Source organism: Saccharothrix sp. ALI-22-I (assembly GCF_001984175.1).
In the GTDB taxonomy this organism is placed as follows: Bacteria; Actinomycetota; Actinomycetes; order Mycobacteriales; family Pseudonocardiaceae; genus Actinosynnema.
Genome location: NZ_MTQP01000067.1, coordinates 57,672 through 115,342, shown reverse-complemented (window position 1 = coordinate 115,342; position 57,671 = coordinate 57,672). Strand labels below are relative to the sequence as shown.

At 70.5% G+C, this 57,671-nt stretch carries 53 protein-coding genes and 2 tRNA genes (2 of these 55 cut by a window edge); 40 read left to right on the top strand and 15 right to left on the bottom strand.

The features are described 5' to 3' along the window. The 6 genes from gatA to ALI22I_RS32790 all read left to right on the top strand — a co-directional run. On the top strand, positions 1 to 142 hold the 3' portion of the coding sequence (gene gatA / locus ALI22I_RS32815) for an Asp-tRNA(Asn)/Glu-tRNA(Gln) amidotransferase subunit GatA (RefSeq protein WP_077009457.1). 1,376 nt of this gene lie to the left of the window's left edge; 142 of the gene's 1,518 nt are visible here — the last part of the coding sequence; its start codon lies off the left edge, out of view; the stop codon is at positions 140 to 142. Beyond that, positions 139 to 330 (top strand): hypothetical protein, encoded by a 192-nt coding sequence (locus ALI22I_RS32810; RefSeq protein ID WP_077009456.1) that lies wholly within the window; start codon positions 139 to 141, stop codon positions 328 to 330. Before gatA ends, ALI22I_RS32810 begins: the two co-directional genes overlap by 4 nt. Beyond that, the gene (gene gatB / locus ALI22I_RS32805) at positions 327 to 1,829 is read left to right on the top strand and encodes an Asp-tRNA(Asn)/Glu-tRNA(Gln) amidotransferase subunit GatB (protein WP_077009455.1); all 1,503 of its coding nucleotides are present in this window, start codon (positions 327 to 329) and stop codon (positions 1,827 to 1,829) included. Before ALI22I_RS32810 ends, gatB begins: the two co-directional genes overlap by 4 nt. A 368-nt stretch (positions 1,830 to 2,197) precedes the next feature. After that, complete coding sequence (locus tag ALI22I_RS51410; protein ID WP_077009454.1) at positions 2,198 to 2,500, top strand: hypothetical protein; 303 nt, start codon at positions 2,198 to 2,200, stop codon at positions 2,498 to 2,500. A 177-nt stretch (positions 2,501 to 2,677) separates the two neighbouring features. Next, a complete protein-coding gene (locus tag ALI22I_RS32795) occupies positions 2,678 to 5,233 on the top strand; it encodes a CHAT domain-containing protein (protein ID WP_338013523.1) in 2,556 nt (851 codons plus the stop codon). A gap of 95 nt (positions 5,234 to 5,328) precedes the next feature. Beyond that, positions 5,329 to 7,824: a M14 family zinc carboxypeptidase gene (locus ALI22I_RS32790; protein WP_238598705.1), complete on the top strand. Its 2,496-nt coding sequence runs from the start codon at positions 5,329 to 5,331 to the stop codon at positions 7,822 to 7,824. A 16-nt stretch (positions 7,825 to 7,840) separates the two neighbouring features. Here the strand turns inward: ALI22I_RS32790 and ALI22I_RS32785 are convergent, their stop codons facing one another. Beyond that, positions 7,841 to 9,028 carry a PQQ-dependent sugar dehydrogenase gene (locus ALI22I_RS32785; protein ID WP_077009453.1) on the bottom strand — a complete coding sequence of 396 codons (1,188 nt, stop codon included), beginning with the start codon at positions 9,026 to 9,028 and terminating at the stop codon, positions 7,841 to 7,843. Positions 9,029 to 9,038: 10 nt separating this feature from the next. Then, the gene (locus tag ALI22I_RS32780) at positions 9,039 to 9,908 is read right to left on the bottom strand and encodes an alpha/beta fold hydrolase (RefSeq protein ID WP_077009452.1); all 870 of its coding nucleotides are present in this window, start codon (positions 9,906 to 9,908) and stop codon (positions 9,039 to 9,041) included. A gap of 30 nt (positions 9,909 to 9,938) precedes the next feature. Between ALI22I_RS32780 and ALI22I_RS32775 the strand changes: the two genes are divergently transcribed. The 3 genes from ALI22I_RS32775 to ALI22I_RS32765 all read left to right on the top strand — a co-directional run bounded on the left by ALI22I_RS32775 (position 9,939) and on the right by ALI22I_RS32765 (position 11,950). Then, the gene (locus tag ALI22I_RS32775; protein ID WP_077009451.1) at positions 9,939 to 10,853 is read left to right on the top strand and encodes a 2-hydroxyacid dehydrogenase; all 915 of its coding nucleotides are present in this window, start codon (positions 9,939 to 9,941) and stop codon (positions 10,851 to 10,853) included. A gap of 72 nt (positions 10,854 to 10,925) precedes the next feature. Continuing rightward, the gene (locus ALI22I_RS51405; RefSeq protein ID WP_077009450.1) at positions 10,926 to 11,654 is read left to right on the top strand and encodes a DoxX family protein; all 729 of its coding nucleotides are present in this window, start codon (positions 10,926 to 10,928) and stop codon (positions 11,652 to 11,654) included. Between the two features lie 56 nt (positions 11,655 to 11,710). Continuing rightward, a complete protein-coding gene (locus ALI22I_RS32765; RefSeq protein WP_077009449.1) occupies positions 11,711 to 11,950 on the top strand; it encodes a hypothetical protein in 240 nt (79 codons plus the stop codon). A gap of 51 nt (positions 11,951 to 12,001) precedes the next feature. Here ALI22I_RS32765 and ilvD read toward each other — a convergent pair whose 3' ends face one another. From ilvD to ALI22I_RS32750, 3 genes are all read right to left on the bottom strand, one after another. Then, positions 12,002 to 13,846 (bottom strand): dihydroxy-acid dehydratase, encoded by a 1,845-nt coding sequence (gene ilvD / locus ALI22I_RS32760; protein ID WP_077009448.1) that lies wholly within the window; start codon positions 13,844 to 13,846, stop codon positions 12,002 to 12,004. Positions 13,847 to 13,933: 87 nt separating this feature from the next. Beyond that, positions 13,934 to 14,341, bottom strand: a complete 408-nt coding sequence (locus tag ALI22I_RS32755) for a vitamin K epoxide reductase family protein (protein ID WP_238598704.1) — start codon at positions 14,339 to 14,341, stop codon at positions 13,934 to 13,936. Positions 14,342 to 14,449: 108 nt separating this feature from the next. Further along, a complete protein-coding gene (locus ALI22I_RS32750) occupies positions 14,450 to 14,881 on the bottom strand; it encodes a PH domain-containing protein (protein WP_077009446.1) in 432 nt (143 codons plus the stop codon). Between the two features lie 268 nt (positions 14,882 to 15,149). Between ALI22I_RS32750 and ALI22I_RS32745 the strand changes: the two genes are divergently transcribed. From ALI22I_RS32745 to ALI22I_RS32720, 6 genes are all read left to right on the top strand, one after another. Next, complete coding sequence (locus tag ALI22I_RS32745; RefSeq protein ID WP_077009445.1) at positions 15,150 to 16,985, top strand: acetolactate synthase large subunit; 1,836 nt, start codon at positions 15,150 to 15,152, stop codon at positions 16,983 to 16,985. Positions 16,986 to 16,989: 4 nt separating this feature from the next. After that, positions 16,990 to 17,496, top strand: a complete 507-nt coding sequence (ilvN, locus tag ALI22I_RS32740) for an acetolactate synthase small subunit (RefSeq protein ID WP_077009444.1) — start codon at positions 16,990 to 16,992, stop codon at positions 17,494 to 17,496. 31 nt (positions 17,497 to 17,527) lie between these two features. After that, on the top strand, positions 17,528 to 18,541 hold the full coding sequence (gene ilvC, locus ALI22I_RS32735; RefSeq protein WP_077009443.1) for a ketol-acid reductoisomerase: 1,014 nt from the start codon (positions 17,528 to 17,530) through the stop codon (positions 18,539 to 18,541). Between the two features lie 70 nt (positions 18,542 to 18,611). After that, positions 18,612 to 18,881: a DUF397 domain-containing protein gene (locus tag ALI22I_RS32730; protein ID WP_077009442.1), complete on the top strand. Its 270-nt coding sequence runs from the start codon at positions 18,612 to 18,614 to the stop codon at positions 18,879 to 18,881. A 296-nt stretch (positions 18,882 to 19,177) separates the two neighbouring features. Further along, positions 19,178 to 19,846, top strand: a complete 669-nt coding sequence (locus ALI22I_RS32725; RefSeq protein ID WP_143532556.1) for a hypothetical protein — start codon at positions 19,178 to 19,180, stop codon at positions 19,844 to 19,846. A 170-nt stretch (positions 19,847 to 20,016) separates the two neighbouring features. Then, on the top strand, positions 20,017 to 20,886 hold the full coding sequence (locus ALI22I_RS32720; RefSeq protein WP_077009440.1) for a glycosyltransferase family 2 protein: 870 nt from the start codon (positions 20,017 to 20,019) through the stop codon (positions 20,884 to 20,886). Between the two features lie 243 nt (positions 20,887 to 21,129). On the opposite strand, the gene ALI22I_RS32715 is transcribed toward ALI22I_RS32720, so the two are convergent. Then, complete coding sequence (locus ALI22I_RS32715) at positions 21,130 to 21,945, bottom strand: hypothetical protein (RefSeq protein ID WP_077009439.1); 816 nt, start codon at positions 21,943 to 21,945, stop codon at positions 21,130 to 21,132. Positions 21,946 to 22,298: 353 nt separating this feature from the next. On the opposite strand from ALI22I_RS32715, the gene serA reads away from it, so the two are divergent. The 8 genes from serA to ALI22I_RS32675 all read left to right on the top strand — a co-directional run bounded on the left by serA (position 22,299) and on the right by ALI22I_RS32675 (position 34,557). Continuing rightward, positions 22,299 to 23,888 carry a phosphoglycerate dehydrogenase gene (gene serA, locus ALI22I_RS32710; protein WP_083752257.1) on the top strand — a complete coding sequence of 530 codons (1,590 nt, stop codon included), beginning with the start codon at positions 22,299 to 22,301 and terminating at the stop codon, positions 23,886 to 23,888. Positions 23,889 to 24,163: 275 nt separating this feature from the next. Next, complete coding sequence (locus tag ALI22I_RS32705) at positions 24,164 to 27,493, top strand: S8 family peptidase (RefSeq protein WP_083752201.1); 3,330 nt, start codon at positions 24,164 to 24,166, stop codon at positions 27,491 to 27,493. A 228-nt stretch (positions 27,494 to 27,721) separates the two neighbouring features. Then, entirely contained in the window at positions 27,722 to 28,759 is a 1,038-nt protein-coding gene (locus ALI22I_RS32700) for a 3-isopropylmalate dehydrogenase (RefSeq protein WP_077009438.1), read from the top strand. A 332-nt stretch (positions 28,760 to 29,091) separates the two neighbouring features. Beyond that, entirely contained in the window at positions 29,092 to 30,186 is a 1,095-nt protein-coding gene (locus ALI22I_RS32695; protein ID WP_443216989.1) for a FecCD family ABC transporter permease, read from the top strand. After that, positions 30,186 to 30,935 carry a heme ABC transporter ATP-binding protein gene (locus ALI22I_RS32690; protein WP_143532555.1) on the top strand — a complete coding sequence of 250 codons (750 nt, stop codon included), beginning with the start codon at positions 30,186 to 30,188 and terminating at the stop codon, positions 30,933 to 30,935. The genes ALI22I_RS32695 and ALI22I_RS32690 overlap by 1 nt, the downstream gene beginning before the upstream one ends. Continuing rightward, complete coding sequence (locus tag ALI22I_RS32685; protein WP_077009437.1) at positions 30,932 to 31,903, top strand: ABC transporter substrate-binding protein; 972 nt, start codon at positions 30,932 to 30,934, stop codon at positions 31,901 to 31,903. The genes ALI22I_RS32690 and ALI22I_RS32685 overlap by 4 nt, the downstream gene beginning before the upstream one ends. 236 nt (positions 31,904 to 32,139) lie before the next feature. Next, a complete protein-coding gene (gene cimA, locus ALI22I_RS32680; RefSeq protein ID WP_238598703.1) occupies positions 32,140 to 33,735 on the top strand; it encodes a citramalate synthase in 1,596 nt (531 codons plus the stop codon). 51 nt (positions 33,736 to 33,786) lie between these two features. Continuing rightward, positions 33,787 to 34,557, top strand: coding sequence for a fumarylacetoacetate hydrolase family protein (locus ALI22I_RS32675; RefSeq protein ID WP_077010086.1), 771 nt, complete (start codon positions 33,787 to 33,789; stop codon positions 34,555 to 34,557). Between the two features lie 9 nt (positions 34,558 to 34,566). Here the strand turns inward: ALI22I_RS32675 and ALI22I_RS32670 are convergent, their stop codons facing one another. Then, positions 34,567 to 35,814, bottom strand: a complete 1,248-nt coding sequence (locus tag ALI22I_RS32670; RefSeq protein WP_077009436.1) for an FAD-dependent oxidoreductase — start codon at positions 35,812 to 35,814, stop codon at positions 34,567 to 34,569. A 90-nt stretch (positions 35,815 to 35,904) separates the two neighbouring features. Here ALI22I_RS32670 and gltX point away from each other — a divergent pair, with 90 nt between their 5' ends. The 4 genes from gltX (at position 35,905) to ALI22I_RS32650 (ending at position 38,586) form a co-directional block, all read left to right on the top strand. Beyond that, positions 35,905 to 37,395: a glutamate--tRNA ligase gene (gene gltX / locus ALI22I_RS32665; protein ID WP_077009435.1), complete on the top strand. Its 1,491-nt coding sequence runs from the start codon at positions 35,905 to 35,907 to the stop codon at positions 37,393 to 37,395. Between the two features lie 104 nt (positions 37,396 to 37,499). Beyond that, positions 37,500 to 38,237, top strand: coding sequence for an HAD family hydrolase (locus tag ALI22I_RS32660; protein WP_238598702.1), 738 nt, complete (start codon positions 37,500 to 37,502; stop codon positions 38,235 to 38,237). A gap of 113 nt (positions 38,238 to 38,350) precedes the next feature. After that, positions 38,351 to 38,422, top strand: a tRNA-Gln gene (locus tag ALI22I_RS32655). Positions 38,423 to 38,513: 91 nt separating this feature from the next. Then, positions 38,514 to 38,586: transfer RNA gene (locus ALI22I_RS32650), tRNA-Glu, on the top strand. 163 nt (positions 38,587 to 38,749) lie between these two features. On the opposite strand, the gene ALI22I_RS32645 is transcribed toward ALI22I_RS32650, so the two are convergent. Further along, positions 38,750 to 39,451, bottom strand: coding sequence for an IclR family transcriptional regulator (locus ALI22I_RS32645; protein WP_077009433.1), 702 nt, complete (start codon positions 39,449 to 39,451; stop codon positions 38,750 to 38,752). Positions 39,452 to 39,522: 71 nt separating this feature from the next. Here ALI22I_RS32645 and leuC point away from each other — a divergent pair, with 71 nt between their 5' ends. From leuC to ALI22I_RS32630, 3 genes are all read left to right on the top strand, one after another. Continuing rightward, positions 39,523 to 40,926, top strand: coding sequence for a 3-isopropylmalate dehydratase large subunit (gene leuC, locus ALI22I_RS32640; RefSeq protein WP_077009432.1), 1,404 nt, complete (start codon positions 39,523 to 39,525; stop codon positions 40,924 to 40,926). 15 nt (positions 40,927 to 40,941) lie between these two features. Beyond that, positions 40,942 to 41,544, top strand: a complete 603-nt coding sequence (gene leuD, locus ALI22I_RS32635) for a 3-isopropylmalate dehydratase small subunit (RefSeq protein WP_077009431.1) — start codon at positions 40,942 to 40,944, stop codon at positions 41,542 to 41,544. 207 nt (positions 41,545 to 41,751) lie between these two features. After that, positions 41,752 to 42,453: an HU family DNA-binding protein gene (locus ALI22I_RS32630; protein WP_077009430.1), complete on the top strand. Its 702-nt coding sequence runs from the start codon at positions 41,752 to 41,754 to the stop codon at positions 42,451 to 42,453. Between the two features lie 628 nt (positions 42,454 to 43,081). On the opposite strand, the gene ALI22I_RS32625 is transcribed toward ALI22I_RS32630, so the two are convergent. The 4 genes from ALI22I_RS32625 to cofC all read right to left on the bottom strand — a co-directional run bounded on the left by ALI22I_RS32625 (position 43,082) and on the right by cofC (position 47,350). Then, the gene (locus ALI22I_RS32625) at positions 43,082 to 43,993 is read right to left on the bottom strand and encodes an NUDIX hydrolase (protein WP_143532624.1); all 912 of its coding nucleotides are present in this window, start codon (positions 43,991 to 43,993) and stop codon (positions 43,082 to 43,084) included. A 7-nt stretch (positions 43,994 to 44,000) separates the two neighbouring features. Beyond that, positions 44,001 to 46,286 carry an RNA degradosome polyphosphate kinase gene (locus tag ALI22I_RS32620; protein WP_077009428.1) on the bottom strand — a complete coding sequence of 762 codons (2,286 nt, stop codon included), beginning with the start codon at positions 46,284 to 46,286 and terminating at the stop codon, positions 44,001 to 44,003. 59 nt (positions 46,287 to 46,345) lie between these two features. Further along, entirely contained in the window at positions 46,346 to 46,552 is a 207-nt protein-coding gene (locus ALI22I_RS32615; protein ID WP_143532554.1) for a hypothetical protein, read from the bottom strand. Between the two features lie 189 nt (positions 46,553 to 46,741). Next, positions 46,742 to 47,350 (bottom strand): 2-phospho-L-lactate guanylyltransferase, encoded by a 609-nt coding sequence (cofC, locus tag ALI22I_RS32610; protein ID WP_077009426.1) that lies wholly within the window; start codon positions 47,348 to 47,350, stop codon positions 46,742 to 46,744. Positions 47,351 to 47,432: 82 nt separating this feature from the next. Here cofC and ALI22I_RS32605 point away from each other — a divergent pair, with 82 nt between their 5' ends. The 4 genes from ALI22I_RS32605 to ALI22I_RS32590 all read left to right on the top strand — a co-directional run bounded on the left by ALI22I_RS32605 (position 47,433) and on the right by ALI22I_RS32590 (position 50,878). After that, entirely contained in the window at positions 47,433 to 48,134 is a 702-nt protein-coding gene (locus ALI22I_RS32605; protein ID WP_077010085.1) for a lysophospholipid acyltransferase family protein, read from the top strand. Between the two features lies 1 nt (position 48,135). Continuing rightward, the gene (locus ALI22I_RS32600; RefSeq protein ID WP_077009425.1) at positions 48,136 to 49,140 is read left to right on the top strand and encodes an NAD(P)H-dependent glycerol-3-phosphate dehydrogenase; all 1,005 of its coding nucleotides are present in this window, start codon (positions 48,136 to 48,138) and stop codon (positions 49,138 to 49,140) included. Beyond that, positions 49,137 to 50,204, top strand: a complete 1,068-nt coding sequence (locus tag ALI22I_RS32595) for a cystathionine gamma-lyase (RefSeq protein WP_077009424.1) — start codon at positions 49,137 to 49,139, stop codon at positions 50,202 to 50,204. Before ALI22I_RS32600 ends, ALI22I_RS32595 begins: the two co-directional genes overlap by 4 nt. A 206-nt stretch (positions 50,205 to 50,410) precedes the next feature. After that, positions 50,411 to 50,878, top strand: a complete 468-nt coding sequence (locus tag ALI22I_RS32590; RefSeq protein WP_077009423.1) for a cysteine dioxygenase — start codon at positions 50,411 to 50,413, stop codon at positions 50,876 to 50,878. Here the strand turns inward: ALI22I_RS32590 and ALI22I_RS32585 are convergent. Further along, positions 50,862 to 51,509 (bottom strand): pyridoxamine 5'-phosphate oxidase family protein, encoded by a 648-nt coding sequence (locus ALI22I_RS32585; RefSeq protein WP_077009422.1) that lies wholly within the window; start codon positions 51,507 to 51,509, stop codon positions 50,862 to 50,864. The genes ALI22I_RS32590 and ALI22I_RS32585 overlap by 17 nt on opposite strands. A gap of 66 nt (positions 51,510 to 51,575) precedes the next feature. Between ALI22I_RS32585 and pdxR the strand changes: the two genes are divergently transcribed. Next, positions 51,576 to 52,970, top strand: coding sequence for a MocR-like pyridoxine biosynthesis transcription factor PdxR (gene pdxR, locus ALI22I_RS32580; protein ID WP_077009421.1), 1,395 nt, complete (start codon positions 51,576 to 51,578; stop codon positions 52,968 to 52,970). A gap of 236 nt (positions 52,971 to 53,206) precedes the next feature. Next, a complete protein-coding gene (locus ALI22I_RS32575) occupies positions 53,207 to 54,274 on the top strand; it encodes a D-alanine--D-alanine ligase family protein (RefSeq protein WP_077009420.1) in 1,068 nt (355 codons plus the stop codon). Here ALI22I_RS32575 and ALI22I_RS32570 read toward each other — a convergent pair. Then, positions 54,271 to 54,849, bottom strand: a complete 579-nt coding sequence (locus tag ALI22I_RS32570; RefSeq protein WP_077009419.1) for a DUF3515 domain-containing protein — start codon at positions 54,847 to 54,849, stop codon at positions 54,271 to 54,273. The genes ALI22I_RS32575 and ALI22I_RS32570 overlap by 4 nt on opposite strands. Positions 54,850 to 54,869: 20 nt before the next feature. Further along, positions 54,870 to 55,103: an Lrp/AsnC family transcriptional regulator gene (locus ALI22I_RS32565; RefSeq protein ID WP_077009418.1), complete on the bottom strand. Its 234-nt coding sequence runs from the start codon at positions 55,101 to 55,103 to the stop codon at positions 54,870 to 54,872. 96 nt (positions 55,104 to 55,199) lie between these two features. Between ALI22I_RS32565 and ALI22I_RS32560 the strand changes: the two genes are divergently transcribed. The 4 genes in view from ALI22I_RS32560 to ALI22I_RS32545 are tightly spaced (at most 53 nt apart) and all read left to right on the top strand, a layout consistent with a single transcriptional unit that may run on beyond the window. After that, positions 55,200 to 56,165, top strand: coding sequence for a thiamine-phosphate kinase (locus ALI22I_RS32560; protein WP_077009417.1), 966 nt, complete (start codon positions 55,200 to 55,202; stop codon positions 56,163 to 56,165). A gap of 53 nt (positions 56,166 to 56,218) precedes the next feature. Beyond that, the gene (locus ALI22I_RS32555) at positions 56,219 to 56,650 is read left to right on the top strand and encodes a GNAT family N-acetyltransferase (protein WP_443216988.1); all 432 of its coding nucleotides are present in this window, start codon (positions 56,219 to 56,221) and stop codon (positions 56,648 to 56,650) included. Between the two features lie 28 nt (positions 56,651 to 56,678). Next, on the top strand, positions 56,679 to 57,200 hold the full coding sequence (locus ALI22I_RS32550; RefSeq protein WP_077009415.1) for a gamma carbonic anhydrase family protein: 522 nt from the start codon (positions 56,679 to 56,681) through the stop codon (positions 57,198 to 57,200). 14 nt (positions 57,201 to 57,214) lie between these two features. Continuing rightward, on the top strand, positions 57,215 to 57,671 hold the 5' portion of the coding sequence (locus ALI22I_RS32545) for a uracil-DNA glycosylase (protein WP_077009414.1). Its footprint extends 218 nt past the window's final position; the window shows 457 of its 675 coding nt (coding positions 1-457); its start codon is at positions 57,215 to 57,217; the stop codon falls past the right edge of the window.

Below are 57,671 nucleotides of genomic sequence, written 5' to 3'. Positions count from 1 at the left end.
GGTCGGCCTGCAGCTGATGGCGCCGGCGTTGCAGGACCACCGGATGTACCGGGTGGCGGCGGCGTACGAGGTCGCGCGCGACGCGGCCGCGGGCGCGCCGCTGATCCAGGGCGTGCCGCAGTTGGCGGGTGCTGCCCGATGAAGAGGGCACGCGGGATTCTCGCGCTGGTCGGCGCCGCGGGTGCGGCCACCAGCGCGTTCTCCACGTTGAAGTCGGCTCGTGGCAAGAACGACAAGCTCGCCCTGGTCAACGCCGCGGCGAGCATCCTGGTGGCGATCACCGGCGCGGCGCTGGCCGTGCGGGGTCTGCGGAAGGACGGGAAGGCATGACGTCGGTGTACGAGCTGATGGACTACGCCGAGGTCATCGAGCGCTTCGACCCGGTGCTGGGGTTGGAGGTGCACGTCGAGCTGCACACCAACACCAAGATGTTCTGCGGCTGCGCGAACGTCTTCGGCGGCGAGCCGAACACGCAGGTCTGCCCGACCTGCCTGGGCATGCCCGGCGCGCTGCCCACGCTCAACGGCAAGGCGGTGGAGTCGGCGATCCGGATCGGGTTGGCGCTCAACTGCGAGATCGCGGAGTGGTGCCGGTTCGCCCGGAAGAACTACTTCTACCCGGACATGCCGAAGAACTTCCAGACCTCGCAGTACGACGAGCCGATCGCGTTCAACGGCTTCCTGGACGTCACGCTGGACGACGGCTCGCTGTTCCGGGTCGAGATCGAGCGCGCGCACATGGAGGAGGACACCGGCAAGTCGCTGCACGTCGGCGGCTCGGACGGCCGCATCCACGGCGCGGAGCACTCGCTGCTGGACTACAACCGCGCGGGCGTGCCGCTGATCGAGATCGTCACCAAGCCGATCGAGGGCACCGGCGAGCGGGCGCCCGAGGTGGCGCGCGCCTACGTCACGGCGTTGCGCGACCTGTTGAAGGCGCTCGACGTGTCGGACGTCCGGATGGACCAGGGTTCGCTGCGCTGCGACGCGAACGTGTCGCTGATGGCCAAGGACGCGACCGAGTTCGGCACCCGCACCGAGACGAAGAACGTCAACTCGCTGCGCAGCGTCGAGCGGGCCGTGCGGTTCGAGATGACCCGCCAGGCGGCGATCCTGGTGGCGGGCGGCAAGATCACCCAGGAGACCCGGCACTTCGACGAGTCCACGGGCAGCACTTCGCCGGGTCGCACCAAGGAGACCGCGGAGGACTACCGGTACTTCCCGGAGCCCGACCTGACGCCCATCGCGCCGTCGCGCGAGTGGGTCGAGGAGCTGCGCGGGACGCTGCCGGAGCTGCCGTGGGAGCGCCGCAAGCGGGTGCAGGACGAGTGGTCGCTGACCGACGCGGAGCTGCGCGACCTGGTCAACGCCGGTGCGGTGGACCTGGTGGCGGCCACGGTGGACGCGGGCGCGACGCCCGCCGAGGCCCGGTCGTGGTGGGTGGCCTACCTGACCAAGGAGGCCAACAACCGCGGCGTCGAACTGTCGGAGCTGGCCATCACGCCGGCCCAGATCGCCACGGTGATCGGGCTGGTGAACTCCGGTGAGCTGACCAACAAGCTCGCGCGCGAGGTCGTCACCGGCGTGCTGGAGGGCGAGGGCGAGCCCGAGGCGGTCATCGAGGCGCGCGGGCTCAAGGTCGTCTCGGACGACTCGGCGCTGGAGAAGGCGGTGGACGAGGCGCTGGCCGCGCAGCCCGATGTGGCGGCGAAGATCCGCGACGGCAAGGTCGCGGCGGCCGGTGCGATCGTCGGCGCGGTGATGAAGGCGACGAAGGGTCAGGCGGACGCGAAGCGCGTGCGTGAGCTGATCATCGCCCGCTGCTCGTAGCGGGTGGTTCGACGGTGGGGCAGGGCTCGTTCGCGGGCCCTGCCCCACTGCTGTTCTCCGGCCGGAGACCCCCGGTGATTCCAGGTTGGACGGACCCGGTGGAGTCGCCCTATTGCGGCCGCTGGATGCCTCCAACCTGTTAACGCATTCGCCCATTCGAGTGGTAACGCCACCCGAAGTGCTGCTTCGGTGCTGGTCAGCGAGGCTCAAGATCGGCATGGTGATTGCGCTTAGTAAATTTTCCCCTCATGGCTGCGTCCATCTGTGTCACGCTTGTCCACGTTCGGCAGGGCCGGGGGGCCACCGAATGATCAATCAGACGCAGATGACCCCTGTCACAGGGGTTCGTTGTAGGGGAGGACAACGTCATGACTTCTACCGACCCGAAGCTCGTCGCCGAGATCGACGCCATCGAGGACGAGATCGTCGACGTGGCGACCGACACCGTGACCGAGCCGGTGGACGGCGGGGGCGAGGAGCCCACGGGCGGCCCCTACAAGCCGACCGACGACCCGCTGGTCAAGCCGATGGGCGGCCCGTACAAGCCGACCGGTGATCCGTTGGTGAAGCCGATGGGCGGCCCGTACAAGCCCACGGGTGACCCGGAGACCAACGGTGGCCCGTACAAGCCCACCACGGACGAGCCGGCCGCCGCCACGCAGACCCGGTAATTACCGGATACGTGACATCGCAGTGACGTTGCGCGAATGCTGCCGGCCGCTTGGCCGGCAGCATTCGTGTGCTGCCTGTGATCTCATATGAATGTGCCTGCGCAACCACCCGATCGCGGACCACGCGGGACGCGCGGCTCCTCCGGACCGGATCACGCGGTCAAACTGGCCCGGCAGTTGCACCGGAGCGCGTTGGACGCGGCCACCGCCGACCGCCACCCGTCCGCCATCCGCCAGATGCGCAAGGGCCTGGCGCTGCTGGAGACCCCGGGAATCGACCCCCAGGAACGGCTTGAGGTCCGCGTCCGGCTGCTCAACACCCTGGCCTTCTGCCTCGCCGAGACCGGCAAGGTGGACGACGGCCTCACCCAGCTCGCCGGCGTCGACCAGGAACTCGCGGGCCTGCGCGACGAGGCGTTGAAAGCGCACCTGTCCACCCGGGTCAACCTCCAACGCGCCGCGCTGCTGTGCCGGGTCGGCCGCATCGACGAGGGCATCGCCCAGCTGGACCGCGAGATCGACCGCAGCGAACGGCGCCTCGCCGCGCACCCCGACCCCGAGGCCGTCGACATGCTGGCCCTCGCCCTGTCCAACCGGGGCAACGCGCACGGTGAGGTGCACCGCCACGACAAGGCCGTCCGCGACCTGAACCGCGCCGTCGAACTGGCCGACGCGCACGACCTGCCGTTGCGCGCCGCGATCGCCAAGCACGCCCTCGGCAACGCGGTGCAGCGCGCCGGTGACATCCCGGTCGCCCTGCGCCACTACCACGAGGCCAACCGGGCGTTCCAAGAACTCGAACCCGGCCTGCTGCTGCGCCTGCGCATCGACCAGGCCGAGGCGATGATCAGCGTCGGACTGGCCGACGAGGCGGGCCGGCTGCTGGACGAGGTGCTGCCGGAACTGCGCCGCCAGCGCATCGGGCAGGACGTCGCCGAGGCCGAGCTGTTCCGCGCGGCGGCGGCGTTGCAGGACGGCGATCTCGTGCTGGCCAAGCGGATGGCGAACTCCGCGCAGCGCAAGCTGGTCCGGCGCGGCAGCCCGGCGTGGGCGGCGGTGGCGGGGCTGATCACGTTGCGCGTGGACGCGTTGCGGACCGACGCGTCACGGCGTCCGGTCGCGAAGGTGGTGGCGGCGGCGATCGCGCTGTCCGCCGAGCTGGCCGGGTTGAAGCTGTCCGACCAGGCCGCGTTCGCGCTGGTGTTGGCGGCCCGGTTGGAGATCCGCCGGGGCTCCCCGGAGCGGGGCGCCGAGCTGCTGCGCAGCGTGCCCAAGTCGCGCCGGATCGCGCCCATCGACCACCGGATGCTGCTGCGGCTGTGCCGGGCGGAGCTGGCGCTGGCCCGCGGCAACCAGCGGGTGGCGTTGGCGCAGGCGAAGGCGGGTTTGGCCGAGCTGGGCCGGATGCGGGACCGGCTGGGCGGGCTGGAACTGGTGTCCGGCACCGCCGTGCACGGCCGTGAGCTGGGCGAACTCGCCGTGCGGCTGGTGCTGGAGGGCCGTGACTCGGCGGCCAACGCCAAGCGCCTGTTCACCTGGCTGGAGCGCACCAGGGCCCAGCTGTACCGGTACGACCCGGCGGAATCCACCGTGGACTCCGAGCTCGGTGAGCGCATCACCGAGGTGCGCCGGCTCAGCCGCGCCCTGCTGCGCGCACGCCTCGACGGCCTGCCGACCGCCAAGCTGGAAGTGCGGCTCAAGGCGAGCCAGCGCGCCGCCACCCGGATGGGGTGGAGCGCCAGCCCGTGGGGCACGCCGCGCCCGGTCGTCACGCCGGACGACGTGCTGGCCCGGCTGGGCGGGCGGGCGATGGTGAGCTTCGCGGTGTCCGACGACGAGCTGATCGCCGTGGTGCTGGCCGACGAACGGGTGCGCATGGTGCGCCTCGGGTCGGCCGCCGCCGTCACGGAGGGCGCGCGCCGGCTGCACGCCGACCTCAACGCGCTCGCCCCCGACCACCTCCAGCCGCCGCTGGTGGCGGTCATCTCGGCGTCCGCGCGCCGTGAGGCGGAGAAGCTGGACCGGCTGCTGCTGCGCCCGCTGGCGCCGATGATCGGCGACCGGGAACTGGTCGTCGTGCCGACGGGCGCGCTGTACGTGGTGCCGTGGGGCGTGCTGCCGACGTGCGCGAACCGGCCGACGACGGCCGTCCCGTCGGCCACCGCCTGGGTGTCGGCGATCCGCGAGGACCGTGAGGCGGCCAACGGGGTGCTGCTGGTGCGCGGTCCCGGGTTGCAGGCGGCGCAGGGCGAGATCGACCGGCTCGCGGGCTACCACGGTGACGCGAAGCTGCTCGGCGTCGTCGAGGCCAAGGTCAGCGCGGTGCTGGAGGCGTTGGACGGCGTGGAGCTGGCGCACATCGCCGCGCACGGCGAGCACGAGCCGGAGAACGCGCTGTTCTCGCGGCTGGAGCTGGCGGACGGCGCGTTGTTCGCGCACGAGGTCGGCCGGGTCCGCCGCCCGCCGCACCAGGTCGTGCTGGCCGCGTGCGAGTTGGCGCTCAACCGCGTGCGACCCGGTGACGAACCGCTGGGGTTCGCCGGTGCGCTGCTGGCGAGCGGCGCGCGGACCGTGATCGCCGCGTCCAGCCGGGTCGGTGACGAGCCGTCGGCGGCGGCGATGGCCGACTTCCACCGCAACCTCGCCGGCGGCGCGTCGCCCGCGGTCGCGTTGGCCGACGCGGTGTCCTTGGACCCGTTGCGTCGCCCGTTCGTGTGTCTTGGCTCTGGTTAACACGGCTGACCAGCCTTTCGCACGGTTGACCGCGATCACCCGCACCCGCTAGTCAGGGTGGAGGAGTTCTTCGGCGATCGATCGGAGGGGGCCCGGTGCGTTCGTTGTTGCTCACGGTGCTGCTGCTGGCCACGATGACCACACCCGCGACCGCCGCGCCCGCGGTCGGCCGGGCCGAAGAGCCGGGCAACGGCCCGGAGCGCAACCACGTCGCCGCCGTCGACCCACCGCTGCACGCCACCGCGCGCGGCGACAACTGGCCCGACGCCAGCCCCGGCTACCCGCGCCGCACCGACCTGCGCGTCTACCCCGAGGACCCGTCCGACCGGACGATCAAGCTCGGCCTCGCGCCGTACCACTCGCTCGCGCCGCGCCTCAACGACCTCCAGCGCCGCAGCGACCGGGTGTCCGTCGAGGTCGTCGGCCAGTCGGCCACGGGACGTGATCTCTACCTGGTGACTCTCACCGCCCCCGAGAGCCCGGTGGAGACCAGGAAGCAGGAGGCGTGGCGCGACAAGATCGAGAACAACCCCGTCGCCGCCGCCCGCGACGTCTTCCTCCGCAGCGCTTACAAAGCGCCGGTGTGGATCAACGCCAACATCCACGGCGACGAGTGGGAGGGCACCGACGGCGCGCTCCGCGTGATCGAAGATCTCGCCTTCGGAACCGACAGGTTCACATCGGAATTCCTGCGACGTAACCGTGTCTACGTGAACCTCACGGCGAACCCGGACGGGCGGGTGGCCGGGACGCGGGCCAACGCGCGCGGGTTCGACCTGAACCGCGATTTCGTCACCTCGTCGCAGCCGGAGTCGCGGGCGATGCGGGACGTGGTCAAGCGCATCCAGCCGCTGCTCATGCTCGACGAGCACGGGTACGTGGCGAACACGCTGATCGAGCCGACCACCCCGCCGCACGGCCAGAACTACGACTTCGACCTCTACATCAAGCACGGGTACGCGGGTGGCCTGCACATGGAGGACGCCGTGCAGGACCTCGGCCACCCGGAGGCGGCCACACCGGAGATCCCGTTCCGCGACTACGAGCCGGGCGTGTGGGACGGCTGGGCGCCGATCTACACCGCCCAGTACTCGATGTACCACGGCGCGGTGTCCTACACGATCGAGATCCCCATGCGGGTCAACCGGGGCGACTACACGACACAGCCGGTGGAGGAACTGCGGCGGCGTTCGGCGATCAACACCGACGTGGTCGAGGCGACGATCCGCAGCGCGCTCACGTACGTGAAGGACCACCGGACTTCGATGGTGGACAACCAGATCGAGATGTTCCGGCGCGGCCTGGCGGGGGAGCCGCAGCGGTTGGTGCCGGACGGTTTCGTGCCGGGGTTCGGCCCGGAAGACCGCTACACCACGGAGTTCCCGCGCGCCTACGTCATCCCGGTCGGTGCCGGCCAGCGCTCCGGTCCGGCCGCGGCGCGGTTGGTCGACCACCTGGTGGCGCACGACGTGCGGGTGAAGCGGGCCGACCGCCCGTTCCGGCTGGGCGGTCAGGTGTACGCGGCGGGGTCGTACGTGGTGGACATGCACCAGCCGAAACGGGCTCTGGCCAACGTGATGCTGGAGGCGGGGCGGGACATCTCGGAGAACGTGCCGGTCATGTACGACATCAGCGGCTGGAGCCACCGGCTGCTGTGGGGTGCGTCGGTGGACGTCGTGCGCGACGGGCGGGTGGACGTGTTCGGGCGTGACGTGGCGGCGGCGGCGTCGCCGACCGGTTCGGTGCCGGCGGCCGAGGGCGGTGACCTGGCGTTGGTGTTGGCCGACGGCAAGGACGCGGCGGCGGTGAACGACCTGCTGGAGCGTGGGCTGGAGCTGCGTCGGCAGGACGACGGCACGATCGTGGTGCCCGCGTCGGCACGGTCGGCGGCGGAGGAGGTGTCGGACCGGTACGGGGTCAAGTTCACCTCGGCAGGGCCGGGCGGGGTGCCGTTGCGGCGTCCGGTGGTGGCCGGCGCGGTCGCGGCGGACGAGCTGAAGGCGTTGCGGGACATGGGTTTCGACGTGCGGCCGGTGTCCACGGCGGTGGTGGACGCCGGGTTCGACCTGTCCGGGGTGGACGTGCTGTTCGTGTCGTCGGGGTTGCGGTACGACCAGCTGAACGCCCCGGGCAAGGCTGCGGTGGACGCGTTCCTGGCGCGCGGTGGCGTGGTGACGCGCGGTGCGACGGGTGCGCGGTTCAACGCCGACGCCGGAGTGCTGCCGGTTCGGGCGGTCGCCGGGCGGGAGGACGCGAACGGCGTCGTGTCGGTGGTGGACGAGGCCGGTGGCGTCAGCCACTCGTTCGTGTACGCACCGTACTGGTTCACCGACCTCGGGCCGGGGGTGAGCGCACGGCAGCGGTACCAGGACCTGGTCGCCGGGCACTGGACCGTCCGCGCCGACGGGTCGGGCGGCCAGGACCAGGCGGCCGGTCAGGCAGCGGTCGTGGCCGGCACGTCACCGCGCGGCGCCAGGGCGGTCCTGTTCGGCACCGAACCCCTGTTCCGCGACCACCCGAAGGGCTTGTACTGGCAGGTGGCCGACGCGATCTACCGCACCGCGGGCCAGGGCGGAACCGCCGCGCCCTGAGCCCGCACCCGGAAGCTCAGTCCCTGCCGCCGCCCGGGCCGTCCGGGGGACGCACGATGATCACCACGCGGTCGTCGCTGGAGATCGGCGTGCCGCCCGCGTTCTTGTTCACCGTGCCGACCAGCGCGGTCGTGTCGTCCAGCATCACCATCGGGCCGAGGCGGCCGAAGCCGTCCTCGCCTTCCAGGCTCACCTCGGGCTTGCCGGTGAAGCTGCCGTCCGGGTTCATCGGCAAGGCCAGCGTGCCGGGGGTGTTGCCGGTCGCCAGCCACACCACGTTCGACAACGACGCGCAGCCACCGATCCCCGGCCGCTCCGGCCACGACCACGCCGGGACGCCCAGCGGCTTGCCGGCCTCGACCCGGTAGAGCAGGTCGGCCGACGCGCCCGCGTCGGTCACCCAGGTCTTCGTGCCGTCGCCGGACACGCACAGTCCGCCGGGCGACTTCAGGCCGCCGGCCAGCACCCGCGACCCCGCCGTGGGGTTGCCGGGCGCGGGCTGTCCGTTGCCGTCGATCCGCAGCACCTTCCCGGCCAGCGAGTTCGGGTCGGCCGCCGACGCCGGGTCGCCCGCGTCACCGGTCGCCACCAGCAACGCCCCGGTGCGGTCGTAGGCCAGCACGCCGCGGTTGCCGGACGGGCCCTTCGGGATGCCGGTCAGCACCGGCTTGGGCACGTCACCGGGCGCGAGTCGCATCACCCGGTTGTCGGTCGCGGTCGTCAGGTACACGTAGACCAGCTGGTCCTCGGGGTAGGTCGGCGACAGCGTGAGTCCGCTGAGCCCGCCGTCGGTGGACGCGTCCACCTCGAACTTCGCCACCTCGACCGGGTCGACGTCCTTGGTCAGCCTGAGCAGCCGCCCGGTGGTGCGCTCGGTGGCCAACGCCGTCACCGCGCCGGTCGTCTGGTTCACGTCCGTCATCGCCACCCCGGACACCGGGTTCAGGCAGGTCCCGACCACGGCCGGGTTGAAGTCCTTGCAGCCCTGCGGCGGCGGCACGGGGGTCGGCGGCGGGCCGGGCTCTTGGCCCTGGGCCGGTCCCTTCGGCAGCTCGCCAGGCAGTTCGGGCACCGGCCCGGCCTGCGGCGTCAGCTGCTGGGCCGCGCTCCACCCACCCGGTCCCGGCTGCTCGGGAAAGCTCGCGCAGCCCGCGGCCAGCAGGCCGAGGACCGACCCGATCAGCACTCCACGCAGTCGCGACACGAACCCCAGGTTAGGCGCGCGGCCGTGAACGCGAGGTGAGCGGCCCTTCGACGTCCTCGTCCACGGCCCGGCGCACGGCGTCGGCCCGGTCGAGCAGCAGTTCCAGCTCCTCCACCACCACCTGCGGGTCCTCCAACGGCAGCAAGTGCGTGTTCGGCAGCATCCGCACCCTGGCCTGCGGCAACCCGGAGACCGGGCCGACCACGCCGTCCGGGGACGCCAGGAGGTCGTACCGCCCGGCGAGCACCGTTGTGGGGCACGTCACGCCGGTCAGGTCCAGCCGGGGCGCGCGGCCCAGGGCCAGCGCCAGCGTGAAGTACCAGCGCCAGTCGTGCTTGAGGTACCGCTTCAGCGACCCGGTCAACGGCCCGCCGACGTCCGGCACCGGCACCCGGTGCAGCACCGCGTCCAGCAGCGGCCCGGCCGCCTTCAACGCCGTCGCGCCGGACACCCCGATCAGCCGCCGCAGCTCCACCGGCACGCCCGGCAGCCCGAGCACGCTTGCGAACGTGTCGCCCGGCGCGCCCGCCACCAGCATCAGGCCGCTGACCCGGTCCGGGTACCGCAACGCCAGCTCCGCGGCCACCGTCACGCCCATCGACCAGCCCATCACCACGCACCGCTCGACCTCGCCGTCGTCCAGCACGGCCAGCGCATCGGCGACGTGGTCGTCCAACTCGATGCGGCGCGGGTCGGCGGGCCGGTCGGACTCCATGGTGCCGCGGTGGTACCAGCTGTGCACCCGCGCCGACGACAGCTCCGGCCACACTTCCGGCACCACACCGAGGCCGGGGCTCAGGAGCACGTCCGGCCCGTCGGCGTCGGTGCGCCACAACCTGATCCGCGTGCCGTCCGCGGAGAAGACGTCGTGCTCCCGCATGGCGGCAAGTGTGCCGTAACGTGCGAACCCGTGAGTCTCACCGTTCTGGTCCCCGATGAACTCGGCATCCGCGTGCTGTCCGACGTGGAGGGGGTGCGGCCCGTCCGCTACGAGCCGGGGCAGCCGCTGCCGGCCGAGGCCGCTCAGGCGGAAGTGCTGGTACCGAAGTTCCTCCAGGGCGCCGACCCGCGTGACGTGTTCGCGCAGCTGCCGTCCTTGAAGCTGGTGCAGCTGCTGTCGGCGGGTGCCGAGCGGTTCGTCGGAGTCGTACCTGATGGTGTGATGCTGTCCACGTGCCGGGGCGCGCACGGCGGCAGCACGGCGGAGTGGGCGATCGGCGCGTTGCTCGCCATCTACCGCGACTTCCCGGTGTTCGAGCGGGCCCGTCAGGAGCGGCGCTGGGACTACCACATCACGGAGACGTTGCAGGACAAGAAGGTGCTCGTGGTCGGCGCGGGCGACCTCGGCGAGCAGTTCCGGCGTCGGCTGGAGCCGTTCGACGCGACCGCGACCATGGTCGGCCGCACCGCTCGACCCGGTGTGCACGGCGTGGACGAGCTGCCCGACCTGCTGGGCGGTTTCGACGCGGTGCTGGTCGTGGTGCCGCTGACCGAGGAGACCACCGGCATGGTGGACGCGAAGTTCCTCTCCCGGATGAAGGACGGCGCGATCCTGATCAACGCGGCGCGCGGCGCGGTGGTCGACACGAACGCGTTGCTGGCCGAGCTGACGTCCGGACGGCTGCGCGCGGCGCTGGACGTGACCGAGCCCGAACCGCTGCCGTCGGACCATCCACTGTGGACGGCACCGGGCCTGTTCCTCACGCCGCACACGGCCGGCAGCTGCACCGGGCACGCCGAGCGCGCGTACGCCGTGGCGGCCGCCGAGGTCGCCCGATTCGCCCGCGGTGAGCTCCCGGCGAACCTGGTCAAGGGCGAATACTAGGCCATTCGGGCGAATATGTACGACTGAACGGACGCTCGCGGTCGTCGTCCGAACCTCCTAACGTGCGGGTGCGTGGCTACTCACGACGACCGCTCAAGGGCTTCGAGCGGCTACTCCGACGACGGGTTCTACTCCACGAGTGGCGTGGGCGGAGGAGTGCACCACTTCGACGACGGCACCCGGACGATCAACAGCAGCGCGTTCGACAAGGACACGCAGAGCTTCGACTCGACCGGGTACACGCCGGTCGCGAGCCTGGACGAGAACAAACCGGCCCACTACGACGCCTTCGAGGACGAGCGCAAGCCGTTCCGCTGGAGCGCCAGTGCCGACATCGGCCTGATGGTGCTGCGGCTGGCGTTGGGCGGCGCGTTCGTCATGCACGGCCTGCAGAAGGTGTTCGGCCTGTTCGGCGGGCCGGGCATCGACGGGTTCGCCCAGCACCTCCAGTCGGCAGGGTTCCGGGAGTCGCGGATCCTGGCGTGGGTCACCGGCGTGACCGAACTGGGCGGCGGCGCCCTGCTGATCCTCGGGTTGTTCACGCCCCTCGCGGCGGCCGGCGTGCTCGGCGTGATGGCCAACGTCATCGCGCTGAAGTACCGGGGCGGGTTCTTCGCACCCAACGGCGTCGAGATGGAGGCCGTCTACGCCGCGATGGCGTTCGCGGTCCTGTTCGCCGGCCCCGGTCGAGCCGCCATCGACTACAACCGCAGCTGGTTCCGTCACCCGCTGATGGCCGGCTTCATCTGCCTCATCGTCGCCGCCGGTGCCACCGCCGCCACTCTCTACGTCTTCCGGTGAACTGTGTTGGATTGCGCCGCCTCCGGCGTCGCGAACGATCGACGCGACCTCGCGGGGTGGCCGCGGCAGGCGCACAGCTGGCGCTGGTGGTGGTCGGGATTCCGGTGGTCTACCTGATCGCCTTCCCGATCGGCCTCACCGCGCGGTCGTTGCTGCCGCCTGTCGGGCTGCTCGCGGGCTTGGTCGTGGGCGGGCTGCTCGCGCCGAGGGCGCGAAGACCGGTTACCGGGCCGTTGGCCGGGTGGGCGGTGTTCCTCGCCTCACTCGGCCTCGCCTGGCTACTGCACAGGTCCTGAACAGCGGAAACCGGCCGACGCAAAGCTCTGCCGGCCGGTTTCCCCGAACTCCTACTTGTTGACGTCGCGCACAGCGCCTGTGGACGCGTCGGTTGCCATCCGGGCGTAGGCGCGCAGCGCCGCGGTCACCGGGCGGACCCGGTCCACCGGCTGCCACGGCCGTTCGGACGCCTCCATCTTGGCCCGCCGCTCGGCCAGCACCGCCTCGTCCACCAGCAGCTCCAGCCGCCGCTCGTGGATGTCGATCAGAATCCGGTCGCCGTTCTGGACCAGGCCGATCACACCGCCGCCCGCCGCCTCCGGCGAGACGTGGCCGATGGACAGGCCGGACGACCCACCGGAGAACCGGCCGTCGGTGATCAGCGCGCACTTCTTGCCCAGGCCCGAGCCCTTGAGGAACGCCGTCGGGTGCAGCATCTCCTGCATACCCGGCCCGCCCGCGGGACCCTCGTAGCGGACCACGAGGACGTCACCCGGCTGGATCTCCTTCTTCAGGATCGCCGAGACGGCCTCCTCCTGGGACTCCACCACCCGCGCCGGCCCCTCGAAGTGCCACAGCTCCTCGTCGATGCCTGCGGCCTTGATCACCGAGCCGCGTTCGGCCAGGTTGCCGTGCAGCACGGCCAGGCCGCCGTCCTTGGTGTACGCGTGCTCGACGTCGCGGATGCAGCCGCCGGCCGCGTCCGTGTCGAGCTTCGACCAGCGGTTGGAGGTGGAGAACGCCTGCGTCGTGCGCACGCCACCGGGCGCGGCGTGGAACAGCTCGACAGCGCGCGGTGAAGGCGCGGAAGCGCGGATGTCCCACTCGCCCAGCCACGACGCGAGGTCCGGGCTGTGCACGGTGTGCACGTCTTCGTTGAGCAGCCCGCCCCGCCAGAGTTCACCCAACAGGGCCGGGATTCCACCCGCCCGGTGGACGTCCTCCATGTGGTAGTCCGAGTTCGGCGACACCTTCGACAGGCACGGCACCCGCCGGCTCACCGCGTCGATGTCCGCCAGCGTGAAATCGACCTCGCCCTCCTGCGCGGCGGCGAGGATGTGCAGCACGGTGTTCGTGGAGCCGCCCATCGCCATGTCCAGCGCCATGGCGTTCTCGAACGCCTTGCGGTTGGCGATCGAACGCGGCAGCGCCGACTCGTCGTCCTGCTCGTAGTACCGCCTGCACAACTCCACCACCGTGCGGCCGGCCTCGGCGAACAACTCGCGGCGCGCGGAGTGCGTGGCCAGCGTGGAGCCGTTGCCCGGCAGCGCCAGGCCCAGCGCCTCGGTGAGGCAGTTCATCGAGTTCGCGGTGAACATGCCCGAGCACGAACCGCAGGTCGGGCACGCGGACCGCTCGACCTCGGTCAACCCGGCCTCGTCCACGTTCGGCGACGCGGACGCCGAGATCGCGGTGATCAGGTCGGTCGGCGCGACGGCGACGCCGTCCACCACGACCGCCTTGCCCGCCTCCATCGGCCCGCCCGAGACGAACACCACCGGGATGTTGAGCCGCATCGCGGCGTTCAACATGCCCGGGGTGATCTTGTCGCAGTTGGAGATGCACACGATCGCGTCGGCCTGGTGCGCGTTGACCATGTACTCGACCGAGTCGGCGATGATCTCCCGCGACGGCAGCGAGTAGAGCATCCCGCTGTGCCCCATGGCGATGCCGTCGTCCACCGCGATCGTGTGGAACTCGCGCGGCACCCCGCCCGCCTCGCGGATCGCCTCGGCCACGATGTCCCCGAGGTCGCGCAGGTGCACGTGACCCGGCACGAACTGCGTGTAGGAGTTGGCGATGGCCACGATCGGCTTGCCGAAATCACTGTCGGTCATGCCGGTCGCGCGCCAGAGCGCGCGCGCACCCGCGGCGTTGCGGCCGTGGGTCGTGGTGCGGGAACGGAGCGGTGGCACGGCTCCTCCAGAAGTCTCTGCCAGAAAGTGAGTCGAGAACGGCACGCGCGGGGTGGGCGCGGGAGGCTCGGAGCGGTGCCTCAGAGGCTACTCCCGCCGCAACGCCCCGGTGACCAGCACGCCCGCCAGCGCGAGTGTGATCACGTGCACGGCGGTGCACCACAGGCAGATCTTGCCGATGAGCAGGAACTCGGCGGCCACGAGGTAGACCACGAACAGCACGCCGACGCCGACCGATGCCAGCCGCGCCCAGTGCAGCGCCTCGACGCGCCAGGCGAACGGCAGGCACACCACGGTCAGGAACGCGAAGAACGCCAGCCCCAGGACCGCGACCGGGATGCCGAGCAGTTCCGACTGCTCACTGGTGGTGACCGTGCCGCAGTCGATCACCTCGCCCTCGGCGCACAGCAGCGCGCCGGCGGTGAAGTGCGCGATGGTGAGGTAGGTCGAGACGGCCAGGCCCGCCAGCGACAGCGCCAGGCTGACGACCGGCACCCAGCTGATTGTCCGCGTGTTCGAACTCACTCCCGGAGTTTAATGGGCCGCTGCTCCGCAGACGGCGGCTCGGTCGCCTGGAAGTCGCGACCTCGCGGCGTGGGTGGCCTACTCATCCGGCGTGACCTCGGTCTCCGCCTGCTCGTCAGCCGCGGCGGCCTTCGGGTCGGGGATGCGGCCACCGCTCACCGCGGCCAGCGCGGGCAGGTGACCGGCCCGGACGGCGGGCAGCCGGACCAGCGAATCGTCGGTCAGCACCGCGCTCAGCCACCCCCTCGGCGTGACTTTGATCGCCTTCACGTCCGCCCACGCCACCTCACGTCGGCCGAACGTCGAACGGGCCACCAGCCGCTCGTGGTCCACCGTGGTCCGGTTGCGCAACACCCACACCACGAACGCCGCCGGCAGCAGGTAGACGGCCTGGAGACCGGGCGCGGCGAACGCGAACGGCGTCGCGCCGATCGCGGCGAGACCGGCGGCGAGCAGGGCGGGGGTGGGGATGCGGAACACGACTTTCGGCACGTCACGAGATGCTGCCACCGCTCCTCCGAGCGGGTGACTCCGGCCCACGTCCACGCACCCGGCACTTCCACCATCCGGGAGTGCTGTCCCGCAGAGTTGACGCTTCACACCCAGGGCGGTTAACGTCAGCGCCATGCAGCGCAACCTCGTTCTCGTACTTCCCAGGCGCGTCGACGCCTAGGCATTCGAGCTTGCGTCGACGCGCGACCCTCGTGCGACCCGTTCGGGTTGGCGAGGGTTTTTTCGTGCCCGGACCGTGCATTCTCCTTACCCACGAGGCAGACAGATGACCAGCGCAACCTCGCGACCGGCTCCCGGTGAGCCGCCGTCGTCCCGCCCTGGACCGCGGCCGAAACCGGCCCCGCCGAGCGGCGCCCCCGTCCGCATGACCGGTGCGCAGTCCCTCGTCCGTTCACTCGAAGCGGTGGGCTGCGAAGTGGTCTTCGGCATCCCCGGCGGCACGATCCTGCCTGCCTACGACCCGCTGCTCGACTCCACCAAGGTGCGCCACATCCTGGTCCGCCACGAGCAGGGCGCGGGCCACGCCGCCACCGGGTACGCCCAGGCCACCGGCAAGGTCGGCGTCTGCATGGCGACCTCGGGTCCCGGCGCGACGAACCTCGTCACGCCGCTCGCGGACGCCAACATGGACTCCGTCCCGGTCGTCGCCATCACCGGCCAGCAGTCCCGGCCGCTGATCGGCACCGACGCGTTCCAGGAAGCCGACATCTGCGGCATCACCATGCCGATCACCAAGCACAACTTCCTGGTCATCGACGCCGCGGACATCCCGCGCGCCATCGCCGAGGCGTTCCACCTGGCCTCCACCGGCCGACCCGGTCCCGTCCTGGTGGACATCCCCAAGGACGTGCTCCAGGAGATGACCTCGTTCTCCTGGCCGCCGGAGATGCGCCTGCCCGGTTACCGGCCGACGACCCGGCCGCACGGCAAGCAGGTGCGCGAGGCCGCGAAGCTGATCGCCTCGGCCCGCCGTCCGGTCCTGTACGTCGGCGGCGGCGTGATCAAGGCGGAGGCGTCGGCCGAGCTGCTGGAGCTGGCCGAGTCCACCGGCATCCCGGTGGTCACCACGCTGATGGCGCGCGGCGCGTTCCCCGACTCGCACCCGCAGCACATGGGCATGCCCGGTATGCACGGCACGGTCGGCGCGGTCGCCGCGATGCAGAAGTCGGACCTGTTGGTCGCCCTCGGCGCGCGGTTCGACGACCGGGTCACCGGGCAGCTGGGCTCGTTCGCGCCGGACGCGCAGATCGTGCACGCCGACATCGACCCGGCGGAGATCTCGAAGAACCGCCGCGCGGACGTCCCGATCGTGGGCGACTGCAAGGAGATCATCAGCGAGCTGATCGACGCGGTCCGGGCGGAGCGGGAGAACGTCGCCGCCGTCGACCTGACGCCCTGGTGGAACCAGCTCAACGCGCTGCGCGAGACGTTCCCGCTGGGCTACGACTGGCCCGAGGACGGCACGCTGTCGCCGCAGTACGCGATCGAGCGGATCGGCGTGCTGACCCCGCCGGGGACCCTGTTCACCGCGGGTGTCGGCCAGCACCAGATGTGGGCCGCGCAGTTCGTGAAGTACGAGACGCCGCGCACGTGGATCAACTCCGGCGGCCTCGGCACGATGGGCTACGCGGTGCCCGCCGCGATGGGCGCCAAGGCCGGCGTGCCGGACGTCCAGGTGTGGGCGATCGACGGCGACGGCTGCTTCCAGATGACCAACCAGGAGCTGGCCACCTGCGCCATCGAGGGCATCCCGATCAAGGTCGCCGTGATCAACAACGGCAACCTGGGCATGGTCCGCCAGTGGCAGACCCTGTTCTACGGTGAGCGCTACTCCAGCACCGACCTGGGCACGCACAAGCACCGAATCCCCGACTTCAAGCTGCTCGCCGAGGCGTACGGCTGCGCCGGTCTGCGGGCCGAGTCGCGCGAAGAGGTCGACGCGGTGATCCAGAAGGCCATGGAGATCAACGACCGGCCGGTGGTCATCGACTTCGTGGTCGGCAAGGACGCCCAGGTGTGGCCGATGGTCGCCGCGGGCACCGGCAACAGCGAGATCATGGCCGCGCGTGGCATCCGCCCGCTGTTCGACGAGGACGAGTGACGAGATGACTAGGCACACCCTGAGCGTTCTGGTCGAGGACAAGCCCGGTGTCCTCGCCCGGGTGGCGGGCCTGTTCTCCCGGCGCGGCTTCAACATCGAGTCGCTCGCCGTCGGCCGCACCGAGCACCCCGACATCTCCCGGATGACCATCGTCGTCTCGGTCGAAGAGCTGCCGCTGGAGCAGGTGACCAAGCAGCTCAACAAGCTCATCAACGTCATCAAGATCGTCGAGCTGGAGCCCGCCGCGTCGGTTCAGCGGCAGCTCCTGCTGGTCAAGGTGCGCGCCGACGCGACGGTGCGCAGCCAGGTCCTGGAGACGGTGCAATTGTTCCGCGCGAAGGTCGTCGACGTCTCCCCGGAGGCGGTCACGGTCGAGGCCACCGGCACGTCCGAGAAGCTCGACGCGCTGCTGCGGATGCTGGAGCCCTACGGGCTCCGGGAGATCGTCCAGTCCGGCATGGTCGCCATCGGCCGTGGCGCCCGCTCCATCACCGCGACCGCGGTGCGCTGATTTTCCAGTTCCGAGGAAGGAAGTACCACCAGTGAGCGTCGAGATCTTCTACGACGACGATGCCGACCTGAGCATCATCCAGGGGCGCAAGGTCGCGGTCATCGGTTACGGCAGCCAGGGCCACGCGCACGCGCTGAGCCTGCGCGACTCCGGCGTCGACGTCCGGATCGGCCTGCCCGAGGGCTCCAAGTCCCGCGCCAAGGCCGAGGAGGAGGGCCTGCCCGTCGGCACGCCCGCCGAGGTCTCGGCCGAGGCCGACCTGATCATGATCCTGGCGCCGGACACCGCCCAGCGGCACATCTACGCCAACGACATCGCGCCCAACCTCAAGGACGGCGACGCGGTCTTCTTCGGCCACGGCTTCAACATCCGCTACGGCCTGATCACCGTGCCGTCCAATGTGGATGTCGCCATGGTCGCGCCGAAGGGCCCGGGCCACCTGGTCCGCCGCCAGTTCGTGGACGGCAAGGGCGTGCCCGCGCTGATCGCGGTCGAGCAGGACGCCTCGGGCAACGCCCAGGCGTTGGCGCTGTCCTACGCCAAGGGCATCGGCGGCACGCGTGCGGGCGTCATCAAGACCACGTTCAAGGAGGAGACCGAGACCGACCTGTTCGGTGAGCAGGCGGTCCTCTGCGGTGGCGCGTCCGCGCTGGTGCAGGCCGGTTTCGAGGTGCTGACCGAGGCGGGTTACGCGCCCGAGGTCGCCTACTTCGAGTGCCTCCACGAGCTGAAGCTGATCGTGGACCTGATGTACGAGGGCGGCATCGCCCGCATGCGCTACTCGATCTCCGACACCGCCGAGTACGGCGACCTCACCCGGGGCCCGCGCGTCATCACCCCGTCGGTGAAGGAGGAGATGCGCAAGATCCTGGGCGAGATCCAGGACGGCACGTTCGCCACCGAGTGGGTGAACGAGGACGACGCCGGCCGCGGCAACTACAAGAAGTTGCAGCAGGAGGGCGAGCAGCACCCGATCGAGGAGGTCGGCAAGAAGCTGCGCGGCCTCATGTCGTGGGTGGACCGCCCCATCACCGAAACGGCCTGAGACCAGCTGTTCGGCCAACCGGAGCCCGCGGTGTTCTCCGACACCGCGGGCTCCGGTATACCTAGGGGCCATGACCGACAGCGCGCCCATCTACGACGACAAGGCCCACGTCCGAGGCAACCTCGACCTCACCGCCGCCGAGTGGATCCGCAGCGACGAAGGCGCGGAGGACGAGGAGGAGCACGTCGAGATCGCGTTCGTCGAGCACACCGACGGCGTGACGTACACGGCGATGCGCAACTCCGCCCACCCCGAGGGCCCGGTCCTGGTCTTCACGCCCGCCGAGTGGGAGGCGTTCATCCTCGGGGTCAAGGACGGCGAGTTCGACGAACCCTGGTGATGCAGGTGCCCGCCTGTGGGGTCCTGATTTCGGTGGCGCATTCCCGATGATCTCGGCGCCTGGTTGGAATTAATGCCGTCGAACTGGGATTTGTCCGTTCTCAGCCCGACTCGGCACCCGGGGCCGTCAGCAGTTCACCGGGACGGCCGGGCTGACCACGGTGATGCGGACGAGCTGACCGCAGGGATGTTGATCGCGCCGTTCGCGGTGACGGCCGTGGCACCCGGCTTGATGTTGCACACGGCGGACAGGGTCGCGGCGGTTCTGTAGCACGCCGCGCCACCCATGCCTGGTGGATGATGACGACGGGCGCGGAGAACGAGAGTTTTTCGTTCCTCAACGAGCACCTGATCGAGACGTGGATTCCCGCCGATCCGAACGGGGAGTGGCTGCGGCGGCGCGGGGAGACCGGCAACCGCAAATGGGTCAAGGGCACCGAGGCCGAAGCCCAGGCGGCCGGGGCCGTGATCGAGGAGACGCCGTGGCCGGAGCAGCGCGCCAAGGGCGGCGAGTTCGTCCAGGGCGCTCCCGAGCACGGGAACTGGCAGTTCCCCAAGCCGGAGTTCCTCGCCGGCCTGCCCACCGACCCCGAGCAGTTGTACGAGCGGCTGCGCCAGGACAGCGGCGGCGGTAAGCAATCCCTGGTCTACGCCGCCGACGCGTTGCGCACCGGTCTGGTGCCCGCCGCTGCCCGCGCGAACCTGCTGCGGGCGTTGACCTACCTCCCCGGACTGGACGTCACCGACGGCGCCGCCGATCTCGACGGCAACAAGGGCGTGGCGCTGGGCATCTCCGAGGACGGCGAGCGTCAGGAGATCATCCTCAACCCGGGCACCGGCGAGGTGATCGGGGAACGCACGGTGTCCGACTCGATGTTCGCCGGCATCCCGAAGGGCACCGTCACCGGCTACTCCTCCATCACCACGGCGGTGGTCGACGGCATCGGCGCCAAGCCCACCCGCTAATCCGAAGCATTCTGGTGGTGGGCGCGATGAAAGCCCACCACCAGAATGTCATCGGTTGGTTGACGGTCGAGGTGTTCGCACCCTCCTCGCGGCATGGGACTTCCCCGCACACCCGCTCGCTATGCTGCCGCGGACCTGATCGGCAGGTCGGTGGGCGGGGGTGCGGAACCGTGAAGGTGGTCGGCGTCGCGATGGTGCGCGACGAGGACGACGTCCTAGCGACGACCCTCGGTCATCACCTGTCCATCGGTGTCGACGAGGTGCTGGTGGTGGACAACGGCTCGTCCGACGGGACGGGACGGATCCTGCGCGGCATGAGCCGGAGCACCGGCCGGGTCCACTGGACCCGCGACGACGGCGAGTTCCGGCAGTCGGAGGTGACCACGGCGCTGGCGCGCGAGGCCGTGGACCGCGGCGCGGACTGGATCGTGGTGATCGACGCCGACGAGTTCTGGCACGTCGACGGTGACCTGCGCACGCGGCTGGCCGCGTCCCGTGCGGACGTCTTGCAGTGCCCGGTCGTGAACTTCGTCCAGGAACGCGGGCGTCGGCGCAACGCGAGCCAGGGCCTGCTCCGCATGAACCACCGCGTCGAGCGCGCTGTCGGGCCCGTCGACCGGACCGTGGAGCTGGTCACGTCACGGCAGATCGGCTTCATCGAGATGCAGTACCCGCCCAAGTGCATCTCGCGCGCGGTTTCCACGATCGAGGTCCACCCGGGCAACCACGGCGTGTCCGGGCTCGAAGGCCCGCAGGAGCGCGTCGAGGACATCGCCTGCCTGCACGCGCCCCTGCGCAGCCGGGCCGACCTGGAGCGCAAGGCCGAACAGGGCGTGCGCGTCGCCCAGAGCCCGGCGTTCCGCCCCGACCAGGGCTGGCACGTGCGCCGCTGGCGCGACCTCGTCGTCGACGGCGACCTCGACGCCGAGTGGGCGGCGAACAGCTACGACGAGGCGGGCAGCCTCGACGTGTTCGGCCTGGCGAAGCCGCTCGTCCGCGACGAGCGGCTCGCGAACATCGCCCGGAGGGTGGGAGTCTGACGGTCGGGCCACGCCGGCCGTTCGAACCACCGGCGGACCACGGTCGAAGACCGCGTCCCGCAACCCAAAGCACCTGAGCGTTGAATTCGGGGCACCTGAACGTTGGACACGCGCGTTCTGAGCGTTGGACACGCGCGTTCTGAGCGTTGGACACGCGTGCGTGTCCAACGTTCGCGTCAGCCGTGTCCTACGTCCAGGACACCCGAGTTGAACGCTCGGGTCGGTGCGGCGGGCGTGTCGGGCTCAGGTTCCGCCGTTCCAGTAGCGCCGCAGGGAGCCGACCAGGCAGTCGCAGTGGAGTTCGGTGTACCCGCAGGCCCAGCACGTCCGGGAGTGCGCGTTGCGGTGGTGGGCCTGTTGGGCCTCGTACCCGCTGTACGTCGCCGAGCACAGGTGGCAGCGCGTGGCGCGGACCGCCGGCCCGAGCATGACCGGCGGGGTGGCCGTCACCGGTGTGATCAGCCTGGTGAATGGCGGTGTGGCCGGCCGGGCCGCCAGCGGTAGGCCGAGTTCCAGCCGTCGCCCGCCGAGCACGGCGGTGTGCCCGGTGGTGGCGGTGAACGGGTCCGGCCGCGAGAACAGCACGGCGCGCTGTCCGGCGAACGCGCCCAGCGAGTAGGTGCCCTGCGGGACCGTCACGTCGACCCGCTCGCCGATCCGCGCGGGCACCACGAGCCGGCCACCGGGAATCCCGCCGGCGGACGCGGTCGGGGTGTGGTTGGTCACCACCAGGCCGACGGGGTCGCCCATGCGCAGCCCTTGGCGCCGGGCCGAGTCGGTGAGGCTCGCGTTGAGCGACAGGACGCCCTGCCGGGTGGCCGGCGCCGCGCGCAACGCGGGCAGGGAGACCGCCTGTCCGGAGGCGTTCACCGCCTGCGCCGGGCCGCCGTAGGAGTCGAACAGCAGCGCGCGGCGGGTGAAGAGGTACTGCGCCAGGAACGCCACCGGCGGACCCCATGGGCCCAGCACGAGCGTCGACACCAACTGCACCGCCATCGTGGTGCCCTCGGTCCACTCCCTAGAGGTCGGTCGCCAGTTGATCGGCTCCTGGTCGGTCATGCCACCCCCATCGTCACCCGGCGCCGCTCCTCGGCCGTGGGCCGGAACGGGTTGTCGCCTCATGTGAGGCTCGATGCCGGTGACGCCGCCCGTGATACGCCGTGGCCGGGTGTGTGCCGAAAGTGGCTTCCCCGAGACCGGGCCTTCTCCCCGCGTGATCGGGAGGTGTCTTGCATGACGCGCGTACCGTGTTCCAGCAGGTGATACGCGGCACCCGGGTGTCAACCGCCGAGCGGGCGCTGACTATGCTCGTTAACAATCCGGACACATTGCCGTGGCCGGCCGGCGCGGGTGACGACCTGCTCGACGGCCCCCGCGCTCCCCACCTGATCACACCTCCGGGAGCGACGTCCGTGACCAAGCCCGTTGTCCTCATCGCCGAGAAGCTCGCACCGTCCGTTCTCGACGTCTTCGGTGATGGCATCGAGGTGCGCCACGTCGACGGCACCGACCGTCCCGCGCTGCTCGAAGCCGTCGCCGACGCCGACGCCCTGCTGGTCCGCTCCGCCACCAAGGTGGACGCCGAGGTCTTCAAGGCCACCAGCAAGCTGAAGGTCGTCGCCCGTGCGGGCGTGGGGCTGGACAACGTCGAGGTGCCCGCCGCCACCGAGCGCGGCGTGATGGTGGTCAACGCGCCCACCTCGAACATCGTCAGCGCCGCCGAGCACGCGGTCGCCCTGCTGCTGGCCACCGCCCGCCAGATCCCGGCCGCGCACGCCACCCTCCAGAACCACGAGTGGAAGCGCAGCAAGTTCAACGGCGTCGAGATCAACGGCAAGACCGTCGGCGTGGTGGGCCTGGGCAAGATCGGCCAGCTGTTCGCCGCCCGCATCGCCGCCTTCGGCACCACGCTGATCGCCTACGACCCGTACGTCAGCGCCGCCCGCGCCGCCCAGCTGGGCATCGAGCTGGTCTCCCTGGAGGAGCTGCTGGAGCGCGCCGACGCGATCTCGATCCACCTGCCCAAGACCCCGGAGACCAAGGGCCTGATCGGCGCCGAGCAGCTGGCCAAGGCCAAGCGCGGCGTGATCATCGTCAACGCCGCCCGCGGTGGTCTCATCGACGAGCAGGCGCTGGCCGATGCCGTGAAGGAGGGCCAGGTCGGCGGCGCGGGCATCGACGTGTTCTCCACCGAGCCCACCACCGAGAGCCCGCTGTTCGGCCTGCCGAACGTCGTCGTGACCCCGCACCTGGGCGCGTCCACCACCGAGGCGCAGGACCGGGCGGGTACCGACGTGGCCAAGTCGGTGCTGCTGGCGCTGGCCGGCGACTTCGTGCCGGACGCGGTGAACGTGCAGGGCGGCGGTGTGGTCGGCGAGGAGGTCCGCCCGTACCTGCCGCTGGTGCAGAAGCTGGGCACGGTGGTCGCGGCGCTGAGCGCCAAGGCCCCGACCGCGGTCACCGTCGAGGTGCGCGGCGAGCTGTCCAGCGAGGACGTCGCGGTGCTGCCGCTGGCCGCGCTGCGCGGCGTGTTCTCCAGCGTGGTCGAGGAACAGGTCACCTTCGTCAACGCGCCGGCGCTGGCGAACTCGCTCGGCGTGAGCGTGGACCTGGCGAAGGAGCCGGAGAGCGCCAACCACCGCAGCCTGGTCACGGTGCGCGCGGTGCAGGCGGACGGCGCGGTCATCACCGTGTCCGGCACGCTCACGGGTCTGGACCAGGTCGAGAAGCTGGTCGGCATCAACGGCCGCAGCTTCGACCTGCGCGCCGAGGGCAACGTGCTGCTGCTGGAGTACCCGGACCGGCCGGGCGTGATGGGCACCGTCGGCACCCTGCTCGGCGAGGCCGGCGTGAACGTCGAGGCCGCCCAGATCAGCCAGACCAGGGACGGCGCGGACGCGTTCATGCTGCTGCGCGTCGACCGCCCGGTGGACACCGCGGTGCTCAACCCGATCGGCGCGGCCGTCGGCGCGCGCACGGTGCGCTCGGTCAACTTCGACTGATCTACCGCCCGGACGTAGTCCCCGAAAGGGGCTAATGCCGCCGAGACCTGTCGGTGTATATCGCCGCAGGTCTCGGCGGTGTCACGTTTAACTGTTAGTGAGCAAAACTGTGGGTACCGTCACTCGTTCGGTGTAATTGACCAGCTCCGTAGAGCGATTAGGTTCCTCCCCACGAGGTTGACCCGGTGCCGTAGAGGGCACGGCACCACGCGGGCAGTTCCCTCAATGGACGACTCTGCCTGCCAGGTCGAATCCGACCTCGTTTGGGGCAAGTTGTGAGCCGATCTCGCGTGATCGCCAGATCAGCCGTACCGGTATTGACCGCGATACTCGTCGCCGGGTCCACCGCCGGTACCGCGCTGGCCGCGGAAGATCCACTGGCACCGTCCGTCGTCGCCGCGCGCGGGCTGGATGCGGGCAAGTTGCAGTTGAAGGTGTCCGACCGGCTGACCGCCGCCAAGGGCAGGGTCACCGCGTTCGTGGAGCTAGAGGCCAAGCCGGCCGTCGACACGTTCGCCGAGCAGACCAGCCAGGGCGCGAGCAAGCAGCAGGCCAAGGACGCCGCCAAGGCGACCAAGAACGACACCGGCCGGGTCGTCGACCAGGTGGTCACCGCGCTCAAGGGCAAGGACTCCGCCACCACCGAGCTGTACCGGACCGCCAACGGCGTGCCGGGCGTGGTCGTCCAGGCCGACGCCGCCAAGGTGCGCGAACTCGCGCAGCGCGCGGACGTGAAGTCGGTGCGCACCGTGGTGCCGAAGTCCCGCCAGAACTCCAGCGCCGTGCAGCTGACGAACACGCTCAAGGCGTGGCAGGAGTACGGCAAGCTCGGTGACAACACCCGCATCGGCATCATCGACACGGGCATCGACTACACCCACGCCGACTTCGCGGGCCCCGGCACCATCGAGGCGTTCAAGGCGATCGACCCGACCAAGGTCGACGCCGCGTACTTCCCGACCGCCAAGGTCGTCGGCGGCTACGACTTCGTCGGCAACGCCTACGACGGCGCGAGCAAGGACCCGGCGGTGAACACGCCGAAGCCGGACCCGAACCCGCTCGACTGCAACGGCCACGGCTCGCACGTCGGCGGCACCGCGGCGGGCTTCGGCGTCAACGCCGACGGCACCACGTTCGAGGGCGACTACACCAAACTCACCCCGGAAGCGCTCAACGCGATGCGCATGGGCCCCGGCACCGCGCCGAAGGCCCTGCTGTACGCGCTGAAGGTGTTCGGCTGCGACGGTTCGACCAACGTCACCGCGCAGGCCCTCGACTGGGCGCTCGACCCCGACGGCGACGGCGACTTCTCCGACCACCTCGACGTGGTCAACCTGTCGCTGGGCTCGGACTACGGCGCCCCGGACGACCCGGACAGCCTGTTCGTGCGCAAGCTCAACGCCTCCGGCGTGCTCACCGTGTTCTCCGCGGGCAACGGCGGCGACCTGTACGACATCGGCGGCTCGCCGGGCAGCACTCCCGAGGCGCTGACCGTGGCCAGCACCCGTGACTCCTACGTGCTGCGCGACGCGGTCGAGGTGACCGCGCCGGCCGACCTGGCGGGCCCGAAGACCGGCCAGTACAGCCAGAACTTCAACTACGAGGGCAAGGACGTCACCGCGCCCGTCGTCGCGATGACCGACGCGGCCAACAAGGACGGCTGTCTGCCGTTCTCGGCCGCCGACAAGGCGGCTGTCGCGGGCAAGATGGTGTGGCTGGAATGGGACGACAACGACGCCACGCGTCGTTGCGGCTCGGCCGGCCGCAGCAACAACGCGACCGCCGCCGGCGCGGTCGGCGCGCTGTTCACCTCGAACCTGGAGCACTTCAACGCCGGCATCGCGGGCAACGCGGCGATCCCGGTGCTCCAGCTCACCGGCTCGGCCACCGCGGCGCTGCGCCCGGCGCTGGCCGCGGGCACGCTGGTGATCCGCCAGGCGGGCGCCCTGAGCACCTCGGTGCCGACCTACGACCCGGCGATCACCGACAGCCCGAGTTCGTTCACCTCTCGCGGCGTGCGCGGCCCGGTCGTCAAGCCGGACGTGGCCGCACCCGGTGACACCATCGCCTCGGCGCTGGTCGGCTCGGGCAACAAGACCCAGGTGAACTCGGGCACGTCGATGGCCGCCCCGCACATCTCCGGCATCGCGGCGCTGGTGCGCCAGGTCCACCCGGACTGGACGCCGGAAGAGGTCAAGGCCGCGGTCATGAACAGCGCGGGCTCCGACGTCAAGGCCGGCGGCAAGATCTACGCGCCCAACCGCGTCGGCGCCGGCCGCGTCGACGGCAAGGCCGCCGTGGAGAACCAGGTCCTCGCCTACGTGCAGGACGACCCGGGCGCCGTGTCCGCGTCGTTCGGCGTGGTCGAGGTCGAGCAGCCGGTGTCGAAGACCAAGACCATCAAGGTGGTCAACAAGTCCACCAAGTGGGTCGACTACACGGTCGGCTACGAGGCGCTGACCGAGATCCCGGGCGTGCGCTACGAGCTGTCCGCGAAGACCGTGCGGCTCAGCCCGCGCGGCATCGCCCGGATCACCGTCACGCTGAAGATCGACAACCCGGCCGCGCTGCGCAAGACGGTCGACCCGACGATCGAGGCCAACCACCTCGACGTGCCGCGCCAGTTCCTGGCCGACGCGTCGGGCCGGGTCGTGCTGACGCCGAAGAGCGGTTCGGCCGTCGCGCTGAGGGTGCCGGTGTACTCGGCGCCCAAGCCGGTGGCCGACATGCACGCGCCGAGCAGCGTCCGGGTCTCCGGTTCGGGCCAGGGCGTGCTGAACCTGACCGGCCGGGCCGTCAACCAGGGCGCCTACCAGTCGCTGGTGAGCGTCCTGGAGCTGCAGGCGTCCTCGCCGCGGCTGCCGGAGTGCCGCCGCAACGTCACCACCAACTGCGTGCTGAACAACACGGCCAAGGGCGGTGACCTCCGCCACGTCGGCGTCGCGTCCACCGCGCCGCTGGCCAAGGCGCAGGGCACGCCGGAGAACGCGTTGCTGGCGTTCGGTGTGACGACCTGGGGCAACTGGTACAACCTGGGCAACAACACCATCCCGTTCATCGACATCGACACCAACGGTGACGGCGCGTTCGACTACGAGGTCTACGCGACCAAGCTGGCCGACACCGACCTGCTGGTCGCGGCCACGGTGGACCTGAAGACGGGCGCCACGGTCGGCCTCCAGGGCGTCAACGGCCAGTTCGGCGACGTGGACACCAACGTGTTCGACACGAACGTGGTGGTCCTGCCGGTGCTGCTGTCGGCGCTGGGCATCGACGCGTCGGCGGACACCTCGCGGATCAGCTACAAGGTCGGCGTGTCCGGTTACTACGTCGCGCCGGGCGCGGACAACGGCCTGATCGACTCGATCCCGAACGCGCTGTCGTTCGACCCGCTCAAGCCGGGTCTGTGGGTGCAGGGTGGCGGCGACGCCGCGCTGTCCTACCAGTCCCGTCCGGGCACCGCGCTGGTGGTCAACCGCGACGCCGCGTCGCTGGCCCTCGACGGCGCGGACAGCCTGCTGGTGCTCAACCACCACAACGCCTCGGGTGACAAGGCGGACGTGGTGCAGGTTCGGGCGCGGACGAGCAGCCGTTCAGCGGACTGACCGTCGTGCGTCGCTCTGGCCGGTCGGGGGTTCCCCCGACCGGCCAGAGCCGTTTAAGCACTTCGGGTGACGACCAAACGGGGGCCTTGGACCGTTCGGGTGTCCCGCAGTCCGGGAGATATGGCCACGGAGGGGTGTTCCGAGTGCGGTTTCACGGCCTCGGACCGGTAGCCTTTCGCAATGAGAACTAGTCCCGCGCTATGGGACTGATACCTGGGAGGTGTGTGGATGCGGCTCGCAGTGATCCCAGGAGACGGGATCGGGCCCGAGGTCGTCGCCGAGGCTCTGAAAGTGCTCGGTGAGGTCGTTCCAGCGGCTGAGATCACCCGCTATGACCTCGGCGCGGCGCGTTGGCACGCCACAGGTGAGTTGTTGCCGGAGTCCGTGCTCGGGGAACTCCGCCAGCACGACGCGATCCTGCTCGGCGCCGTGGGCGACCCGTCGGTGCCCAGCGGGATTCTGGAACGCGGTCTGTTGCTCAGGCTCCGGTTCGAACTGGACCACCACGTGAACCTGCGCCCGGCCCGGCTGTACCCCGGCGTGCGCAGCCCGATCGCCGATCCGCCCGAGATCGACATGGTGGTGGTGCGGGAGGGCACGGAGGGCCTGTACGCGGGCAACGGAGGCCTGCTCCGCAAGGACACGCCGCACGAGATCGCCACCGAGGTGTCGATCAACACGTCCTTCGGTGTGGAGCGGGTGGTGCGCGACGCGTTCGCCCGTGCCGCCAACCGGCCGCGCAAGCACCTCACGCTCGTGCACAAGACCAACGTGCTCACGCACGCCGGGTCGTTGTGGTCGCGCGTGGTGGAGGAGGTGTCGTTGCAGCACCCGGACGTGACGGTGGCCTACCAGCACGTGGACGCCGCGACGATCCACCTCGTCACCGACCCCGGTCGGTACGACGTGATCGTGACGGACAACCTGTTCGGCGACATCCTGACCGACCTGGCCGCGGCGGTGACCGGTGGCATCGGTCTCGCGGCGTCCGGCAACCTCGACGTGACCCGGCGCAACCCGAGCATGTTCGAGCCGGTGCACGGCAGCGCGCCGGACATCGCGGGCCAGGGCATCGCCGACCCGACGGCGGCGGTCCTCTCCGTCGCCCTGATGCTGGACCACCTCGGCGAGTCCGAGTCGGCCCGGCGGATCGAGGCGTCGGTGGCCTTCGATCTGGCGACTCGTGACCACTCGTCGCCCGGCGCCACCTACGCGGTGGGCGACCGCCTGGCCGCCCTCGTCTCGTCGAACGTCCGAACCGGCTGACCCGAGAGTCGAACCCTCAGGCCGCGCGTGTCCTACGTCCAGGACACCCGAGTTCAACGCTCAGAACAGTGATCAGGGCCACCACGACCTCGTCGTGGTGGCCCTGATCGCTTTCCGGCCCGTAGGGTCCGCGCTACCGCCCGTGGGGGAAGTCCGGTCGAAACCCGGCGCTGACCCGCAACGGTAGGCCGAGCACCCCGCTCGGCGAGCCCGATCACCCGTGGGCGGTGGGAAGTAGCTCCACTCCTGCCGTGGTCTGCGGGACGGTGCGCCGGCCTGCCGCGAGCGGGTGCCGGCCGACCGGTCGAGGCCACCTGCCCGAAAGGCGACCGGTGACCTCGACCAGCAGTCCGACCCGGATCGATCGCACCCCGGCCGGCCGCGAACCACCCACGCCACGCCGGCCGTCCACCACGGTCCTGTGCCTGGTCCTCACCGCCGTCCTGGCCGGTTCGGTCGTCTGCGGTGTCGCGTTGGGGCCGGTGAGCATCCCGTTCGGCGACGTCCTCCGCTTCCTCCGCGCCGCCCTCACCAACGGCCCGATCGACGCCTCCGAAGCGGGCCCCTACCGGATCGTGTGGGACATCCGCCTGCCGCGCGTCCTGCTCGCCGCCGTCGTCGGCGCGGGTCTCTCGACAGTCGGCGTCGCGATCCAGGCCATGGTCCGCAACGCCCTCGCCGACCCGTACGTCCTGGGCATCTCCTCGGGCGCGAGCGTCGGCGCCACCGCCGTCGCGACCACGGGCCTGTTCGCCTCCCTCGGCATCTACGCCCTGTCCACGGCCGCGTTCCTGGCCGCCCTCGCCGCGATGGCCATCGTCTACCTCGTCGCCGGCCGCAACCTCACCCCGCTGCGCCTCGTGCTCACCGGCACCGCCATGGCCTACGGCTTCTCCGCCATCGCCATGCTGCTGGTCTTCCAATCACCACGCGGTGAAGCCGCACGCGCCGCCATGTTCTGGCTGCTCGGCAGCCTCGGCGGCGTCACGTGGGCGTCACTGCCGATCGCCGCGGCCGTAGTGCTCGCCGGCACCGTCTACCTCCAGAGCCGCGCCAAGCACCTCAACGCCCTCTCCATGGGCGACGAAACCGCCATCACCCTCGGCATCGACGTCTCCCGCACCCGCAAGGTGCTCTTCCTCGTCACCGCCGCCATGACCGGCGTCCTGGTCGCGGTCAGCGGCGCGGTCGGCTTCGTCGGCCTGATGCTGCCGCACCTGGTCCGCCTCACCGTGGGCGCGGACCACCGCAAGGTGCTCGCCGTGGCACCGTTGGCCGGCGCCTGTTTCCTCATCTGGGTGGACGTCGCCGCACGCCTGCTCGCCGCCCCCGAAGAGCTGCCCCTCGGCGTCATCACCGCCGCACTGGGCGTGCCGTGCTTCATCCTGCTGATGCGCCGCCGCGGCTACGTGTTCGGCGGTCGCTGATGGACGTCCGACTCGACCACGTCACCGTCGACAACATCCTCCACGGCATCGACCTGCACGCGCCCGCAGGCGAGGTGCACGGCATCGTCGGCCCCAACGGCAGCGGCAAATCCACCACGCTCCGCTGCGTCTACCGCGCCCTCGAACCGTCCGGGGGAGTGGTCCGCCTCGACGGCCGGGACATCGCCGGCACCAAGATCCGCGACACCGCCAGGGACCTCGCCGCGCTCACCCAGGACAGCCACGTCGAATTCGACTTCACCGTTGCCGAAGTAGTCGCGATGGGACGGCTCCCGCACCGCACCACCCCGCGAACGGACGCCGAAATCGTGGCCGGAGCACTGTCCCGAGTGGACGCCGAACACCTCGCCGACCGCAGCTTCCTCAGCCTGTCCGGCGGCGAACGCCAACGCGTCCTCATCGCCCGAGCCCTGGCCCAGCAGCCCGAAGTCCTCGTCCTGGACGAACCCACCAACCACCTCGACATCAGCCACCAACTCGCGGTGCTGACCGTGGTCCGCGCCCTCGACGTCACCGTCCTCGCCGTCCTGCACGACCTCAACCTCGCCGCCGCCTACTGCGACCGCCTGCACGTGCTCGACCACGGCCGGGTGGTGCGCAGCGGCACGCCCGAGGAAGTGCTCACCCCCGAAGTGCTGCACGAGGTGTTCCACGTCCGCGCCCACGTCGTGCGCCACCCCACCAGCGGCGTTCCCCAGCTGCTGTTCGAACACCAGGAGGTTCAGTGAAGAGGCTCGTCGCGTTGACCATGGTCCTGCTCACGGCGGGCTGCGGCGCCCGGATCGAGCCGACCGCGGCGACGGACACCGTCACCGTCACCAACTGCGGCCGGCAGGTCGAGTACGCCACACCGTCCCGAGTGGTCACCAACGACACCGGCATCACCGAACTCATGTTCGCGCTGGGCCTGGCCGACCGCATGGCCGGTTACGTGATCGGCGGCGGGCAGGCCGACGACGTCGACTCGTCACCGTGGAAAGCGGACTTCGAACGCGTGCCGAACCTCGGCGAGCAGATCACCAAGGAACTCGTCCAGGGCGCGAAAGCCGACCTCGTCTTCGCCGGCTGGAACTACGGCTTCTCAGAGAGCACCGGCTTCACCCCCGACGCGCTCAAGGACCTCGGTATCGCCACCTACCAGCTCACCGAGGCGTGCCGGAACGGTGTGGGCAAGCAGCGCGGCATCATGCCGCCGCTGGACGCCCTCTACACCGACCTGCGCAACCTGGGCAGCATCTTCGGCGTGGAGGCCAAGGCCGAGGAGCTGATCGCGGGCTACCAGAACCAAGTCTCGGCGGCCGAGAAGCTCGTCCGGCACAAGCGCCCGAAGGTCTTCCTCTACGACAGCGGACTCGACCAGCCGTTCACCTCGGGCCGCAACGCCGCGCCGCACGACATCATCGGCAAGGCGGGCGGCGACAACATCTTCGGCGACCTCGACGACAGCTGGACCACGGTCGGCTGGGAGGCCGTCGTCGCCCGCGACCCGGAAGTGGTCCTGATCAACGACTACGCGGACGGACAAGCGACCACACCGGACGAGAAGCGGGCGTTCCTGGAGTCCTACCAACCACTCGCGGACGTGCCCGCGATCAAGGACAAGCGCTTCTTCGTGCTGCCCTACGCGGCCCTGGTGGAGAGCCCGCGCAACCCGGCCGCGATCGAGGCGTTCGCCAAGTTCCTCGCCGAAAGCTGAACCGCGGTAGCTGAACCGCGATAGCTGAACTGTCGGTAGCTGAACTCAAGATATGGGACAACCCGTCCGTGGCTTGGTATCGGCGGGCGGGTTGTGGCACCATCAGCGGCGTGGCTCTCCACACCGTGATCATTATTTCTGAGCGCGCCGGCTAGTGCTCCCTAGCACCCGGCGCGCTGACCTCTCGCATCCTGCGGGGGGTCTTTTTGTTTTCCAAGATCTCTAGGAGCCCCCTCGTGACCCCCCTCGGCGATTCATTCCACGTCTTCGACACGACCTTGCGGGACGGTGCCCAGCGCGAGGGCATCTCCTACTCGGTCAACGACAAGCTGGCCGTGGCCCGACTGCTCGACTCGCTGGGTGTGGGCTTCATCGAGGGCGGCTGGCCGGGCGCCATGCCGAAGGACACCGAGTTCTTCGCCCGGGCCGCCGCGGGGGAGCTCACGCTCAAGCACGCGCAGCTCGTCGCCTTCGGCGCCACCCGCAAGGCAGGCGTCAAAGTGCAGGAAGACGCGCAGGTCAGGGCACTGCTGGACGCGCAGACGCCGGTCGTGACGCTGGTCGCCAAATCGGACCGCAGGCATATCGAACTCGCCCTGCGCACCGACGTCGCGGAGAACTGCGCGATGGTCCGCGACACCGTCCGGTTCCTGGTGGACGAGGGCCGCCGCGTCTTCCTCGACGCCGAGCACTTCTTCGACGGCTTCGCCTTCGACCCCGACACGTCACTGCGCGTGTTGGAGTCCGCAGTGGAGGGTGGCGCGGACGTCGTCGTGCTGTGCGACACCAACGGCGGCCAGCTGCCCCTGGGCCTGGCCGAGACCGTCGCCGACGTGGTCGCCCGCACGGGCTTCCGGGTCGGCATCCACTGCCAGGACGACACGTCCTGCGCGGTGGCCAACACCATCGCCGCGGTGCAGGCCGGGGCGACGCACGTCCAGTGCACGGCGAACGGCTACGGTGAGCGAGCGGGCAACGCCGATCTGTTCGCGGTAGTCGGGAACCTCGTGACCAAACTCGGCCTGCAGGTGCTACCGCACGAATCGCTGGCCGAGCTCACCCGGGTCTCCCATGCGTTGGCCGAAATCGCGAACATCGCACCCGAAGCCCACCAGGCCTACGTCGGGTCGTCGGCTTTCGCCCACAAGGCGGGGCTGCACGCGAGCGCGATCAAAGTGGATCCGGAGCTGTACAACCACATCGACCCGGACACCGTCGGCAACGACATGCGGGTGCTGGTCACGGAGATGGCGGGTCGGGCCAGTCTCGAACTCAAGGGACGTGAGTTCGGGATCGACCTGACCCGCCGGCCCGAAGCGCTCACCAACGTGGTGCGCAAGGTGAAGGACCTGGAAGCGGGCGGCTGGTCGTTCGAGGCCGCCGACGCCTCCCTGGAACTGCTCATCAAGGACGAGCTGTCCGAACTGGACGTGCCACCGTTCGTGTTGGAGTCGTACCGGGTAGTGCTCGACCACCACCAGGACGGCGTGATCGTGTCCGAGGCCACGGTGAAGGTGCACGTGGCCGGTGAACGCGTCATCGCCACCGCCGAGGGCAACGGCCCGGTGCACGCGCTGGACGCCGCGTTGCGCAAGGCGTTGCTGCCCCACCTGTCCTGGCTGGACGCGGTGGAGCTGACCGACTACAAGGTCCGCATCCTGTTCGACCAGCACGGCACCGACGCCGTCACCCGCGTGCTGGTGGAGTCCAGCGACGGCGAGCGCGAGTGGACCACCGTGGGCGTGCACGGGAACATCGTCGAGGCCAGTTGGCTGGCCCTGTGCGACGCGCTGGTGCACAAGGCGAGCCGGCTCACCCCGTCACGAGGGTGAACCCCGGGGACGTCCAGTGGCGTTTCGAGCTGCCGGGTTAGGGTGATCTCCGTGCGCATTGCCCGTATCGCCCAACCCGACGGCCTCGCCTTCGCCGCGATCGAAGGCGAAGGCGACGACCTGACCGCGGTCGAGATCGCCGACGAGCCCTTCGCCAACCCGACCTTCACCGGTCGGCGTTGGCCGTTGGCCGACGTCCGCCTGCTCGCCCCGTTCCTGCCGCCCAAGATCGTGGCCATCGGCCGCAACTACGCCGAGCACGCCGCGGAACTGGGCAACGAGGTGCCCGACAACCCGCTGATGTTCCTCAAGCCCAACACCACGGTGATCGGCCCGAACGCCGAGATCAAGCTGCCCGCCGTGTCCGAGCGGGTGGACTTCGAGGGTGAGCTGGCGGTGGTGATCGGCGTCGGCGGCCGGGACATCCCCGCCTCACGCGCCCGCCAGTCCATCCTCGGCTACACGATCGCCAACGACGTCACCGCGCGCGACCTGCAGAAGGCCGACGGGCAGTGGACGCGGGCCAAGGGCTTCGACACGTTCTGCCCGCTGGGACCGTGGGTGGAGACCGAGTTCGACGCGTCCGACGTGGCCATCCGCACCGTGGTGGACGGCGTGGTCAAGCAGGACTCGCGGACCTCGCTGCTGCTGCACGACATCCCCGAGCTGATCGAGTACATCTCGGCGGTGATGACCCTGCGACCGCTGGACGTGATCCTCACCGGCACGCCCGCCGGCGTCGCTCCGCTGACCGCCGGGCAGACCGTCTCGGTGACCGTCGAAGGCCTGGGCACGCTGACGAACACCGTCACCAACCGCTGACGCGGTCGCTCAACTCCGCTCGATGTGTTCGGGCGCGCGCCGGGCGAACCCCGGTGCGTGCTCGGGCCGCAGCCCGATCGCCACCAGGTAGCCGGGCACCACCTGCAACCGCGGGAACCGCTGGAGCAGCCGGATCGGCAGGGGCACCTTGCCCTGCGCGACCCCGGACGTGCCCGCCAGCGTCGGCTTCAGGAACGAGTCCTGGATGCGCCGCTGGACCGCCTGCGTCACCGCGGTCGGCAACCACCGCCTGCGCCGCACCTTCGCCAACACCTTCGGGCTCAGCTCACCCCGCCGCAGCGGCGCGGCCACGATCGTCGCGGCGGCCACCGCGTCCTGCACGGCCAGGTTGATGCCCACACCACCGATGGGCGACATGGCGTGCGCCGCGTCACCGATGCACAGCAACCCGTCACGGTGCCAGCGCCCCAACCGGTCCAGCTTCACGTCCAGCAGCTTCACGTCGTCCAGCGACTCGACCGCCTCCATCCGCTCGGCCAGCCACGGCACGAGTTCCGCCATGCGCCGCCGGAACGCCGCCACGCCCTCGGACCGCAACAACTCGTCGGTGCCCTTGCGGATCAGGTAGGCGCACTGGAAGTAATCGCCCCGGTTGATCAGCACCAGCCCGTGGCCACGGCCGAACCGGCCCGTGGCGCCGCTCAGCTCACCCGACTCGCGCGGCACCCGGAACCACCACACGTCCATCGGCGCGCCGAACTTCCGCACCGGCAGCCCGGCCTGCTCGCGCACCAACGAGTGCCGCCCGTCGGCCGCGATGACCAGATCCGCCGCCAGCTCACCGGTCCCACCGCCCGCCGTGCGGTAGCGGACGCCGGTCACCTTGCCGTTCTCCTTGAGCAGGCCGGTGAACTCGGTGTTCATCCGCAGCTCGAACGACGGTTCGCGCTTGCCCGCGTCGGCCAGCAGGTCCAGGAAGTCCCACTGCGGCACGAACGCGATGTGCTTGTGCGGTCCGGGCAGCCGCTTGAGGTCGGCCATCGTCTGCGGCCCGCTGTCCAGCAACACCTGCATCCGGTCGACCAGCTGGTGCGGCACGTCCGCGAACGACGGACCGAGCCCCAGCTCGTCCAGCAGCGTCAGCGTGGACGCGTGCACCGTGTCGCCGCGGAAGTCGCGCAGGAAGTCGCCGTGCTTCTCCAGCACCGTCACCTCGACACCGGCCCGGGCCAGCAGCAACCCGGCCACCATGCCCGCCGGGCCGCCTCCGACGACCGCGACACCAGTCCTCTCCATGATCCACCTCTCACGTTTTCAACACCAGTTGAATAAACTCAGGATGCTCCTGAGCGGGGCACAGGTCAAGCCCGATACGCTGATCGGGTCATGAGCGCATCAGCAGCATCTCCAGAGGTCCGCGTCCGGTTCTGCCCGTCGCCGACCGGCACGCCCCACGTGGGGCTCATCCGCACCGCCCTGTTCAACTGGGCGTACGCCCGCCACACCGGCGGCTCAGTGGTGTTCCGGATCGAGGACACCGACGCGGCCCGCGACTCCGAGGAGTCGTACCTCTCGCTGCTGGAAGCCATGCGCTGGCTGGGCCTGGACTGGGACGAAGGCCCCGAGGTCGGCGGACCGCACGCGCCGTACCGGCAGAGCCAGCGCCGCGACATCTACGTCGACATCGCCAAGCGCCTGTTCGAGGCCGGCGAGCTTTACGAGTCGTTCTCCACGGCCGAGGAGATCGAGGCGCGCCGCAAGGCCGCCGGGCAGGACCCGAAGCTCGGCTACGACGGCTACGACCGCGGCCTGACCGAGGAGCAGAAGTCCGCGTTCCGCTCCGACGGCCGCGAACCCGTGCTGCGCCTGAAGATGCCCGACGAGGACATCACGTGGGTCGACGTCGTGCGAGGGGAGATCACGTTCAAGGCGGGCAACACGCCCGACCCGGTGCTGGTGCGCGCCAACGGCGACCCGCTGTACCCGTTCGTGAACCCCGTGGACGACGCCCTCATGGGCATCACGCACGTGCTGCGCGGTGAGGACCTGCTCCCGTCCACCCCGCGCCAGATCGCGCTGTACCAGGCGTTGATCCGGATCGGCGTGACGTCGTTCACGCCGAAGTTCGGGCACCTGCCGTACGTGATGGGCGAGGGCAACAAGAAGCTCTCCAAGCGCGACCCGCAGTCGAACCTGTTCCTGTACCGGGACCGCGGCTTCCTGCCCGAGGGCCTGCTGAACTACCTGGCGCTGCTGGGCTGGTCCATCGCCGACGACCGCGACATCTTCTCGGTGGCCGAGCTGGTCGAGGCGTTCGAGCTGGAGAAGGTCAGCCTCAACCCGGCCCGCTTCGACCTGAAGAAGGCCGAGGCGATCAACGCCACGCACCTGCGCGCGCTGCCCGTCGAGGACTTCGTCAGCCGCGTGCTGCCCTACCTGATCAAGGACGAGGTGCTGCCGCCCGAGCCGACCGAGGAGCAGGTGGCCCTGCTGGCCGGCGTCGCGCCGCTCGTGCAGGAGCGCCTGGTCGTGCTGTCGGAAGCGTCCGGGATGGTCCGGTTCCTGTTCGTCGCCGAAGAGGACTTCGCCCCGGAGGAGGACTCCGCGGCCAAGGCGTTGGGCCAGGACGCCCGGCCGGTCCTGGAGGCGAGCATCAACGCCCTGGAATCGCTTCCGGAGTGGACGGCCGCCTCGATCGAGGAGGCGCTGAAGGTGTCTCTTGTGGACGGAATGGGCCTCAAACCGCGCAAGGCCTACGCCCCGGTGCGGGTTGCCGTGACGGGCCGTACCGTCTCGCCTCCGCTCTACGAATCCATGGAACTGGTCGGTCGAAGTCGCTCGATCGGGCGATTGCGTCGCGCGCTCGGGGCAATCTGACTGGTGCGTTCGGGCGGTTGTGCGATGCTTGACCGTGCAAGAACCGTCAGATATCACCTCTCTGGTCGAGTCGGACGAGGGGTGACCGCACCTAGCCTCACGGGGTGACAACCGCAGCCCCGACTTTCACCCCTCGGAGAACCGGCGAGATCCGGGCCGTGTGTCTGGACGTCGACGACACCCTGGTCGACTACAGCACCTCGTCCCGGGCCGCCCTGGCCGCGATGGTCGGCAACGCCGACGCCTGGCCGCTGTGGCAGCGCATCACCGACGAGCACTGCGAACGCCTCCTCGCCGGCGAACTCGAATACGAGACGATGCGCAACATCCGCACGCGCGCCTTCTTCGCGGCCCTCGGCGAGGAGTTGGACCAGGACGAGGCGACCCGCCGGGAACTGCGCCGGCAGGAAGTCCTCGCGTCCGGCTGGCGGCTGTTCCCCGACGTCGTCCCGTGCCTGGAGTGGCTGCGGGCCACCGGTCTGCCCATGGCCGCCGTGAGCAACGCCTCAGGGCGGCACCAGCGGGTGAAAATCGCCTCGCTCGGGCTCACCCAGTACTTCGACACCGTGCTCATCGCCGGCGAGGTCGGCGCCGCCAAACCGGACCGCGTGATCTTCGACACCGCGTGTGCCGACCTGGGCGTGGACCTGGGTGACACGGTGCACATCGGCGACCGCCTGCACGCCGACGCGATCGGCGCGCGTGACGCGGGCATGAAGGGCGTGTGGCTGAACCGCCAGGGCCCGCGCGAGGGCGCGCTCCCCGTGGGCATCTCCGCCATCAGCAGCCTCGCTGAGCTGCCCGAACTGCTCGTCTGCGAGCTGTCCGCCGCCTCGGCGTGACCCCGATTTCCGTTCCGCCGGGGACGTGGTCTAGTATTCCTCCCGGCGGAACGGACAGCCCCCAAAGCCACGGACAAGCGCCTGGCGGTCGGGTAAGTTGATCGGGAAACCATTGGGGTATGGTGTAATTGGCAGCACGACTGATTCTGGTTCAGTTAGTCTAGGTTCGAGTCCTGGTACCCCAGCTGCAAGGGTCAAAAGTAGATGTGCTAGACTACTTCCCGAGCAACGCAGGACAGCAAGAGAAGATCTGATAAAGTAAATACAGAAGTTCCTGGCCCCGTCGTCTAGCGGCCTAGGACGCCGCCCTCTCAAGGCGGTAGCGTGGGTTCGAATCCCATCGGGGCTACAGACCGGAAGACCCTTGTTCTGCGTAAGCAGAACAAGGGTCTTTTCGCATTTCACATTGGGGGTCCGACCCCCAAACCCCGGGCAGGAGGGCTTCGCCCCTGCACCCCTGCCCCCGACCCCTGCACCCCCGCCACTGGTCGGGTGGCGGGGGTGCGTGTGGTCTACAGGCGCGTCTGGAGGGCCTCAGCGGCTGCTAGGAGGTCTGCGGCCCACCGTGCGCCCGGACGGCGCCCCATGCGGTCAATGGGGCCGGAAACGGACACCGCCGCGACCACGGAGCCCGTGCTGTCCCTTACCGGCGCGGAAACGGAAGCGACTCCCGGTTCTCGTTCCGCGACGGACTGTGCCCATCCACGACGCCGGACCTCCAACAATGTCCGTTCGCCGTAAACGGCATCGGCGAGAACGGAACGTTGAGTTCCCGGATCGGCCCACGCGGCCAATACCTTCGCACCCGAACCGGCCGTCATCGGCAATCGCGCGCCGATCGGCACGGTGTCGCGCAAACCACTCGGTGGTTCCGCGGAGGACACGCAGATCCGCTGCATCCCGTCCCGCCGGTACAACTGGACGCTCTCTCCCGTGATGTCGCGCAACCTCGGCAACACCGAGGACGCCGCGTCGAGCAACGGGTCGGTTGCCCCGCCCGCCAACTCGCCCAGTGCCGCGCCCGGACGCCAGCGACCGTCCGAACCCCGTCGCAACAACCGGTGCACCTCGAGCCCGACCGCCAACCGGTGCGCGGTAGCCCTCGGCAAGCCCGTCCGGTTGCACAACTCGGCGAGCCCACACGGATCCTTTGCGACGGCGTTCAAGACAGCCACTGCCTTGTCCAGCACGCCGATCCCGCTATGCTGTCCCACAAGCCGATACTAACTTCCCACTGTCTGGGAAGTCCAGATCTATCGACTGTCCAGATCTTGGGAGAGTTGCGATGAGCCGCACGCTCGCGGAGAAGGTGTGGGAAGCACACGTCGTGCGCCACGGCAGTGGCGCCGAGCCGGACCTGCTCTACATCGACCTCCACCTGCTGCACGAAGTGACCAGCCCGCAGGCGTTCGACGGCCTGCGCCTGGCGGGGCGACAGCTCCGCCGCCCCGACCTCACGATCGCCACCGAGGACCACAACGTCCCGACGATCGACATCGAGCTCCCGATCGCCGACCCGGTGTCGCGCACGCAGGTCGAGACACTGCGCAAGAACTGCGCGGAATTCGGCGTCCGGCTGCACCCCATGGGCGACGCCGAACAGGGCATCGTGCACGTCGTGGGCCCGCAGTTGGGCCTGACGCAGCCCGGTATGACGGTCGTCTGCGGTGACAGCCACACGTCCACGCACGGCGCGTTCGGCGCCTTGGCGTTCGGCATCGGCACGTCCGAGGTGGAGCACGTGATGGCCACCCAGACGCTGCCGCTGCGGCCGTTCAAGACCATGTCCATCACGGTGGACGGCGAGCTGAAGCCCGGCGTCACGGCCAAGGACATCATCCTCGCGGTGATCGCGAAGATCGGCACCGGCGGCGGCCAGGGCTACGTCCTGGAGTACCGGGGGCGCGCGATCGAGGCGCTGTCCATGGAAGCCCGCATGACCGTGTGCAACATGTCGATCGAGGCGGGCGCCCGCGCGGGCATGATCGCGCCGGACCAGACCACGTTCGACTACGTCCAGGGCCGTCCGCACGCGCCGACCGGCGCGGACTGGGACGCGGCCGTCGAGTACTGGAAGACCCTGCGCACCGACGACGACGCCGAGTTCGACGCCGAGGTCCGCCTCGACGCCGACGAGCTCACGCCGTTCGTCACCTGGGGCACCAACCCCGGCCAGGGCCTGCCGCTGAGCGCCAGCGTGCCCGACCCCGAGACCATCGTCGACGAGAACGAGCGCGTGGCCGCGGAGAAGGCACTGACGTACATGGGGCTGACCGCGGGCACCCCGCTGCGCGACATCCACGTCGACACGGTGTTCCTCGGCTCCTGCACCAACGGCCGCATCGAGGACCTGCGCGCGGCGGCGGACGTCCTGCGCGGGCACAAGGTCGCCGACGGGGTACGGATGCTCGTGGTGCCCGGTTCAATGCGGGTTCGCGCGCAGGCCGAATCCGAGGGACTGCACGAGGTGTTCCTGGCGGCCGGCGCGGAGTGGCGCCAGGCCGGCTGCTCGATGTGCCTGGGCATGAACCCGGACCAGCTCAAGCCGGGCGAGCGCAGCGCGTCGACCTCCAACCGAAACTTCGAGGGCAGGCAGGGCAAGGGTGGCCGCACCCACCTGGTTTCGCCACTCGTGGCCGCCGCCACCGCCGTGCGGGGCACGCTCTCGTCGCCCGCCGACCTGGTCTGAGGGAGTTCTACGAACATGGAAGCGTTCACCACGCACACCGGGGTCGGCGTTCCGCTGCGCAGGTCCAACGTGGACACCGACCAGATCATCCCGGCCGTCTACCTCAAGCGCGTGACCCGCACGGGCTTCGAGGACGGCCTGTTCGCCGCCTGGCGCGGCGACGAGCAGTTCGTGCTCAACCAGGAACCGTTCCGGGCGGGCAGCGTGCTGGTCGCCGGGCCGGACTTCGGCACCGGGTCGTCCCGCGAGCACGCCGTCTGGGCGCTCATGGATTACGGCTTCCGGGTGGTCATCTCCTCCCGGTTCGCCGACATCTTCCGCGGCAACTCGGGCAAGCAGGGCCTCGTGGCCGCCGAGTGCTCGCAGTCCGATGTCGAATTGCTCTGGAAGCTGCTGGAGAACGAGCCCGGCACCGAGGTGACCGTCGACCTGACGAACAACACCGTTGTGGCGAAGGACTTCACCGCGCCCTTCACGGTCGACGAGTACACCCGCTGGCGGCTGCTGGAGGGATTGGACGACATCGCGCTGACCCTTCGGCACGCCGATGACATCACCGAGTTCGAGCAGCACAGGGCGACTTGGTTGCCCACTACCGATCCGCTGCCCGCAGGGTGACTCGAAGGGGTCGGATTCCCCTCCGAACAGCGGGAATCCGGCCCCTTCGAACCCTCCGGGGCCGCTGAGGTGTCCCTCGACAGGTCGTAATTGCCCACGCCACAACGGAAAATCTGGCGTGGCGATTGGTATTTCCTTGCATATGGGCTTACCGTGGGCAATCAGTCGGCCCGACTAGGGCCGTGAGCGTCCTGGGAGGGACTGAAGGTGAACAAGGCCCAGCTCATCGAGGCGCTCGCCGAGCGCCTTGGCGACAAGAAGAACGCCGCTGCCGCTGTCGACGGGCTCGTCGACGTCATCGTCCGCAGCGTCCACAAGGGCGAGAAGGTCAACATCACCGGTTTCGGGGTGTTCGAGAAGCGTGCCCGTGCGGCCCGCACCGCTCGCAACCCGCGCACCGGTGAGACCGTGAAGGTCAAGAAGACCAACGTTCCCGCGTTCCGCGCGGGTTCGACGTTCAAGGACGTCATCAGCGGCACGAAGAAGCTGCCGCGCGTCACGGCCGCGAAGCCCGCGGCCGGTGCGGCGGCCAAGCCGGCCGCCGCGACGAAGGCCCCGGCCACTCGCAGCACCACCGCGCGCGCCACCACTACGCGTGCGACGCGTAGCACCGGCACCGCTACGCGCGCCGCTGCGGCAGCCACGAAGGCACCGGCAACCCGCCGGACCGCCGCGGCTGCGAAGCCCGCCGCCACCGCCACCAAGGCCGCGCCTGCCAAGAGCACCGCGACCAAGGCCCCGGCCGCCGCGAAGGCGACTGCGGCAAAGGCGGCGGCTCCGGCGAAGCCGGCGGCCAAGAAGACGGCGGCCACCACCAGCACGGCGGCAAAGGCGACGCCGGCCAAGGCCACCACTGCTGCTGCCGCGAAGCCCGCGGCAGCGAAGAAGGCCCCGGCCAAGAAGAAGTGAAACCAGGCCGGGCGATCGCCGGCCAGGTAAGCAACACACACGCTCAGGGCCCGATGCGGACGCGCACCGGGCCCTGAGCGCTTTCCACCCCCCACCCCACCCTCTCAACCCCCCCAAGTCGTTCCCAACCCCGCGCGCCCCTCTTCAACCCCACACCTCCCACCTTCGGAACACGCGTGTCCTACGTTCGGAACGGCCGTGTCCTACGTTCGGAACGCGTGAGTCCTACGTCCAGGACGCGTGAGTCCCACATTCGGAACGCGTGAGTCGTACGTTCGCGTCGCGAGAGCCGAACGCTCAGGTGCCGTGAGTCCTGCGTTCAGGACCCCCGAGTTCAACGCTCGGAACACTCCGGTGGGGCAACTCGGGCACGGTGAACCCGTCACTCGGACACCGAGGAACCCACCGCTCGCGCGTGACGGAGATGCGACGGAGATGCTTCGCAAGGGTCCCCGCCAGGGGGGTCCCCAGTTCTCATACTGCCGGCGCGGTCTGACATTTCTGGCGTAACGGTTGCCGCCTGTGGACAACTCAATGTGCTCAAGTGAACCCGTGCCGTGACCCGACCGGCCGAGTCACGGCGCGCGAGTGGCCGATTCGGCGAGTTTGAGCGAACGAAGCGCGGGAATCAGGTAGTGGGAGTCGGCAGAGCGGTCGGGAAGTAGTGCGCCGAGACGAGCCTCGGCCAGGAGGTGTGCGAGTCCGAAGTGGACCACCCCGGCCCCGGTCGGCGGAACGCCAGCAGCCACGTGCTGCCCTTCTTGCACGGCGTCCCGCCCAACGACAGACCGCCCAGGTCGGCGAGGGTGGACACGATGTCCGGGATCACCCCGCCCTGGCTGCACACGACCGGCGTGCCCACCCCGTCCGCGATCTCCAGCAGCCGCACCAGCCCGGCCTCGCGGTCCGGCCAGTACCCCTCCTCGGACAGCCGGGGTTCCAGCAGCACGCCCAAGCCCAAGTCCTCCGCCACCCCCTGAACGGTCTCCACGCACCGCACCCGGGGCGCGGAGTGGACCCGAACCGGCTTCCACAACGGCAGCATCGCACCCAACCCCGACGCCTGCCGCCACCCCGCCGAACTCAACGGCCGCAGGTCGTCGTCACCCTGCCAGTGGTCCCGCTTGCCCGCCTTCGCGTGCCGCACCAGCAACACCGTCGCCAAGTCCGCGGGCGCCGCCGTGAAAGCCGCCAACACCGACCGGTCCTCGTCCCGCGTCACCAAGGAACCCGCCTCGGCGAACGGCACCCACCGCAGCTCGTCGACCTCGTCGGACGGCACGAACGCCCCCGACTCGGCCCGCGCGCTGAAGTAGTCCACCACTTTCGGCTTGCCGAAAGCCTCGTACGACGCCTGGCACAGGTACCGCCCGAGCACGGCGTGGAACCCCGTCTCCTCCAGCACCTCCCGCACCGCCGCCGCGGGCACCGTCTCGCCGGGGTCCACCTTCCCCTTCGGCAGGGACCAGTCGTCATAACGCGGCCGGTGCACGACGGCCACGCAACCATCGCGCCACAGCACGGCGCCGGCAGCCCGGATCAACGACTCACCCCAACGCGCGGTGGCCGCGCAGCATCTCGGTCTGGTGGTCGCGCACGCGCGACCCGTCCGCCGGCGACGCCTCCCACTCACCGTCGGGCTGCAGCACCCAGCACCGCGTGGTGGGTTCCATCGCCGAGTCCATCATCGCGTCCAACTGCGCGGTGAGCTTCGGGTCGGTCACCCGCACCTGCACCTCGACCCGCCGGTCCAGGTTGCGGTGCATCATGTCGGCGCTGCCGATCCAGTGCTCGCCGCACCCGACGAAGTGGAACACCCGCGAGTGCTCCAGGAACCGGCCGAGGATCGATCGGACGTGGATGTTCTCCGACAGCCCCTTGATGCCCGGCTTCAACGCGCACACCCCGCGCACCACCACGTCCACCTGGACGCCCGCCTGCGACGCCCGGTACAGCGAGTCGATGACCTGCTCGTCCACCAGCGAGTTCACCTTGATGCGCACACCGGCGGGCTCACCGGCCCGCGCGTGCTCGATCTCCCGCTCGATGCGCTCCACGATCCCGCGTCGCACCCCGTAAGGCGCGACCAGCAGGCTGCGGTAGTGGTCCTGCCTGGCGTACCCGGTGAGGACGTTGAACAGGTCGGTGAGGTCCGCGCCGATGGTCGGCTCGGCGGTGAGGATGCCGATGTCCTCGTACAGCCGCGCCGTCTTCGGGTTGTAGTTGCCGGTGCCGATGTGGCAGTAGCGCTGGATCCGCGAGCCCTCCTGCCGCACCACCAGCGAGGTCTTGCAGTGCGTCTTGAGCCCCATCAGGCCGTAGACGACGTGCACGCCCGCCTTCTCCAGCTGGCGCGCCCACTTGATGTTCGCCTGCTCGTCGAACCGCGCCTTGATCTCCACCAGCGCCACGACCTGCTTGCCCGCCTCGGCCGCGTCGATCAACGCGTCCACGATCGGGGAGTCGCCCGATGTGCGGTACAGCGTCTGCTTGATGGCCAACACCCGCGGATCGGCCGCCGCCTGCTCGATGAACCGCTGCACGGAGGTGGAGAACGAGTCGTACGGGTGGTGCACCAGCACGTCACCTTCGCGCAGCGTGGCGAAGATGCTCTTGGGCGTCTCGCGTTCGCCGAACGCCGAGTGCGTCGCGGGCACGAACGGCGCGTCCTTGAGCTGCTTGCGGTCCACGCTGTAGAGCTGCCACAGGGACGACAGGTCCAGCAGACCGGGCACTTGGACGACGTCGTGCGGATCGACCTCCAGCTCCCGCAGCAGCCGTTCCAGCATGTGCTCGGTCATGTCGTCGGCGATCTCCAGCCGCACCGGCGGACCGAACCGGCGCCGCGCCAGCTCCCGTTCCAGCGACTTGAGCAGGTCCTCGTCCTGGTCCTCCTCGACCTCCAGGTCCGCGTTGCGGGTCACCCGGAACGCGTGGCACTCGATCACCTGCATGCCCGCGAACAGCTCGCTCATGTGCGCCGTGATCAGTTCCTCCAACGGCAGGAACGTCGCCGTCGGGCTGGTGCGGTCGCTCTCCACCCGGACCAGGCGCGGCACGTTGTCCGGCACCTTGATGCGCGCGAACCGCTCCGCGCCGCCCTCCGGGTCGCGCACCGTCACGGCGAGGTTCAGCGACAGGCCGGAGATGTAGGGGAACGGGTGCGCGGCGTCCACGGCCAGCGGCGTGAGCACCGGGAACACCTGGTCGGTGAAGTAGTTCGACAGCCGCAGCTTCTCGAAATCGGTCAGCTGCGCCCAGTTGACGATGCTGATCGCGTGCTTCTCCAGCTCCGGCTGGACGTGGTCGAGGAACGCCCTGGCGTGCTGCTCGACCAGCTCCTGGGTGCGCTTGGCGATGCTGGACAGCTGTTCGCGCGGGGTGAGCCCGTCCGCGCTGCGCACCGACAGGCCGGTCTCGTCGCGGCGCTTCAGGCCGGCGACCCGGACCATGTAGAACTCGTCCAGGTTCGAGGCGAAGATCGCCAGGAACTTCGCCCGCTCCAGCAGCGGCTGCGAGGCGTCCTCGGCCAGCGCCAGCACCCGGGCGTTGAAGTCCAACCAGGACAGTTCCCGGTTGAAGTACCGGTCGTCGGGCAGGTCGGCCTGCGCCTCGGTGGCCGTGGCGGCGGGCGGTGAGCTGGGGAACGACCGGGTCGTCGCGTCCGCCGCCTGCTGCGCCGCCGTCGTGCCCGCACGTGTGCCGCCGCCGCGTCGGGTGGCCGGGCGCGGTCGTCGGCGGGGAGTGCTCGCAGCGGGCGTGGCCCGCGGCGTCCTCGTCCGTCGTTTCGGCGCGGGCTGCTCGGGAGTGTTGTCCGTGCTCACGATCAGCATTGTTCCCCACATCGGGCGACTCCGCGCTGATCGGAGCCGACGATGAAGTGAACTCCCCGTCACACCGGCCGCAGCACACCCATCACTTCACCCGCGGTATTGCGCACGAGAGTGACTCGTTGGCCTGCGCGCAGTGACCGCCAACCACCCTCCGCGACCGCTTCGGCCGACACGTCCATCAGCACACCGTCGTCCCGCAGCACGGTCGCTGAGCCGTCCGGATGATGTGCGCTCACCGTCGCCTGCTCGGTCACGTGCTTTGTCACCAGCCAAAGCTAGCCGATCGGAGCCAGTGGCCGATCAGGCGTTGTTGCCACATCAGCGACGACTCCGTTACTGAAAGAAGGAGCGGTCGGGTTGCGAGGTTGACTGTTGGTGCTGATGTTTTCGCCGGGGTTCTTGGGATCGAGGCTGTGGACGACTGTCCGCTGAGATCTCCGCCGCACACCGCGGTCTCAGCCGCACACAGGTGTCATAGCCGTGGCCGTGCGCGTGCCGAGGCCCAGGTCTGCCGCGAGCCGCAAGTCCTCCGCGGTGTCCACGTCGTGGCGCAGCGACGGCCAGGGACCGACCAGTGCCGTCGCATCGGAGGCCGCGTGCGCCGCCGCCGAGCCCACACCGAAAGCCGGGGCGAGGTCACCGCCGGCTGAAGACAGCAGCAGCGTCGTGCCCGTGCCCTGACGGTCCGGGCAGAACGACCGGCCGCGAGCCGCCGCCAGAGCCGCCCCCAACTCGTCCGTCCGCAACGCCGGCAGGTCCGCCTGCAAAGCGCCCACCACCGACCCCGCGTCACGAGAGCGCAGCACCCCGAACCCGAACCGCAGCGCCTCGTTCAACCCCTCCGGCCCGGCCACCGACTCCACCCCCAGCGCCCGCAGTTCCAGCGCCACCGCCGGGTCGGACGTGACCGCCAACACACCGCGCACCACCGGCAGCGCCGCCGCGATCGTGTCCAACGCGAACGCCAGCGCCAGCGCCGGCCGGTCCAGCCGGGCGCCCACCAGCCGCGTTTTGGCCCGGTCCAGGGTCTTGACCGGCACCACCAGGTCCACTTCGGCTCCCACCCCGCCATACTCCCCGATGCCGGCTGGACCTGGCCGGGGGCTCCGAGGAAGACTCCAGGTCCACGACGAAGAGGGAGTGCACGTGGCCAAGGAGAAGGGCGGCTTCTGGGTCGGGTTCGCCGCGGCGATCTTCTACCCCGCCACCGCGCTGATGGCGCGGCGGCGCATCGAGGGCGCCGAGCACGTCCCCAAGACGGGCGGGGCGCTCGTCGTGATGAACCACGTGTCCCACCTGGACCCGGTCTACGACGCCGTCTTCACGCACAAGCAGGGCCGCGTGCCGCACTTCCTCGCCAAGCACAGCCTGTGGAACGTCCCGGTCCTCGGCGCCGTCCTCAAGGGCGCCCGGCAGATCCCGGTCTACCGCGGCACCGCCGACGCCCAGCAGAGCCTCCGCGCCGCGCACGACGCACTGGAACAGGGCCTGATCGTGATCATCTACCCCGAGGGCACGATCACCCGCGACCCGGACGGCTGGCCGATGACCTCGCGCACCGGCGTGGCCCGGCTCGCCCTGGAGCACGACGTGCCCGTGCTGCCCGTCGCCCGCTGGGGCACCCGTGACGTCTACGACCACTACCGCAAGAAGTTCCGCCCGCTCCCGCGCAAAGCGGTGGTGACGAAGGTCGGCCCGCCGATCGACCTGTCCGCCTACCGGTCCCAGCCGCAGAGCATCGCGTTGCTGCGCGAGGTCACCGACGTGCTGATGAACGAGGTGAAGGGCCTGCTCGCGGACATCCGCGAGGAGCAGGCGCCCGACGGCTTCTACTCCAAGAAGGCCTGACGTGGACCGGGTCGCGGTGCTGGGCGCCGGGTCATGGGGCACCGCCTTCGCCAAGGTGCTCGCCGACTCCGGCACGGACGTGGTGCTGTGGGCGCGGCGCCCCGAGGTCGCCGACGCCATCTCGAACAGCCGGGTCAACACCGACTACCTGCCGGGCGTCACCCTGCCCGGCAACCTGACCGCCACCTCCGACGCCGAGAAGGCGTTGGACGGCGCGCAGGCCGTGGTGCTGGCGGTGCCGAGCCAGACGTTGCGCGCGAACCTGAGCGGCTGGCGTTCCGCGCTGCCGGCGGACGCGACGCTGGTGAGCCTGGCCAAGGGCGTGGAACTGGGCACGTTGAAGCGGATGAGCGAGGTGATCCGCGAGGTCGCCGGCGTGCCGGAGGACCAGGTCGCGGTGGTGTCCGGGCCGAACCTGGCCAAGGAGATCGCGGCCGAGCAGCCGACCGCCACGGTCATCGCGTGCACCGACCACGACCGCGCGGTCGACCTCCAGCACGCGTGCTCCAACTCCTACTTCCGGCCTTACACCAACGTGGACGTGGTGGGCTGCGAGCTCGGCGGCGCGTGCAAGAACGTCATCGCGCTGGCCTGCGGCATGGCGGCGGGCATGGGGTTCGGCGACAACACGATGGCCTCGATCATCACCCGCGGCCTCGCCGAGACCGCACGGCTGGGCGCGGCGCTGGGCGCGGACCCGTTGACGTTCGCGGGTCTGGCCGGTCTGGGCGACTTGGTGGCCACGTGCGCGTCGCCGCTGTCGCGCAACCGGTCGTTCGGGGAACGGCTGGGACGCGGCGACACGCTGGCGCAGGCGCAGGAGGCCGCGCACGGGCAGGTCGCCGAGGGCGTGAAGTCGTGTTCGTCCATCCGCGAGTTGGCCGCGCAGGTCGGGGTGGACATGCCGATCACCGAAGGCGTGCACCAGGTGTGCCACGAGGGCCTGGACCCGCGCGTGCTGACGGCCGCGCTGCTCGGGCGTGAACGGAAGGCGGAACGGCAGTGACCTGGGGCGACGGCACGCGCGTCGTCCACTCGACGCCGGCCGCGCCGGCCGCGCCGGGGGAGCCGTTCCTGGCGGGACCGGTGTTCGCCTCGGCCTACCACCTGGGCGGCGAGGACACGTACGGCCGGGCGCACAACCCGACGTGGCGCGCGTTGGAGGTGGCGCTGGGCGGGTTGGACGGCGGCACGACCGTGCTGTTCCCGTCCGGCATGGCGGCGATCTCGACGTTCCTGCGCGTGGTGCTCAAGCCCGGTGACGTCGTGGTGGTGCCGAGCGACGGCTACTACCTGACCCGCACGCTGGTCGCCGAGATGCCGGTGGGGGTGGTCGAGGTGCCGACCGCCGGGCCGTACCCGTCGTTCGACGGGGTGCGGCTGGTGCTGCTGGAATCGCCGTCCAACCCGGGGCTGGAGGTGTGCGACATCGCGGCACTGGCCGAAGCCGCGCACGCGGCGGGCGCGCTGGTCGCGGTGGACAACACGACCGCGACGCCGCTCGGCCAGCAGCCGCTGCTCCTGGGCGCGGACGCGGTGCTGAGCAGCGACACGAAGGCCGTCGCCGGGCACAGCGACGTGCTGCTCGGTCACGTGTCCACCTCGGACCCGGCGTTGGCGGAACGGGTGCGCGCGGCGCGGACGACCGGTGGCGCGATCCCCGGCCCGTTCGAGGCGTGGTTGGCGCACCGCGGCCTCGGCACGCTGGACCTGCGGCTGAGCAGGCAGGCGGCGAACGCGGCGGCCCTGTACGACGTGCTGAAGGCGCACCCGGCGGTCACCGGGCTGCGGTGGCCGGGCGCGCCGGAGGACCCGGCGCACGAGGTCGCGTCGCGGCAGATGCGGCGGTTCGGCGGGGTGCTGACGTTCGAGTTGGCGGGTGTGGACGCGGTGGCCGCGTTCCTGGAGCGCTCCCGGCTGGTGTTCGCGAGCACCAGCTTCGGCGGCCTGCACACCAGCCTGGACCGGCGCGCTCAGTGGGGCGACCCGGTGCCCGAGGGCCTGGTCCGGCTGTCCGCGGGCTGCGAGGACACCGCCGACCTGGTCGAAGACGTGTTCCAGTCCCTCTGATGGGTCCATTTCGTGGGACGTGGTTGCGCGGTGACGGGGGTGCTGCCACTCTCGTCAGCATGTCTTTCCGCGCCATGATCGACGGGCGGGGTCACATCGACCTCAGCCTCGTCGCCAGCGCGCTCTGTCTTTCTCGGTGATCGTCCCGCGTCCCGCGAGCCCCTGAGGGTTCGCTCACTTCCGCGCACTCACCCCGAGAAGGAACCATGTTCGCCGTTCCGGAGAACACCATCGCCCTGCCCCAGTCGCACGCCGCGCTGCACCCCGTGCGGATCGCGCTCGACACGGCGGCACGGCGGGAGCGCTGGGCCCACCTGCTCCGCTACGACCCCGACACCCGCTTCGCCGCGCTGGTGGAGAAGACCGACGAGCAGGAGGTGTGGCTGATGAGCTGGTTGCCCGGCCAGCACGCCGACCTGCACGACCACGGCGTGACCACCGGCGCGTTCACCGTGGTCAGCGGCTCGTTGACGGAGATCGTCACACCGGGCCCGACCCAGGTGCTGCACCACCTCGTCGCCGGGCAGTCGCGGGTGTTCGGCCCCTCGTACGCGCACCAGGTGCGCAACGACGGCGTCGACCCCGCCGTCACGATCCACGTCTACCGCGACGGCGGGCGCACCATGCGGCCGGTCCGGTACGACCCGGTGTCGGGGACTACGTCCGTGCGGTGACGTGCGGCGGCACGTCCCAGTCGCCGATCAGCAACGGGTCCGACTCGGGCTCGCCCCAGACCGTGCGCACCGGCAGCACACCCGCCCACTTCTCGTTGCGCACGACGTCCTCGGGCTCGTCGCCGGGCGGGCTGCTGCGGATCTTCACCGACGCCTCGGCGAGGTCCAGCGACAGCACGGCGGTGGCGGCGAGTTCCTTCGGCGTCGGTTGGCGGGCGTAGTCCCAGGAGCCGGGCGCGATGTGCTCGGTGATCACGCGCAGGCCGTGCCGCTTGGCGTCGTCACCGGTGACCGGGAGGGCCGTGCCGTGGATGACGGCGGCGCGGTAGTTCATCGAGTGGTCGAACACCGAGCGGGCGTAGACGACGCCGTCGAGGATCGTGACGCCGACGCACACCGGCACGCCGGTCGCGGCCTGGCGGAGGCTGCGCGCGCCGGTCGATCCGTGCAGGTAGAGGGTGTCGCCGTCGCGGCCGTAGCCGGTGGGCAGCACGAGCGGCGCGTCGTCCACGACGACGGCCAGGTGGCAGACGAGGGCGGCGTCGAGGACCGCGTGCAGCGCCTCGCGTTCGGTCACGGCGCGGTTGCGTCCCCGCTTGATGGTGCTGCGGTCCGTCGGTGACAGCGTCATGCGGTCAGCTTTTCGGGTAAAGTGGACTCCTTCAAGAACCAATTCTCGGCGTTCTGAGGAGGCCACTTGTCGGAGACGGCACTGGCGGTCGTGCTGGACCGCACGTCGGCCGAACCGTTGGCCGTTCAACTCGCGGTCGCCCTGCGTGCGGCGGCGGCCGACGGACGGCTGCGCAGCGGTGACCGGCTGCCCTCGACGCGGGCGTTGGCCGAACGGCTCGGCGTGAGCCGGACCGTGACGGCGGCGGCGTACGAGCAGCTGCACGCCGAGGGCTGGATCGCGGGGCGGCACGGTTCCGGGACGTACGTGACCACGACGCCGCCGGGTGCGTTGAAGTCGCGGACCCGGCGTGCTGCCGTGGCGGCTGTGCCTGCCGACGTGGTCGATCTCGCGCCGGGGGCGCCTTGGGCCGAGGGGCTGGATCGCGCGGCTTGGCGGCGGGCTTGGCGTGCGGCGGCGGACGTGCAGCCGATGTTCCGGCCGGCTCGGGGTGGGTTGCCGGAGTACCGGGCGGTGGTGGCGGAGCACCTGCTGCGGCACCGGGGGTTGGCGGTGCGGGGTGGGTTGCGGGAGGAGCTGGTGCTGGCGACCGGCGGGACGACGGCGGCGTTGGTGGAGCTGGGGTCGGCGGTGCTGCGGCCCGGTGACGCGGTGGCGGTGGAGGAGCCGGGGTACCAGCGGGCGGTGTGGGCGTTGCGGTCGGCCGGGGTGCGGGTCGTGCAGGCGCCCGTCGACGCCGAGGGGTTGCTGGTGGAGGCCGTGCCGCCGGGGGTGCGCGGGGTGTACTGCTCGCCCGCGCACCAGTACCCGTTGGGTGGGCGCATGTCGGCCGCGCGGCGGGTGGCGTTGGTGGAGCGGGCGCGTGCGGAGGGGTGGTTGGTGGTCGAGGACGACTACGACGGCGAGCTGCGGTACGACGTGGCGCCGTTGCCGTTGTTGGCGGCTCTGGCTCCGGACGTCGTGGTGCACCTGGGTACGACGAGCAAGATCCTCACCCCGACCCTCGGCGCCGGCTGGATGGTCGCGCCGGAACCGATCGCCGCCGAAGTCCTCGCGCACCGCGACCGGACCGGCACCAGCCCGTCCGCGGCGGGCCAGCGAATCCTGGTGGAGCTGGCGCGCAACGGCGACCTGGGCCGGCACCTCCGCAAGCTCCGACGTGAACTCTCCGAACGCCGAGCCCTGCTCTCGGCGGCCTTCGCCGACGCGGGCATCCCCGTGCTGGGCGACGACGCCGGCGCGCACATCGTCGTGCCGCTGTCTTCCGCGCAGGCGGAACGCGACGTCCTGGCCGAGGCCCACGACCACGGCCTGCGCCTGGACGGCCTGAGCCGCCACCACGCCGGCCGCCCGAAGGTCCACGGCGCCGCCATCGGCTACAGCGCCTGCTCCCGCGACCAGCTGACCTCCGCCCTCCCAACCCTGATCCGCATCCTCAACGCCCCCACCCACGCATCCTGAACGCTCAACTCGGGCGTCCCGAACGTAGGACACGCGCGTTCTGAACGTTGGACACGCGCGAGAGTCGAACGCTCAGGTAGGTCGAGTTCAACGTTCAGGTCGGGTTGGGCGCGTTCTGAGTGTTGAACTCAGGGGGCCTGAGGGTTCGACTCTCGGGGGTTGGGGTGGGGCGGATTCGGTGCTCGGGTGGGCGAAGGTCGGTGGGTGGGTTACGCCATCCGGGTATGGTCCGAGCCATGACACAGCGCAAGACCAAGGTCGCCGTGGTGTTCGGTGGGCGCAGCAGTGAGCACATGGTCTCCTGCCTGTCCGCCGGCAGTGTCCTGCCGCACCTGGACCGGGACCGGTTCGACGTCGTGCCGGTGGGCATCACCGACGCCGGCGCGTGGGTGATCGGCGCCGACGACACCAAGGCGCTCGAGGTGCGCGACCGGCGGTTGCCCACTGTCAACTCGCTGGTCCCGGTGTCCGGCACGGAACTCGTGCCGGTCGCGCCGAACGACGTGCTGGCCGACGTGGACGTGGTGTTCCCCGTCCTGCACGGCGCGTGGGGCGAGGACGGCACCATCCAGGGCCTGCTGGAACTGGCGGACATCCCGTACGTGGGACCGGGCGTGCTGGCCAGCGCGGTCGCCATGGACAAGGAGTTCACCAAGCGCCTGCTCAAGGGCGTGGGCCTGCCGGTCGGCGAGTTCGCGGTGCTGCGCCGCGAGCAGGACACGTTGACGGAGGAAGACCGGGAACGGTTGGGGCTGCCGGTCTTCGTGAAGCCGGCGCGCGCCGGGTCGTCGGTGGGCATCTCCAAGGTCGTGGACTGGGCCCACCTGGACAGCGCGATCGCCCTGGCCCGCAAGACCGACCCCAAGGTGATCATCGAGGCCGCCGTCTCCGGCCGCGAGGTCGAGTGCGGTGTGCTGGAGTTCCCCGACGGCCGGGTCGAGGCGTCGCTGCCCGCCGAGCTGCGCATCGTCGGCGGTGAGGTCGACTGGTACGACTTCGACGCCAAGTACCTCGACGACGTGTGCGAGTTCGACATCCCGGCCAAGCTGGAGGAGCACGTCGCCCGCGACCTGCGCGAGATGGCCGTCACCGCGTTCCGCGCGCTGGACTGCCAGGGCCTGGCCCGGGTCGACTTCTTCGTCACCGACTACGACGAGCTCGTCGTCAACGAGGTCAACACCATGCCCGGCTTCACGCCGATCTCGATGTACCCGCGGATGTGGGCCGAGACGGGCATCGACTACCCGACCCTGCTGACCACGCTGGTCGACACCGCGATCGCCCGCGGCACCGGCCTGCGTTAACCCGTGGTGCGCACGGGGCCCTTGGCGAGCGTGTCTCGGATCGTGGTCGAGATGTCCTGCAGGGGTCCCGTGCCCGCGTCCGACGGCACGGTCAGCGCCACGTACACCGGCCGGTCCACCACGTACCAGGTGGACGACCCGGCCTCGGACACCACCAGCCAGTCCACGTCGGAGATCGTCCGCAGCTCGGAGGTCGGCGTGAGGTCAGCCGGACGGTCCAGACCACACCGCAGCACGACCGGCTCGTGTTTCGCGTCACCCCACGCCAAAGCCCCGGCGGGCGCGGACGACGCCAACTCCCGCCGCGGAAACGTGGTGCCGTTCGACACCAGCTGCATCGGCAGGCCGCTCAACAGCGCCTTGCACTCGTCCGATTCGGCCTTCGGGGCCGGCACGGGCACCAGCGCGACGGGTCCGGAGCGTTCTGCGGACGGGTCGGCGGGGTCGTCCTTGCCACCCGCGCCGAGGAAGAGGCCCACCGCCGCGACACCCGCCGCGAGCAGCGCCGGCAGGCCCAAGGCCACGGCGAGCAGCGGACGGGGGAGCAGCGACGCGGGTTCCGGTTCCTGTGCCACCCGGTTATGACAACACGGACCTACAGGTGGACCACCGGGCAGGTCAGGGTTCGTGTGATGCCCTCCACGTTCTGGATACGGGCGACCACGAGCTGTCCCAACTGGTCCACGGTCTCGGCGTCGGCCCGGACGATGACGTCGTACGGGCCGGTGACGTCTTCCGCGGTGGCCACCCCGGGGATGCCGGAGATCTCTGCCGCAACGGCGGCTGCCTTCCCGACCTCGGTCTGGATGAGGATGTATGCGTGCACCACGGCGTGCCCCTTCGTCGCGACAGGTTAGGTCGGGGTAGGAACTGCACAGCAACGTACCCCAGTTGGGGTTCCGAATGCTCAGAACGGGAGGCAATCTTGCGTCCGGAGCCGCCGCGGAACGCGGACACGGTCGCTGAAGTGGGTGAGTTCGGTCTCATCCGCCGTGTGACGGCAGGTCGGACGCAGCCGCCCACCACCCTGCTCGGGCCTGGTGACGACGCGGCTGTGGTCGCGGCGCCCGACGGCCGCGTGGTGGTGTCCACCGACGTGCTCGTCGAAGGTGTCCACTTCAGACTCGACTGGTCGTCCCCAGAGCAGGTGGGCCGCAAGGCGGCGGCCGTGAACCTGGCTGATGTCGTTGCCATGGGCGCGATGCCGACCGCCCTGCTGATCGGTTTGGCGTGCCCGGCCGACACGCCGTCCTCTGTGGTCGAGGGGATCACCGCCGGCCTGTGGCAGGAGGCGACGGTCGCGGGCGCCGGCGTGGTCGGGGGCGACATGGTGTCGTCCGCGACACTGGTGATCTCCGTTACCGCGATGGGCGATATGGGCGGGTTGGAGCCCGTCACCCGATCGGGGGCACAAGTGGGTGATGTCGTCGCGGTGTGCGGGCGGCTCGGTTGGGCGGCGGGCGGACTGGCCGTGCTCCAGCGCGGGTTCCGGTCGCCGGTCGCGGTCGTCGGCGCGCAGCGGAATCCCGAACCCCCATACGCCGCCGGACCCCAGGCCGCGGCGGCGGGCGCGACGGCGATGATCGACGTCTCGGACGGCCTGCTGGCCGATCTCGGGCACATCGCGGACGAGTCGGGTATCGGCATCGACATCCGCACCGAGTTGCTGGAGGTGCACCCGCGACTGATCGACGTGGCGGCGGCGCTCGGCGCGGACGCCCGGCACTGGGCGTTGACCGGTGGCGAGGATCACGCGCTGGCGGCGACGTTCCCGGAGCCGGCGGCGGTGCCCGAGGGGTGGCGCACGATCGGCACGGTCCGGCACGGCAGCGGGGTGACCGTGGACGGCCGGGCGTACGAGAAACCCCCTGGCTGGGAGCACTGGCGCTAGGTAGCCTGGAGAGTGTGGAACTATTCACGCTCGCGTATGATCATCCAGACTCGATGAAGCTGATCGCCGATCTCCAGCAGGTCTTCGTGGACCGCTACGGCGACGGTGACGTCACGCCGGTCGACCCGGCCGAGTTCGCCCCACCCCTGGGGTACTTCGCGGTCGGGTACGTGGACGGCGAGCCGGTGGCCTGCGGCGGGTGGCGCGCCCACGACGAGGCGCGGGACTCGCTGCGGCCCGGCGACGCCGAGATCAAGCGCATGTACGTGGCGGACGCCCTGCGTGGACGCGGGTTGGCGCGGGTCGTGCTGGCGTCGCTGGAAACCACGGCGCTGGAGGCCGGGCGCCGGCGGATGGTGCTGGAGACCGGGTTGCGGCAGCCCGAGGCGATCAAGCTCTACGAGTCCAGCGGGTACGCGCGCATCGACAACTTCGGTGTCTACCGGCATCATCCGGAAAGCCTGTGCTTCGCGAAGGAGCTCTGAACGAACTCAGGGTCGGGGAGGAACCGCGATGGCGATCTACGCGTTGGGCGACTCGGAGCCGGTGATCCACCCGGACGCCTACGTGCACCCCGACGCGACCGTGATCGGCGACGTCCGGATCGGCGCGCACGCGTCCGTGTGGCCGCAGGCCGTGCTGCGCGGGGACTACGGGCGCATCGAGGTCGGCGCGCGGACGTCGGTCCAGGACGGCACGGTGGTGCACTGCACCGAGGTCCACCCGACGCTGATCGGCGCGGAGTGCGTCATCGGGCACAACGTGCACATCGAGGGCGCGACCATCGCCGACAAGTGCCTGATCGCGTCCGGAGCGGTGGTGCTCAACGGCGCCGTGGTGGAGACCGGCGCGATCGTCGGCGCGGGCGCGGTGGTGTCGTTCGACGGGCACGTGCCGGCCCGGTCGATGGCGCTCGGCGTGCCCGCGAAGGTGCGCGAGGGGTACGTCGTGCCGGACGGCGCCTGGCAGTTCGCGGTCGACAAGTACGTGGACAACATCTTGCTGTACCGCAAGGGGCTGCGACGGCTGGACTGAGATAGGGTCCCGCCGTGGCACGTCCGCTTGAGGAAATCATGGAAGCCGGCTGGGCCGCGGCACTCGCGCCCGTGGCCGATCGGATCGCCGCGATGGGCGAGTTCCTGCGGGCGGAGGTAGCCGCCGGGCGGACATACCTGCCCGCCGGGGAGAACGTGCTCCGCGCGTTCCAACAGCCGTTCCACTCCGTGCGGGTGCTGATCGTCGGCCAGGACCCGTACCCGACGCCGGGGCACGCGGTGGGCCTGAGCTTCTCGGTGTCGCCGGAGACCCGGCCGATCCCGAAGAGCCTGGTCAACATCTACACCGAGTACATGTCCGACCTGGGGCACCCGAAGCCGTCCAACGGCGACCTGACGCCGTGGACCGAGCAGGGCGTGCTGCTGCTCAACCGGGCGCTCACGGTGCAGCCGGGCAAGTCCAACTCCCACCGGAACAAGGGCTGGGAGCCGGTGACCGAGCAGGCGATCA

Bases quoted from the DNA above. Each gene is read 5' to 3' on its own strand.
- ALI22I_RS32810 (WP_077009456.1), top strand. From the start codon at position 139: ATGAAGAGGGCACGCGGGATTCTCGCGCTGGTCGGCGCCGCGGGTGCG.
- gatB (WP_077009455.1), top strand. From the start codon at position 327: ATGACGTCGGTGTACGAGCTGATGGACTACGCCGAGGTCATCGAGCGC.
- ALI22I_RS51410 (WP_077009454.1), top strand. From the start codon at position 2,198: ATGACTTCTACCGACCCGAAGCTCGTCGCCGAGATCGACGCCATCGAG.
- ALI22I_RS32780 (WP_077009452.1), bottom strand. From the start codon at position 9,908: ATGCGGGAGCACGACGTCTTCTCCGCGGACGGCACGCGGATCAGGTTG.
- ALI22I_RS32745 (WP_077009445.1), top strand. From the start codon at position 15,150: ATGACCAGCGCAACCTCGCGACCGGCTCCCGGTGAGCCGCCGTCGTCC.
- ilvN (WP_077009444.1), top strand. From the start codon at position 16,990: ATGACTAGGCACACCCTGAGCGTTCTGGTCGAGGACAAGCCCGGTGTC.
- ALI22I_RS32730 (WP_077009442.1), top strand. From the start codon at position 18,612: ATGACCGACAGCGCGCCCATCTACGACGACAAGGCCCACGTCCGAGGC.
- ALI22I_RS32725 (WP_143532556.1), top strand. From the start codon at position 19,178: ATGATGACGACGGGCGCGGAGAACGAGAGTTTTTCGTTCCTCAACGAG.
- ALI22I_RS32715 (WP_077009439.1), bottom strand. From the start codon at position 21,945: ATGACCGACCAGGAGCCGATCAACTGGCGACCGACCTCTAGGGAGTGG.
- ALI22I_RS32700 (WP_077009438.1), top strand. From the start codon at position 27,722: ATGCGGCTCGCAGTGATCCCAGGAGACGGGATCGGGCCCGAGGTCGTC.
- ALI22I_RS32690 (WP_143532555.1), top strand. From the start codon at position 30,186: ATGGACGTCCGACTCGACCACGTCACCGTCGACAACATCCTCCACGGC.
- ALI22I_RS32670 (WP_077009436.1), bottom strand. From the start codon at position 35,814: ATGGAGAGGACTGGTGTCGCGGTCGTCGGAGGCGGCCCGGCGGGCATG.
- gltX (WP_077009435.1), top strand. From the start codon at position 35,905: ATGAGCGCATCAGCAGCATCTCCAGAGGTCCGCGTCCGGTTCTGCCCG.
- leuC (WP_077009432.1), top strand. From the start codon at position 39,523: ATGAGCCGCACGCTCGCGGAGAAGGTGTGGGAAGCACACGTCGTGCGC.
- leuD (WP_077009431.1), top strand. From the start codon at position 40,942: ATGGAAGCGTTCACCACGCACACCGGGGTCGGCGTTCCGCTGCGCAGG.
- ALI22I_RS32620 (WP_077009428.1), bottom strand. From the start codon at position 46,286: ATGCTGATCGTGAGCACGGACAACACTCCCGAGCAGCCCGCGCCGAAA.
- ALI22I_RS32590 (WP_077009423.1), top strand. From the start codon at position 50,411: ATGTTCGCCGTTCCGGAGAACACCATCGCCCTGCCCCAGTCGCACGCC.
- ALI22I_RS32585 (WP_077009422.1), bottom strand. From the start codon at position 51,509: ATGACGCTGTCACCGACGGACCGCAGCACCATCAAGCGGGGACGCAAC.
- ALI22I_RS32575 (WP_077009420.1), top strand. From the start codon at position 53,207: ATGACACAGCGCAAGACCAAGGTCGCCGTGGTGTTCGGTGGGCGCAGC.
- ALI22I_RS32555 (WP_443216988.1), top strand. From the start codon at position 56,219: ATGAAGCTGATCGCCGATCTCCAGCAGGTCTTCGTGGACCGCTACGGC.
- ALI22I_RS32550 (WP_077009415.1), top strand. From the start codon at position 56,679: ATGGCGATCTACGCGTTGGGCGACTCGGAGCCGGTGATCCACCCGGAC.